Source organism: Mesorhizobium sp. AA23 (assembly GCF_001672435.1).
GTDB lineage: Bacteria > Pseudomonadota > Alphaproteobacteria > Rhizobiales > Rhizobiaceae > Mesorhizobium.
The window spans coordinates 516,248-570,901 of sequence record NZ_LYTP01000023.1; the positions used below are offsets into that span (position 1 = coordinate 516,248).

The 54,654-nt window shown below is 63.9% G+C and carries 59 protein-coding genes and 1 pseudogene (2 of these 60 only partly in view); 24 read left to right on the plus strand and 36 right to left on the minus strand.

Annotation, left to right across the window (positions count from 1 at the left end; all coding sequences use genetic code 11):
- Positions 1-349, plus strand: partial view of a CapA family protein gene (locus A9K66_RS19120; RefSeq protein WP_348626451.1) — the end only. Its footprint begins 716 nt before the window's first position; the window shows 349 of its 1,065 coding nt (coding positions 717-1,065); its start codon lies beyond the left edge, outside the window; the stop codon is at positions 347-349.
- Positions 350-422: 73 nt separating this feature from the next.
- Here A9K66_RS19120 and A9K66_RS19125 read toward each other — a convergent pair whose 3' ends face one another.
- Entirely contained in the window at positions 423-947 is a 525-nt protein-coding gene (locus A9K66_RS19125; protein ID WP_348626452.1) for a DUF2314 domain-containing protein, read from the minus strand.
- Positions 948-1,197: 250 nt separating this feature from the next.
- Between A9K66_RS19125 and A9K66_RS19130 the strand changes: the two genes are divergently transcribed.
- Positions 1,198-1,686 (plus strand): hypothetical protein, encoded by a 489-nt coding sequence (locus tag A9K66_RS19130; protein ID WP_245307584.1) that lies wholly within the window; start codon positions 1,198-1,200, stop codon positions 1,684-1,686.
- Positions 1,687-1,742: 56 nt separating this feature from the next.
- Here A9K66_RS19130 and A9K66_RS19135 read toward each other — a convergent pair whose 3' ends face one another.
- The gene (locus A9K66_RS19135) at positions 1,743-2,264 is read right to left on the minus strand and encodes a hypothetical protein (RefSeq protein WP_067326623.1); all 522 of its coding nucleotides are present in this window, start codon (positions 2,262-2,264) and stop codon (positions 1,743-1,745) included.
- A gap of 830 nt (positions 2,265-3,094) precedes the next feature.
- Here A9K66_RS19135 and A9K66_RS19140 point away from each other — a divergent pair.
- Positions 3,095-4,033 carry a diacylglycerol kinase family protein gene (locus A9K66_RS19140; RefSeq protein WP_066994447.1) on the plus strand — a complete coding sequence of 313 codons (939 nt, stop codon included), beginning with the start codon at positions 3,095-3,097 and terminating at the stop codon, positions 4,031-4,033.
- A 72-nt stretch (positions 4,034-4,105) separates the two neighbouring features.
- Here A9K66_RS19140 and A9K66_RS19145 read toward each other — a convergent pair whose 3' ends face one another.
- From A9K66_RS19145 to A9K66_RS19155, 3 genes are read right to left on the minus strand one after another with little or no spacing between them, the layout of a single operon-like run.
- Positions 4,106-5,029, minus strand: coding sequence for an NAD(P)-dependent oxidoreductase (locus tag A9K66_RS19145; protein ID WP_067326626.1), 924 nt, complete (start codon positions 5,027-5,029; stop codon positions 4,106-4,108).
- A complete protein-coding gene (locus tag A9K66_RS19150; RefSeq protein ID WP_067326629.1) occupies positions 5,026-6,237 on the minus strand; it encodes a mandelate racemase/muconate lactonizing enzyme family protein in 1,212 nt (403 codons plus the stop codon). Before A9K66_RS19150 ends, A9K66_RS19145 begins: the two co-directional genes overlap by 4 nt.
- Positions 6,234-7,850, minus strand: a complete 1,617-nt coding sequence (locus tag A9K66_RS19155) for a GMC family oxidoreductase N-terminal domain-containing protein (RefSeq protein ID WP_067326632.1) — start codon at positions 7,848-7,850, stop codon at positions 6,234-6,236. The genes A9K66_RS19150 and A9K66_RS19155 overlap by 4 nt, the downstream gene beginning before the upstream one ends.
- Before the next feature lie 187 nt (positions 7,851-8,037).
- Here A9K66_RS19155 and A9K66_RS19160 point away from each other — a divergent pair, with 187 nt between their 5' ends.
- Positions 8,038-8,433: an acyl-CoA thioesterase gene (locus tag A9K66_RS19160; protein WP_067326635.1), complete on the plus strand. Its 396-nt coding sequence runs from the start codon at positions 8,038-8,040 to the stop codon at positions 8,431-8,433.
- Positions 8,434-8,911: 478 nt separating this feature from the next.
- Here the strand turns inward: A9K66_RS19160 and A9K66_RS19170 are convergent, their stop codons facing one another.
- On the minus strand, positions 8,912-9,280 hold the full coding sequence (locus A9K66_RS19170) for a helix-turn-helix domain-containing protein (RefSeq protein WP_066994462.1): 369 nt from the start codon (positions 9,278-9,280) through the stop codon (positions 8,912-8,914).
- 92 nt (positions 9,281-9,372) lie between these two features.
- On the opposite strand from A9K66_RS19170, the gene A9K66_RS19175 reads away from it, so the two are divergent.
- A complete protein-coding gene (locus A9K66_RS19175) occupies positions 9,373-9,978 on the plus strand; it encodes an NADPH-dependent FMN reductase (protein ID WP_067326641.1) in 606 nt (201 codons plus the stop codon).
- 175 nt (positions 9,979-10,153) lie between these two features.
- Here A9K66_RS19175 and A9K66_RS19180 read toward each other — a convergent pair whose 3' ends face one another.
- Positions 10,154-10,597: a gamma-glutamylcyclotransferase family protein gene (locus A9K66_RS19180; protein WP_156751099.1), complete on the minus strand. Its 444-nt coding sequence runs from the start codon at positions 10,595-10,597 to the stop codon at positions 10,154-10,156.
- Between the two features lie 36 nt (positions 10,598-10,633).
- Between A9K66_RS19180 and A9K66_RS31515 the strand changes: the two genes are divergently transcribed.
- Entirely contained in the window at positions 10,634-11,056 is a 423-nt protein-coding gene (locus A9K66_RS31515; protein ID WP_067326644.1) for a GNAT family N-acetyltransferase, read from the plus strand.
- A 36-nt stretch (positions 11,057-11,092) separates the two neighbouring features.
- On the opposite strand, the gene A9K66_RS19190 is transcribed toward A9K66_RS31515, so the two are convergent.
- The 5 genes from A9K66_RS19190 to A9K66_RS19210 form a co-directional block, all read right to left on the minus strand.
- Positions 11,093-12,406 (minus strand): hemolysin family protein, encoded by a 1,314-nt coding sequence (locus tag A9K66_RS19190; protein WP_067326646.1) that lies wholly within the window; start codon positions 12,404-12,406, stop codon positions 11,093-11,095.
- Between the two features lie 94 nt (positions 12,407-12,500).
- Positions 12,501-13,208, minus strand: a complete 708-nt coding sequence (locus A9K66_RS19195; protein ID WP_067326649.1) for an LssY C-terminal domain-containing protein — start codon at positions 13,206-13,208, stop codon at positions 12,501-12,503.
- Between the two features lie 72 nt (positions 13,209-13,280).
- On the minus strand, positions 13,281-14,033 hold the full coding sequence (locus A9K66_RS19200; protein WP_245299594.1) for an extensin family protein: 753 nt from the start codon (positions 14,031-14,033) through the stop codon (positions 13,281-13,283).
- Positions 14,034-14,218: 185 nt separating this feature from the next.
- Positions 14,219-15,253 (minus strand): extensin family protein, encoded by a 1,035-nt coding sequence (locus A9K66_RS19205; protein ID WP_067327149.1) that lies wholly within the window; start codon positions 15,251-15,253, stop codon positions 14,219-14,221.
- Between the two features lie 279 nt (positions 15,254-15,532).
- On the minus strand, positions 15,533-16,507 hold the full coding sequence (locus A9K66_RS19210) for a lytic transglycosylase domain-containing protein (protein ID WP_067326652.1): 975 nt from the start codon (positions 16,505-16,507) through the stop codon (positions 15,533-15,535).
- Between the two features lie 176 nt (positions 16,508-16,683).
- Here A9K66_RS19210 and A9K66_RS19215 point away from each other — a divergent pair, with 176 nt between their 5' ends.
- Positions 16,684-17,253: a methylated-DNA--[protein]-cysteine S-methyltransferase gene (locus A9K66_RS19215; protein ID WP_066994936.1), complete on the plus strand. Its 570-nt coding sequence runs from the start codon at positions 16,684-16,686 to the stop codon at positions 17,251-17,253.
- 20 nt (positions 17,254-17,273) lie between these two features.
- On the opposite strand, the gene A9K66_RS19220 is transcribed toward A9K66_RS19215, so the two are convergent.
- On the minus strand, positions 17,274-17,603 hold the full coding sequence (locus tag A9K66_RS19220) for a hypothetical protein (RefSeq protein ID WP_067327152.1): 330 nt from the start codon (positions 17,601-17,603) through the stop codon (positions 17,274-17,276).
- A gap of 273 nt (positions 17,604-17,876) precedes the next feature.
- On the opposite strand from A9K66_RS19220, the gene A9K66_RS19225 reads away from it, so the two are divergent.
- Positions 17,877-18,089, plus strand: coding sequence for a cold-shock protein (locus A9K66_RS19225; protein WP_066994534.1), 213 nt, complete (start codon positions 17,877-17,879; stop codon positions 18,087-18,089).
- Between the two features lie 558 nt (positions 18,090-18,647).
- Here the strand turns inward: A9K66_RS19225 and A9K66_RS19230 are convergent.
- From A9K66_RS19230 to A9K66_RS19240, 3 genes and pseudogenes are all read right to left on the minus strand, one after another.
- Positions 18,648-19,256 (minus strand): annotated as a pseudogene (locus A9K66_RS19230) (glutathione S-transferase family protein).
- Between the two features lie 86 nt (positions 19,257-19,342).
- Positions 19,343-20,218: an EAL domain-containing protein gene (locus A9K66_RS19235; RefSeq protein ID WP_067326654.1), complete on the minus strand. Its 876-nt coding sequence runs from the start codon at positions 20,216-20,218 to the stop codon at positions 19,343-19,345.
- Positions 20,215-21,114: an EAL domain-containing protein gene (locus A9K66_RS19240; protein ID WP_067326657.1), complete on the minus strand. Its 900-nt coding sequence runs from the start codon at positions 21,112-21,114 to the stop codon at positions 20,215-20,217. The genes A9K66_RS19235 and A9K66_RS19240 overlap by 4 nt, the downstream gene beginning before the upstream one ends.
- Positions 21,115-21,319: 205 nt before the next feature.
- Here A9K66_RS19240 and A9K66_RS19245 point away from each other — a divergent pair, with 205 nt between their 5' ends.
- Positions 21,320-22,522 (plus strand): pyridoxal phosphate-dependent aminotransferase, encoded by a 1,203-nt coding sequence (locus tag A9K66_RS19245; RefSeq protein WP_067326660.1) that lies wholly within the window; start codon positions 21,320-21,322, stop codon positions 22,520-22,522.
- A 60-nt stretch (positions 22,523-22,582) separates the two neighbouring features.
- Here the strand turns inward: A9K66_RS19245 and A9K66_RS19250 are convergent, their stop codons facing one another.
- The gene (locus A9K66_RS19250) at positions 22,583-22,978 is read right to left on the minus strand and encodes a cupin domain-containing protein (RefSeq protein ID WP_066994518.1); all 396 of its coding nucleotides are present in this window, start codon (positions 22,976-22,978) and stop codon (positions 22,583-22,585) included.
- Positions 22,979-23,251: 273 nt separating this feature from the next.
- Between A9K66_RS19250 and A9K66_RS19255 the strand changes: the two genes are divergently transcribed.
- Complete coding sequence (locus A9K66_RS19255) at positions 23,252-25,303, plus strand: elongation factor G (protein ID WP_067326663.1); 2,052 nt, start codon at positions 23,252-23,254, stop codon at positions 25,301-25,303.
- A gap of 822 nt (positions 25,304-26,125) precedes the next feature.
- On the opposite strand, the gene A9K66_RS19260 is transcribed toward A9K66_RS19255, so the two are convergent.
- Together A9K66_RS19260 and trxB are read right to left on the minus strand one after the other, a co-directional pair.
- Positions 26,126-27,022 carry a LysR family transcriptional regulator gene (locus A9K66_RS19260; RefSeq protein WP_067326666.1) on the minus strand — a complete coding sequence of 299 codons (897 nt, stop codon included), beginning with the start codon at positions 27,020-27,022 and terminating at the stop codon, positions 26,126-26,128.
- A gap of 72 nt (positions 27,023-27,094) precedes the next feature.
- Positions 27,095-28,069: a thioredoxin-disulfide reductase gene (gene trxB, locus A9K66_RS19265; protein ID WP_067326669.1), complete on the minus strand. Its 975-nt coding sequence runs from the start codon at positions 28,067-28,069 to the stop codon at positions 27,095-27,097.
- 220 nt (positions 28,070-28,289) lie between these two features.
- Here trxB and A9K66_RS19270 point away from each other — a divergent pair, with 220 nt between their 5' ends.
- Positions 28,290-28,766: an Lrp/AsnC family transcriptional regulator gene (locus A9K66_RS19270; protein WP_066994506.1), complete on the plus strand. Its 477-nt coding sequence runs from the start codon at positions 28,290-28,292 to the stop codon at positions 28,764-28,766.
- A gap of 68 nt (positions 28,767-28,834) precedes the next feature.
- Here A9K66_RS19270 and A9K66_RS19275 read toward each other — a convergent pair whose 3' ends face one another.
- The 5 genes from A9K66_RS19275 to A9K66_RS19295 all read right to left on the minus strand — a co-directional run bounded on the left by A9K66_RS19275 (position 28,835) and on the right by A9K66_RS19295 (position 32,722).
- Positions 28,835-29,467: an HAD family hydrolase gene (locus A9K66_RS19275; protein ID WP_067326672.1), complete on the minus strand. Its 633-nt coding sequence runs from the start codon at positions 29,465-29,467 to the stop codon at positions 28,835-28,837.
- Entirely contained in the window at positions 29,460-30,032 is a 573-nt protein-coding gene (locus A9K66_RS19280) for an SIS domain-containing protein (protein ID WP_067326675.1), read from the minus strand. Before A9K66_RS19280 ends, A9K66_RS19275 begins: the two co-directional genes overlap by 8 nt.
- 7 nt (positions 30,033-30,039) lie before the next feature.
- The gene (rfaE1, locus tag A9K66_RS19285) at positions 30,040-31,530 is read right to left on the minus strand and encodes a D-glycero-beta-D-manno-heptose-7-phosphate kinase (RefSeq protein WP_082953958.1); all 1,491 of its coding nucleotides are present in this window, start codon (positions 31,528-31,530) and stop codon (positions 30,040-30,042) included.
- Between the two features lie 152 nt (positions 31,531-31,682).
- A complete protein-coding gene (locus tag A9K66_RS19290) occupies positions 31,683-32,315 on the minus strand; it encodes a LysE family translocator (RefSeq protein WP_067326679.1) in 633 nt (210 codons plus the stop codon).
- Positions 32,316-32,362: 47 nt separating this feature from the next.
- Entirely contained in the window at positions 32,363-32,722 is a 360-nt protein-coding gene (locus A9K66_RS19295; RefSeq protein ID WP_197507490.1) for a thioesterase family protein, read from the minus strand.
- A gap of 316 nt (positions 32,723-33,038) precedes the next feature.
- Between A9K66_RS19295 and rfaD the strand changes: the two genes are divergently transcribed.
- The 3 genes from rfaD to waaC are packed head-to-tail and all read left to right on the plus strand — an operon-like array spanning position 33,039 to position 35,934.
- The gene (rfaD, locus tag A9K66_RS19300; protein ID WP_067326684.1) at positions 33,039-33,989 is read left to right on the plus strand and encodes an ADP-glyceromanno-heptose 6-epimerase; all 951 of its coding nucleotides are present in this window, start codon (positions 33,039-33,041) and stop codon (positions 33,987-33,989) included.
- Positions 33,962-34,969, plus strand: coding sequence for a lipopolysaccharide heptosyltransferase II (waaF, locus tag A9K66_RS19305; RefSeq protein ID WP_067326687.1), 1,008 nt, complete (start codon positions 33,962-33,964; stop codon positions 34,967-34,969). The genes rfaD and waaF overlap by 28 nt, the downstream gene beginning before the upstream one ends.
- Positions 34,966-35,934, plus strand: coding sequence for a lipopolysaccharide heptosyltransferase I (gene waaC, locus A9K66_RS19310; RefSeq protein ID WP_067326690.1), 969 nt, complete (start codon positions 34,966-34,968; stop codon positions 35,932-35,934). Before waaF ends, waaC begins: the two co-directional genes overlap by 4 nt.
- A 3-nt stretch (positions 35,935-35,937) precedes the next feature.
- On the opposite strand, the gene greA is transcribed toward waaC, so the two are convergent.
- The 3 genes from greA to A9K66_RS19320 form a co-directional block, all read right to left on the minus strand.
- Positions 35,938-36,411: a transcription elongation factor GreA gene (gene greA, locus A9K66_RS19315; RefSeq protein ID WP_027168132.1), complete on the minus strand. Its 474-nt coding sequence runs from the start codon at positions 36,409-36,411 to the stop codon at positions 35,938-35,940.
- Positions 36,412-36,499: 88 nt separating this feature from the next.
- Positions 36,500-36,676, minus strand: a complete 177-nt coding sequence (locus A9K66_RS30410) for a hypothetical protein (protein WP_156751100.1) — start codon at positions 36,674-36,676, stop codon at positions 36,500-36,502.
- A 10-nt stretch (positions 36,677-36,686) separates the two neighbouring features.
- Positions 36,687-37,235, minus strand: coding sequence for a tetratricopeptide repeat protein (locus A9K66_RS19320; RefSeq protein ID WP_067326693.1), 549 nt, complete (start codon positions 37,233-37,235; stop codon positions 36,687-36,689).
- Positions 37,236-37,414: 179 nt separating this feature from the next.
- On the opposite strand from A9K66_RS19320, the gene A9K66_RS19325 reads away from it, so the two are divergent.
- The 6 genes from A9K66_RS19325 to A9K66_RS19350 all read left to right on the plus strand — a co-directional run bounded on the left by A9K66_RS19325 (position 37,415) and on the right by A9K66_RS19350 (position 42,501).
- The gene (locus A9K66_RS19325; protein ID WP_067326696.1) at positions 37,415-37,840 is read left to right on the plus strand and encodes a DUF3775 domain-containing protein; all 426 of its coding nucleotides are present in this window, start codon (positions 37,415-37,417) and stop codon (positions 37,838-37,840) included.
- A 64-nt stretch (positions 37,841-37,904) separates the two neighbouring features.
- Complete coding sequence (locus A9K66_RS19330; RefSeq protein ID WP_082953959.1) at positions 37,905-38,297, plus strand: GNAT family N-acetyltransferase; 393 nt, start codon at positions 37,905-37,907, stop codon at positions 38,295-38,297.
- A 399-nt stretch (positions 38,298-38,696) separates the two neighbouring features.
- Positions 38,697-39,965: an ABC transporter substrate-binding protein gene (locus tag A9K66_RS19335; protein ID WP_067326704.1), complete on the plus strand. Its 1,269-nt coding sequence runs from the start codon at positions 38,697-38,699 to the stop codon at positions 39,963-39,965.
- A gap of 5 nt (positions 39,966-39,970) precedes the next feature.
- The gene (locus A9K66_RS19340; protein WP_067326707.1) at positions 39,971-40,909 is read left to right on the plus strand and encodes a sugar ABC transporter permease; all 939 of its coding nucleotides are present in this window, start codon (positions 39,971-39,973) and stop codon (positions 40,907-40,909) included.
- 1 nt (position 40,910) lies between these two features.
- The gene (locus A9K66_RS19345) at positions 40,911-41,735 is read left to right on the plus strand and encodes a carbohydrate ABC transporter permease (RefSeq protein WP_067326710.1); all 825 of its coding nucleotides are present in this window, start codon (positions 40,911-40,913) and stop codon (positions 41,733-41,735) included.
- A 208-nt stretch (positions 41,736-41,943) separates the two neighbouring features.
- Positions 41,944-42,501 (plus strand): DUF4142 domain-containing protein, encoded by a 558-nt coding sequence (locus A9K66_RS19350; protein ID WP_067326713.1) that lies wholly within the window; start codon positions 41,944-41,946, stop codon positions 42,499-42,501.
- Positions 42,502-42,528: 27 nt separating this feature from the next.
- On the opposite strand, the gene A9K66_RS19355 is transcribed toward A9K66_RS19350, so the two are convergent.
- Entirely contained in the window at positions 42,529-42,849 is a 321-nt protein-coding gene (locus tag A9K66_RS19355) for a DUF1476 domain-containing protein (RefSeq protein WP_067326717.1), read from the minus strand.
- Between the two features lie 224 nt (positions 42,850-43,073).
- On the opposite strand from A9K66_RS19355, the gene A9K66_RS19360 reads away from it, so the two are divergent.
- Both A9K66_RS19360 and A9K66_RS19365 read left to right on the plus strand, forming a co-directional pair.
- Positions 43,074-43,463 (plus strand): DUF6152 family protein, encoded by a 390-nt coding sequence (locus A9K66_RS19360; protein WP_067326721.1) that lies wholly within the window; start codon positions 43,074-43,076, stop codon positions 43,461-43,463.
- Positions 43,464-43,931: a hypothetical protein gene (locus A9K66_RS19365; RefSeq protein WP_067326725.1), complete on the plus strand. Its 468-nt coding sequence runs from the start codon at positions 43,464-43,466 to the stop codon at positions 43,929-43,931.
- 28 nt (positions 43,932-43,959) lie between these two features.
- On the opposite strand, the gene A9K66_RS19370 is transcribed toward A9K66_RS19365, so the two are convergent.
- The 5 genes from A9K66_RS19370 to A9K66_RS19385 all read right to left on the minus strand — a co-directional run bounded on the left by A9K66_RS19370 (position 43,960) and on the right by A9K66_RS19385 (position 50,123).
- Positions 43,960-44,295, minus strand: a complete 336-nt coding sequence (locus A9K66_RS19370; RefSeq protein WP_082953985.1) for a hypothetical protein — start codon at positions 44,293-44,295, stop codon at positions 43,960-43,962.
- 415 nt (positions 44,296-44,710) lie between these two features.
- Positions 44,711-48,202, minus strand: a complete 3,492-nt coding sequence (carB, locus tag A9K66_RS19375) for a carbamoyl-phosphate synthase large subunit (RefSeq protein WP_067326731.1) — start codon at positions 48,200-48,202, stop codon at positions 44,711-44,713.
- A gap of 377 nt (positions 48,203-48,579) precedes the next feature.
- Entirely contained in the window at positions 48,580-49,371 is a 792-nt protein-coding gene (locus tag A9K66_RS19380; protein ID WP_348626453.1) for an SH3 domain-containing protein, read from the minus strand.
- A 183-nt stretch (positions 49,372-49,554) separates the two neighbouring features.
- Positions 49,555-49,767, minus strand: coding sequence for a hypothetical protein (locus A9K66_RS31270; protein WP_245307585.1), 213 nt, complete (start codon positions 49,765-49,767; stop codon positions 49,555-49,557).
- Positions 49,767-50,123, minus strand: a complete 357-nt coding sequence (locus A9K66_RS19385) for a helix-turn-helix transcriptional regulator (RefSeq protein WP_067326737.1) — start codon at positions 50,121-50,123, stop codon at positions 49,767-49,769. The genes A9K66_RS31270 and A9K66_RS19385 overlap by 1 nt, the downstream gene beginning before the upstream one ends.
- 193 nt (positions 50,124-50,316) lie before the next feature.
- Here A9K66_RS19385 and A9K66_RS19390 point away from each other — a divergent pair, with 193 nt between their 5' ends.
- Complete coding sequence (locus A9K66_RS19390) at positions 50,317-51,495, plus strand: MFS transporter (protein WP_067326740.1); 1,179 nt, start codon at positions 50,317-50,319, stop codon at positions 51,493-51,495.
- 29 nt (positions 51,496-51,524) lie between these two features.
- On the opposite strand, the gene A9K66_RS19395 is transcribed toward A9K66_RS19390, so the two are convergent.
- Positions 51,525-52,124, minus strand: a complete 600-nt coding sequence (locus tag A9K66_RS19395) for a LysE family translocator (protein WP_066994945.1) — start codon at positions 52,122-52,124, stop codon at positions 51,525-51,527.
- A 100-nt stretch (positions 52,125-52,224) separates the two neighbouring features.
- On the opposite strand from A9K66_RS19395, the gene A9K66_RS19400 reads away from it, so the two are divergent.
- Positions 52,225-53,091, plus strand: coding sequence for a LysR substrate-binding domain-containing protein (locus A9K66_RS19400; RefSeq protein ID WP_082953961.1), 867 nt, complete (start codon positions 52,225-52,227; stop codon positions 53,089-53,091).
- Between the two features lie 50 nt (positions 53,092-53,141).
- Here A9K66_RS19400 and A9K66_RS19405 read toward each other — a convergent pair whose 3' ends face one another.
- Together A9K66_RS19405 and A9K66_RS19410 are read right to left on the minus strand one after the other, a co-directional pair.
- Positions 53,142-53,792, minus strand: a complete 651-nt coding sequence (locus A9K66_RS19405; RefSeq protein WP_067326746.1) for a dihydrofolate reductase family protein — start codon at positions 53,790-53,792, stop codon at positions 53,142-53,144.
- A gap of 97 nt (positions 53,793-53,889) precedes the next feature.
- Positions 53,890-54,654, minus strand: the 3' portion of a protein-coding gene (locus tag A9K66_RS19410; RefSeq protein ID WP_067326752.1) for a protein-L-isoaspartate O-methyltransferase. The gene runs 78 nt beyond the window's last position; only the last 765 of its 843 coding nucleotides appear in the window; its start codon lies beyond the right edge, outside the window — the gene reads right to left on this strand; its stop codon occupies positions 53,890-53,892.

Sequence of the window (54,654 nt, forward strand, 5' to 3'; positions counted from 1 at the left end):
ACTGGCGCGACGGCTGGCGGGTCGCGGCGTCCGGCTGATTGCCGGCCACCACGCCCATGTCGTACAGCCGCTCGAGCGCATCGGCGATGCGCTCGTCGCCTACGGTCTTGGCGACTTCCTCGGCACGGCTTTTGCCAGGCAGCCATGGCCCGGCCGCATCGGTTCGATCCTGGTCGTCGACGTCCGCACGGACGCAGCCGCGCGAGGCAAGATTGCCGCTTACAAACTGCATTTCTTCATGCGCCTCGCCAAAGCCGGCCATGAGCAGCTGGTGCCGGTGGAGGCGCTGAAGGAGGAATTGTTGAAGCGGAAGGTTACCGAACGCCTGAGCGCGATCTTTTCCGGCTGACAGCCGACAGCTGACCGGGCCGACTGGCCGCGGCGAGCTTGCCGCAAAGGCAGCTGTATGCCTTGGATGCAGTTCAGCAGTCGAAGCCGTATTGGGTGCGCATGTAATCCGCTTCTTCCTTGGACATTTTCTTGAACATCACGCAGACGGTGAAGCTGCCGACCTGATGGCCGTCCCTGGTGTATCCCCAGTCGGAGATATCGTCCTTGGAGAATTCGATGTTCTGGCCGAATACCACGTTGCGGACGAGTTTAGGCTCGTTCGCCAATATGCCGACAAAGCCGGTGGCGGTCCGCTTGAAGGGGATGACCCAGAAATGCTCCGTCGCATGTCCGTCGACCACCATGACCTTCAGCTTGAACCTGCCGGTTCCCGGCGGCGGCGCGTCGGACAAAGCCAGGAAGTCGTCCAGGCTGGATCGTACCTTTGCAATCGCCGCCGCCATTTCGGCATCGTCCGGGGCTACCATCACCGTTTTGTCGTCACCCTGATCGGTGTCCTGCGCTCGAACAGGCAAGGGCGCGAGTGCGAGTAACAAGCTTAGTGTGGCGCGAACGGCAAAGGTCATGAAGCCCCCCAACTCCAGGTAGGCGCTCATCTTCCCGCATCGTGCCGGCATTATCAATCAGGCACTGCATTGTTCCGACGCGCCAGCGGCGGCCTTCGTCTGCAGCGTTCCGGTACCCCTATGGTTTTGCCGGGTGGTCAGTCTATCCGTCACGAGCGGATGGTAACGGGAACGGAAGCGCTCTCGGTCGTCAAAGAGTCGAAAGCGCCGAGCGCCGGAGAGGACAGGACATGCGAATGAAACTTGGTGCCACGGCGATGATCCCGGCGAGGATGCAGACGTGACCTTGCCCGGCGGCAAGACGGCCAGGGTGCGGCTCGACCGCAACGACTTCGCCACTTTCTCCGGCGGCAGGTTTTCCTTTGTTCATCCGAGCAGCATTTCCGTCACCAAGACGGATCTCGGCGAGAGCATCACCCAATACCTCGCTGCCTCGGCCCTCGGCACCGTCGTCGTGGTGCAGGAATACGGCAAGATGAATCCGGTGTCGCTCAATCAGCTGATGCTGCAGGAGATGACCAAGGAGTCGGTTCAGGCGGGCGGCACGCCGATACAGGAGCCGACGACCCGCAAGCTCGCCGACGGCAAGCAGTTGACCGGCATCAAAGCCACGGTGAAGACGCGTACCGACAAGGCCGATCTCGAGATCGTCGGCTTCGGTCTTGCCGATCAGGGGCTGCTGTTCATCACGCGCATCGGCGATCAGGACACCGCAACCGAGCAACCGATGATCGACAAATTCTGGCAGACGCTGAAGGTCAAACTGTAAGGCGCGCTGATATTCAAGTGCCTGGAATACCGGTTTCGTGCGCTTCCGGTGCTGGATTACAGCCCGCTCGGCACCAGTCCCGCCAGCCAGTTCGCCGATCGCTTTGCCATGTCCACCGTCGCGTTGGCCGCGCGGCCGAGATCGGTCTTGACCACGGCATAACCAGCCTTGGTGCGATAGAGCACGGCGCTGCCGCCGTCGACCGCGGCCTCGAAGGCAACAGGCCGCGCGGCTTCCGTCTCGCTGGCCGTCACCGTCGTGCCGACCGGGACGCTCGGCCGACGGCTGAGCTCGGGCGGCAATGGGGCAATGGGTTCGGCGACGCGGTTCGGCGGCCTCAGCTCCGGCCTTGACGCTTTGGCTGCGAGCTCCGAAGTCGATGCCGACCCTTTGGTGCGGCAGATGCCGGAAACCAGCGGATAATTGAAATTGCGCTGATGCAGCATCTGGCTCTTCATCGCCGCTTCGCAGTCGGCAATCGTCGCCCATTTGGCGGGAGTCTCGCCGATATACTCGCAGAGCTTGGCGTCGCAGTCGCAGCCGACAATGGTCATGGCGACAAGGGCGGTCTTGATCACGGTCTTGTCCCTTTGAACTTCGTTCCCAGGCGATCAATCGCCGGGGAACAAGGCGGGATTTGGCCGCGATTGTGAATTGAGAGTGTCGGCGCGTTGCTTGGCTTGCGACTGTGGCGGGGAAGCATCAGTGGCAGATGCTGGGGAGGTGCAGGACGCTGGGAAAAGGGCCGGTGAAAGGGGCAGCCCAAGAAACAGTCGGCGCTGGGATTGCTCCCAGCGCCTCCCTGTCAGATCAGGAACCGGTTACGGCAGCAACTTCCGTAAAGTCGTCGCGCCAGGCCGGCCTTGATTTTGACGGTCCTGCCAGTCGCCACCCGAAGGCAGCGTCCGTTCCAGACCACGCCGATCTCCGCCCTTGCGGGCTTTGCCGGCGCACCATCGAAGGTTTCACCCGCCTTCATGGCAGCATCGGTCCGCCGTCGGCGTTCGCACGCTTTCCGCGGCACCCGTAGGTCTCGGCATCCGTCCCTCCAGCAGGCGAACCTGCTCTCGTTCTGGGCCGTACGGGCCTCAGGAAATCCGCCTTGCGCTTCTGCCTTTCGGCCGGGGCGTTCGGTAGCCGCCTGAGATGGGTTCAATGTATGCCGGGTAAGGAATTTGCGGAATAGACGCGGACCTGTGGATAGCGGGATTATCGGGGACCGATGCGACAAGTCTCGGAATTTGCGGGCCGAACGCCTTAGACAGCCTGTCCCCATTTTCCGCGGTCCTTTCGACGATGAGCCTTGCCCCGCCAGTCGGCCCGCGTTTGAATGCCGGCAAAGTGCTGTGGCGCTGCATCAGCCGAGTCGCCTTGCGCTTCCACGCAATATGCCTCGGGGGAGATCAGGTTGAAGGTCGGGGTGGTTCTCAATCCGATAGCGGGAGGGGGCAAGCTCAAGCGGCATTGGTCCGAAGCCGCCGCATCGCTCAAGAGGCATTTCGGAGATTTCGAGCTGCGCGAGACGCAGACCAGCGGCGACGCCGAGCGATTGGCAATCGACCTCGCGGCCAGCGGGTGCGATCTGGTGATCGCGGCCGGCGGCGACGGCACCGCCAGCGAGGTGGCGGACGGGCTGCTGCAGGCAGAGCATGAGACCGGCCGGACCAGCGCGCTCGGCCTTTTGCCCTGCGGCACCGGTATCGATTTCGCCAGAGGGCTCGGCCTGCCCGACGAAATCGAGGAAGCACTGGCGCGTATCGCCGGCGCCGGCGCGCGCAAGGTCGATGCCGGCCGCGTCTGCTACATCGACGACCACGGCGCGCTCGCCAGCCGTCACTTCATCAACATCGCCAGCCTCGGCCTCTCCGGCGCCACCGATCGCGCGGTCAATGCGGACAAGCGCAAGGGCAGGGTCTCGGCCAAAGCGCTTTTCTTCTGGCGCACAGTGCTGGAATTCATCCGCTATCGCTTCCAGGAGGTCAGGATCACCATAGACGACGGCGAGCCGGTCGAGGCGCGCATGGCGCTGGTGGCGGTAGCCAACGGGAAATTCTTCGGTGGCGGCATGATGATTGCGCCGGACGCCGATCTGTCCGACGGCCAGTTCGATGTCGTCATCCTGCGCGCCGCCGGCAAGCTTGGGCTGATCCGCGACATCCGTCTCCTCTATGGCGGGCGCCACCGCAACCATCCGGCGATCACCATCCTGCGCGGTCGCAAGGTGCTGGTCGAACCGCTAGGCGACGTTGAGAAGAACGGAGCGCTAGTCGACATAGACGGCGAGTCGCCAGGTCGGATTCCGGCAACTTTCGAGATATTGCCCGGCGCATTGACGCTCAGGTGTTGAATCGCCTGCCTGAAGGTTTGATTCCGCCGGTGTGATTAGGCGATTGAAATAGCTGGCTAAAGTTTTGGCGGATTACAGTTCGAGCTTGGCCGGGAAGCCTGGCGCGCGAAGCTCCGTGCCGACCGCATCCTCCAGAAGCTTGACGATCTGGGTCGACCAGGCGCCACCGCCATACTTCTGCCTGCCGACCTCGAAAATCTGGTTGACGAGTGGTGCCAGTTGCAGCGGCACGCGAAAATCCCTGGCCATGCCCAACGCGAAACCGAGATCCTTCAAAGCCAGGTCCATGGTGAAGCCGATGTCGTAGGAGCCGTTCAGGATGAGCTGGCTTTCGGTCTCGTGGACGAAGCTGTTGCCGGAAGACGCGACGATGGCGTGATAGGCCTGGGCGAGGTCGAGCCCGCCCTGGTTGGCGAGCATCAATGCCTCGCCGGCGGCGACCAGATGGATGAAGGCCAGCATGTTGGTGATGACCTTGATCACCGCCCCCGAGCCGACCGGTCCCATCAGGAACGATTTGGCGCACATTGCCTGAATCGCCGGCCGGTGGCGCTCGTAGAGCGCGGCGTCCCCTCCTACCAGCGCGGTGATCTTTCCTGCCGCCGCCAAGTGCACGCCGCCGGTGACCGGACATTCCAGCGTCTCGACACCTTTCGCCGAAGCAAGTGCGGCCAGCCGCAGGATCTCGTCGCGGCCATTGGTCGACATTTCGATCCAGGTGCCGCCGGCGGCCAGGCCGTCCAGCAATCCGTCAGAACCGGCGAGCACAGCTTCGCTCACTTTCGGCGAGGGCAGGCAGGTGATCGCATTTCCGGCGCGGGTCGCGGCATCCGCCGGGCTCGCCGCCGCCGTAGCGCCGAGCGCGACCAAACGCGCAACCGCCGCTGGGTCACGATCGAAAACGGCAACAGCGAAGCCGTGGCGCAGCAGGCTGGCGGCAAGGTTGCCGCCGAGATGACCAAGGCCGATGAAGGCGTAGGCGAGGCGCGCGGTCACGGCATCAGCGGCGTCTGCATCATCTGCAGATGCAGGTCCTTGCCGCTATAGGGGTGCGCCTCGCAGATTTCCTCGTTGAGCTCGACACCGAGGCCTGGCTCCTTCGACGGGATGACGTGGCCATCCTGCCATTCGATCTTCTTCTTGAGCAGCGTGGCGTGAAAACCGTCCCACTGCTTCAACGATTCCAGGATGAGGAAGTTGGGCAGAGTCACCGCAAGCTGGATGTTGGCGGCGCCGACGATCGGCCCGCAATAGCAATGCGGCGCGACCTGGATGTGGTAGGCCTCGGCCATGGCGGCGATCTTCTTGGTTTCGAGAATGCCGCCGGAGCGGCCGAGATCCGGCTGCAGGATGGTCGCGGCGCGGTTCTCGATGACGCGCGCGAATTCGAATTTTGTCGTCAGCCGCTCGCCGGTGGCGATAGGAATCGAGGTGCCGCGAGCGACCTGCGCCATCACCTCGGGCATGTCCGGCGGCACCGGCTCCTCGAACCACAGCGGATCGTAGGGCTCGATTGCACGGGCCATACGAAGCGCACCGGAGGCGGTGAACTGGCCATGGGTGCCGAACAGGATGTCCGCCCTGGTGCCGACCGCCTCGCGGATCGCCTTGATCATGCGCGCCGAGAGGTCGACGTCGATCAGGCGCGGCTGATGGCCGTCATAGGCCGTGTAGGGCCCGCCCGGGTCGAGCTTGACGGCGTTAAATCCCTGCTCGACATATTCCAGAGCGCAGGCGGCGGCCATGTCGGGATCGTTGTAGACGTTCTGGCCGCGGGCGTCTTCCGAATGGACGCTGCCGGTGTGCGGATAGAGATAGGTGTAGGAGCGCAGCGTCTCGTGCACCTGGCCGCCGAGCAGCTTGTAGACCGGCTTGCCGGCCTCCTTGCCGATGATGTCCCAGCAGGCCATTTCGAGTGCCGAAAAGCAGCCCATCCCGGAAACGTCGGGACGCTGGGTGAAGCCGGAGGAATAGACGCGGCGGAAGAGGTTCTCGACATCGTGCGCATCGCGCCCGATGAGGTAGCGCTCGGCCATATCCTCGATCATCTTGGCAGTGACATGCGCCGAGAAGGTGGCGTTGTAGGCCTCGCCATAGCCGACCACGCCGCCATCGGTGGTGAGCTTGACGAAGATGAAATACTTGCCGCCGATGCCGGGCGGCGGGTTGCCGACAACCCAGGTCTTGACGTCGGTGACTTTCATTTCTGATCCTCCAGAACCCGCTCGGCGCCTTTCCATCCGGTGAGGATTGCGGCGGCGTTGGTGTTGCCCGTGATGTTGTCGGGAAAGATCGATGCGTCGATCACACGCAAGCCCTCGAGCCCATGCACCCGAAGCCGGGGATCGACGACGGCGCGCGAAGCGTCCGGACCCATGCGACAGGTCGAGACGGGATGGTAGACGGTGCCCGAGCGCTTCCTGAAATCCTGAATCAGATCGGCATCGGAAGTAATTGACGGACCAGGCAAAACTTCTTCCTCGATGATCTCGGCCATTGCCGGCATCGAGGCGATCTTGCGCACGAACTTCACCGCCGCCAGCATCTCGTCGACATCGGCGTTGGTCGAATAGGCGTTCGCCGTGATCTTCGGATAGTCGCGCGGATCCTTCGAGCGGATCATGATCTCGCCGCAACTCGACGGCCGGCAATTGGAAAGTCCGATGGAGAAGCCCGGCCACGGATCGGGCGTCAGGATCGGGCGCTCGCCGCTCTTGGGGATGACGGTGGAGAAGGCCTGGAAATAGAGCTGCATGTTCGGCCGCGCCATCGACGGGTCGGTGCGGAAGAAACCGCCGGCATTGTTCATCGACAACGACAGCGGACCGGAACGCAGCAGGATGTATTGCATGCCCACCAGCAGCTTGCCCCACCATGGCCGCAGGATCTGGTTCAGCGTCGGCAGCTTGCCCTTGAAGGTGTAGTTGATGCCGACATGGTCTTGCAGGTTGGCCCCGACATTGTCGTTGGCGTGGACGACCGGGATGCCGAGATCGCCGAGCAGCGCCGACGGGCCCACACCGGAGAGCTGCAGCAGTTGCGGCGAGTTGACCGAGCCGCCGGAGAGGATCACCTCGCGGCCCGCGCGGACCCTCTTGGTTTCGCCGTTTTGCTGGTACTCGACGCCGACGGCGCGCTTGCCCTCGAACAGGATTTTCGTCGCCAGCGCGTTGGTCTCGACGCGCACATTGTTGCGCTTCATCGCCGGGCGCAGGAACGCGCGGGCGGCGGACATGCGGCGGCCGTTCCTGGTGGTGATCTGGTAGACGCCGACGCCCTCCTGGGAGGCGCCGTTAAAATCCGGATTTAACGGCAGTCCGGCCTGCTGGGCGGCCGCCAGATAGCGCTTGGTCAGCGGATGCACCGCATTCGAGCAATCGGTGATGTGCAAGGGGCCGCCGACCCCGCGCCATTGGTCGGCGCCGGCCTCGTTGTCCTCCAACGCTTTGAAAGCGGGGAGCAGGTCGTCATAGCTCCAGCCCGCATTGCCGGCGGCGGCCCAGGCATCGAAGTCCTCGCGCGCGCCGCGAATGAAGACCATGGCGTTGATCGAGCTCGAGCCGCCGAGCAGCTTGCCGCGCGGCCAGTGGTCGGCATTGTTGCCGAGGCCGGGATCGGGATCGGCCTTGTAGTTCCAGTTGACGGCCGGATCGAAGAAGGTCTTCCCGTAGCCGAGCGGCATCTGGACATAGAAACGGCGGTCGGTTCCGCCTGCCTCCAGCACCAGTACCGAAAAGCGGCTGGAAGCCGAGAGCCTTTCCGCGACCACCGAACCGGCCGAGCCGGAGCCGACGATGATGAAATCATAAGTCTGCATGATGCGCGGGCGGGCTCCGAGATCCGGGCTTAGCCTAGACATTGCCGGCTCACGTCGTCGCCGGGGCTTCCGGCATGGCTTGTGAAAAAAGCGACCGAGCCGCGACGCGTCCTTCGCCTTCAGCAAAGCTTGCGACATCGTGATGGCGTTGGTACGGCTTCAGGAAGCAGCGGCTGGAGGACCCCTCATGGTGCACTACGCAGACGGAAAGCCGCTCGGCGACCTGACATTGAGGACGCTCGCCATGCCGTCGGATGCCAATGCGGCCGGCGACATTTTTGGCGGCTGGGTGATGGCGCAGATGGACCTAGCCTGCGGCATCCGCGCGGCCGAGCGCGCCAAGGGTCGCGTGGTGACGGCGGCAGTGAAGGAGATGTCCTTCGCCAAGCCGATGAAGATCGGCGACACGCTCTGCATCTACACCCATGTTGAACGCGTCGGCCGCACCTCGATGACGCTCAAGGTCGAGGCCTGGGCGCAGCGCTATCTCACCGACCTGATGGAGAAGGTCACCCATGCCGATTTCGTCATGGTGGCGCTCGACGGCGACGGCAAGCCGAAACCGATCCCAGCCGAAAGCTGACGGCGAACGCTTTTCCGGATAGGCAAATTTGTAACAACTCTTGCGCGGGACGTGCGTCCGGCGACATCCGATGGTTGCTTCCGCGCCCGACGGTGCGTGCCGCTGTAGGAAAGACAATGCGTCAACATATGCTGAACGGCTGGCTCGTGGCAGCCCTTCTCGCACTTACCTGCTTGCTCGGCATAACTGCCTATGCAGAAGTGAAAAAAGAGCTCCTGCGCACAGTGTGGATGCATGGCCTCGGGGCGGAGCAGAGTCAGGAAGCGATGTGCGCAGTCTGCTCCTTGGCGCCCCGTGGCAGTACCACTTCAAAAGCCTGAGTGCTCCTCTCAGGCGCGACCAAAGCCGTCAGGGTCGGGCGGGCATCAAGGTTGATGTGCCCTCGAATACGACAAGTCAAAAAGACACAACTGCAGACTCCTTGCGCAGTCAGCAACGCTGCGGAGCGATGCTCGCAACACGTTGCGCTTCAAGGCCTTCAGGGATGCTCGCCATCGAATTTCGCGCGCGCCGCGCGTACTCGATTGGTATTCTTTCGTGCCCATTCGCCGAGCGCGCCAACCGGCACCAGCAACTCGTGGCCGAGCTCGGTCAGCTCGTAATCGACGCGCGGCGGAATGGTCGGAAAAACCTTGCGCGTGACAAAGCCGTCCCGCTCCAGGCCGCGCAAGGTGATGGTCAGCATTTTCTGTGAGATGCCGCCGACGGCCGTGCGCAATTCATTGAAGCGCATCGGTCCGCCGCCCAGCTTGCCGACCACCAAAACGGTCCATTTGTCGCCGACCCGTTGCAGGATTTCCGATACGGCCCGGCAGTCCTCAGTGTTGTACGGGTGCCTCGGTAACAAAAATGTGCCTCCTTGTGCGCCACTTTGTCAGTATCACATATAGCGCCGGTATCCAAACGATACCGAAATTCCCCCGCAAGGAGAGCCCGCTTATGTCCAAACCCAAAATCGCCATTGTCGTCGGTTCGACGCGCGCCGCCCGCTTCGCCGACGTCCCGACGCAGTGGATCGCCAAGATTGCCAAGACGCATGCCGATATCGACGTCGAAGTCGTTGATTTGCGCGACTGGCCGCTGCCGTTCTTCGATGAGGTCGCATCCTCCGCCTGGGCGCCGTCGCAGAACGAGGTGGCGCAGCGCTGGCAGAAGAAGGTCGCCGAGTTCGACGGCTTCATCTTCACCGCGGCCGAATACAATCACGCGCCGACCGCCGTCTTGAAGAACGCCATCGATTACGCCGCCAATGAATGGAACAAGAAGCCGGCTGGTTTCGTCGGCTATGGCAGCGTCGGCGGCGCCCGCGCCGTCGAGCAGCTTCGCCTGATCGCCGTCGAGCTGCAAATGGCGCCGGTCAAGTCGGCAGTGCACATCGCCTGGGGCGATTTCCTTGCGGTCCGCCAGGGCGACAAGAAGCTGGAAGAGATCGAACATCTGAACCAGGCGGCGGCGGCGCTCATCAATGACGTTGCCTGGTGGGCGAAGGTGCTGAAGGCGGCGCGCGCCGCCGACGCGATCGCCAGTGAAGCCCAGGCGGCTTAAGCCGCTTCATCCTCCCAAAATATCATCTGCGGGCGGCGCTTGCGCCGCCCCTTTTATTTGCGGAAGCCTCGGTCGTTCGACAGACGATCGCTCAAGGATTTCGCTCTGCTGCCGCTTTTATGTCAGACATACTGGAGAAAGTCGGATTTCAATTGGGCATCCTTCGGGCGCAACCTTAGTCGTTCGCGTGAAGTTTGAAACGCCGATCGTCGTAGAAATCCAGATATCCCGAATGGACGGGATCCGCGAGACGGCGGGATTTCATGTAAGCCTGCGCCAGGACATGCGGACCGCCTTCAATGGGCTCAACCTCGATCGGGACGCGCAGGTTGCCGGGCTTGCCAACGGATTCGATCCGGTCAAGCCCGGCCAGGGCACGGTCGTCGACCGCGTAGAGCTCGCCCCTGACGTGGAAGCCGAGACCCGGTTCATTGAACATCATCGGAGCGAAGCGAGGTCCGGCAATCAGCATCGGGAAACGCTCACGGGTCCTGCAGGCACCGATGCACGCGGCCCCGGACAAACCCGCCTTGTGAAGAGGAAACCCTCTCTTCAAGGTTCCGAACACGAAGAGGTTGACGAGCATTCTCCGGAACGCCGGCCGAAGCTGGAAGTTCATCCGTTTTCGCCATGTTCAGGGCAGGCGCAAATCCGCATGACTCAAGAATTCCCAATCATCCTGTCGACGGACGAAGCCGCGAAAGCCGAGGCCGCCGCGGCGCTCTACCGCTATAACGTCGCCATCATAGGGACGGACGACCGCATTCCCATATGTGCCATATTGTGTGATGGCTCGGGCAAAGCTTTAGGCGGCCTATGGGGAAGGACCGAACTCGGTCTTCTGTTCTTGGACATGTTTTTCGTGCCCGCGCATTTACGCGGTCTGTCTTACGGCGCCCGGTTGCTTGCCGCCGTCGAAGAAGAGGCAAAGGCGCGGGGCTGCAGACGCGCCGTCGTGGAGACAAGCAGCTTTCAGGCGCCTGGATTCTACATCCGCCACGGTTATGTGGAATTCGGCCGCGTTCCGTTCGGGTTCGATGGGCAGGCCCGCGTCTTTCTTCGCAAGGAACTGGCCTGAATGGATGTTGGGAAAACCCGGCAGACCCCAGGCTCGCTATCGGCGCGCCATCGGACGGTGGCCGTCGGGCAGGCGGGTGGCGATCAGCTTGTCGATACGCCGGCCGTCGAGGTCGACCACCTCGAAGCGCCAGCCTTGCGCGTCCACGCATTCGCCGGTAGCGGGAAGGTGGTGCAGATGTGACAGCACATAGCCGGCCACCGTCTCGTAGTCGCGGTTCTCCGGCAAGTCGATGCCCAGCACCTCGGCCATCTCGTCGGCCTGCATGTAGCCGGCGAGCAGCCATGAGCCGTCCTCGCGTTTGACCGCGTTCTCTTCCTCGCCCGCATCGAGGTCCGAGCGGAAGACGCCGGTGATCGCTTCCAGGATGTCGGCCGGCGTGACGATGCCTTCGAAATGGCCGTATTCGTCATGGACGAGCGCCATGGGGACGTCCGATTCCCGCAGCCTTTGCAGCACGTCGAGCGCGTCGGCCTGATCATGGACGATTGGCGCGGTGCGCACATGCTGGCGCGGATCCAACACCCTGCCGGCAAGAAGGGCGGCCAGCACGTCGCGCGTCTGGATGACCCCTATCATGGCATCGACATTGCCGTCGCCCGCAGGCAGGCGCGAATGCTGGCTCTCCATCAGAAGCCGCTTGATGGCCGCCTCGTCGGATTGCAGGTTGATCCAGTCGACCTCGGTGCGCGGCGTCATCACGGCGCGCACGGCGCGGTCGCCAAGGCGCATGACGCCGGCGATCATGCGGCGCTCGTCGGATTCGATGGTGCCGTGATGCTCGGCCTCGGCGACCAGCATCTTGATCTCCTCGTCCGTGACCTTCTCTTCCGCCTCGCCGGCCTGGCCGAGCAACCACAAAACCGCGCGGCCGGAAATGTCGAGCAGAAAGACGAGCGGCGCCGATACCTTGGCGAGAATGGTCATCGCCGGCGCGGCGCGGACTGCGACGCGCTCAGGATCCCTGAGCGCGATCTGCTTCGGCACGAGCTCGCCGACGATCAGCGAGGCGTAGGTGATGACCGCGACGACAATGCCGACGCCGATGGGGTCGGCGATGTTCTCGCGGATGCCGGTCGAGGCCAAGTATTGAGCCAGTCGCTCGCCGAGCGTGGCACCGGAAAAGGCGCCGGAAAGGACGCCGACCAGGGTGATTCCGATCTGCACCGAGGACAGAAACTTGCCGGGGTTGGAGCCGAGGGCCAGCGCGCGGCCGGCACCCCTGACATTGCGGTCGATCATCGCCTTGAGGCGGGCCGGGCGCGACGAGACGATAGCCAGCTCCGACATGGCCAAAAGGCCGTTCACCAGGATGAGGGCGGCCACAACGGCGATTTCGAGGTATAGCATGCGGCGTCAATAGCATTGCTGCGGTGCATTCGAAAATAGCGGGTTGGGCGTTTTTCGAATTGCGCGGTTTGCCGCTTCGAGAATGCCGGATGCGCTAGGGCAATTGCTTCAACACGCCAACCACCGCCATACCGTCGGTGAAATAGGGATCGCCGCCGCCGTTCCTGCCGTTTTTCGTCGCGCCGATCCCCGGGATCTCGCTGGTCGATGTCAGCATGCCTGCGGTGCTGAGGTCGCCGATCAGCAAGTTGCGCTCGGCATCGATGTCCGCGCCGATATGGTGAGTGATGGCACCGGTGTCGTGGCTCAAGCCGACGCCGCGGTCGAAGCTGGCGGCACCCAGCCAGAGCGGGCGGCCGTCATCGCCGACGGTATTTGTCTGCCAGAAGCGGACGTGGTGGCGCCGGTCGGCGCTGTCGCCGACGGGCTTTTCGAAAGCGAGGTCCTGGGCGCGGCCTTCAAACAGCAGGCGGCTGATCGGCGCATCGGGATAGGGTCGGGAGAACAGGACGCTCTCGCCGATGTCGATCGCTGTCCTGAGCGTGACGGCGTCGGCCGTGTCCCAGCCGGCCACGGCAAAAGCGTGGACCACCTCCTTCTCGGTGCCGACAAGTCCAACATTGATAGGGTCGCCGGGAATGCCCTGCGGCGTATGCGTCACCATCTCGAAGCGCTGCGTGCGGAAGCCGTGCTCCCGCCAGGTCCAGAATTCCGGCGCGGCAAGGTAGGCAAAGCCAAGATAGAAAGCACAGAAAGCCGCCAGCCAGATCGCCGCGCGTCGCCTAAGGCTTCGCTCACCCACGAGAGACCACTCCCAAGCCTGTGCCCGGCCCACTCTATGCGGTGTTGGGCCGGTTGGGCAGTAGGCCGAAGGTCAGCGGCAGGCGCGGTAGCCGTTCCTGCGATTCTTGACGTCGAAGTGAAAGTGGTTGCGGTGGTCGTAATTGTAGCCCGGGCCGAGGACCGTGTTGAAATATTGGCAGCCGTCGGCGCGAACATTGTTGAGGAAGCCGCGGGTGCGGAACGCAAACAGGCCAGGCTTGCGAACGTCGATGTCGTTGCCATTGTTGAGCTCGATGCTCATGACGTCGAGCGCATTGCCCTTGCCGTGCTCCGACAAGACGCCCTCGCCGGCGATCTTGCGGCACGAATAGCTCGAGCCCTGGTGGATCGCCCTGACGCCGGAGAAATAGCGCCAGCGGGCTGCCGGCACGAGCTCGTTCCTGGTCCAGGCGGCGAAGGTCGCGGCCATGTTGCAGGTCAGTGTCGCTGCCGGTTTCATCTCGACGCTGCCGATGGCTGAAACTTTCACCGGGAAGTCGATGCCGCACTGGCCTTCGTGGATAGGCTGGATGTCCTGGTAAACGACGCCAAGCCGTTTCAGTTCATTGCGGCAGTCGATCTCGCCGGCCGGCATCTGCTCGGGCGAAGACAAGGGCTCATCCATGCGCGGATAGGCTGCCTGGGTCAGGTAGGGATCGGACGGAACAAGCCTCTGCATGCCGGAATATTGCGGAGCCTCGGGCATGGCGGAGGTCTGGCTGCCGACGTCGACGGCCGGCTGCAGCGAAAAGACATCGCCGGTGGTGCAGGCCGAGACCGCTGTGATTGCGAGCCCCGTTGTCATTCTGACGGCAACGGAGCGCGCACGAGTGCTTAGTCGCGCCAAGGCGAGGCTGGCGCCAAATATTGCGGCCATCGAAAGGCATCCTGTCCCCGGATGGCACAAGTCTAGTCGGCAAGAGTAAAGGAAAGATCAGCGCCGGCATTCACGCCTGGGGCCGAATTGCGGCATCTGTTCTTCGCACCCACTCATTGGCAGAACGTTCCGCCATTTCGTCTCGGCTCGAGGTCGAAGTGGAAGTGCAGCGCGTGGTCCGGATCGCTGCCTGGGCCGAGCACCGTCTTGAACGGCCCGCAGGCGGCCTTGCGGATCGTGTTCAGGAAGTTTGCATCTTTTTCGGGCGGCACCGGGCCGACCTCGATCGTCCTGCCGTCGGAGAGTGTGAAGGACGCGATGTCCAGCGCATTGCCGAAGGCGTGCTCCGAAAGCTTTCCACCACCGTTGCGCGGGCGGCAAACAAAGGCGGAGGCCTGGCCGATCGATTTGAGATCGGCGCCAAATTCGGCCTTCGCGGCGGGTTGGATGACTTCGACGGCAAATCGTGCCGCAGCCTCCGCCATTTGGCAGTTGAGTTCGGCTCCGGCGCCTATACTGATCGATTTTCCTAATGTTTTCATGACGATGGGATAGGGAATGGAGCAGCCGATCTCGGCGTCGTGCTCGGCCTTGTGCTCCTCGAATTCGACGCCGAGCGTCTTGAGGCGCTCACGGCAGGCAACCTCCTCCGCCGGCATCTTGTCGGCTGGCAGCTCAGCGGAGCGCGGATCGGGCAGTATTTTGTTGTCGTGGGTATCAGCCGGCTTTTCAGGTGGCTTCGGTGCGGCAGCGGGCGGCTTCGGTTCCGCGATGTCGGGTCGTTGCGTCGGAATCGGCACCGCAGACGGCGCCTCAGGTTCGCCTTCCGTGTCGGTTGACGGCTCGGTGGCCGAAGGCTCGGGATGCTGCCGCTTTCCCTCACGAGACTTTTCCTGATTGATCGGGTCAGATGCGTCAGCGTCCTTTGGACCGGCAGCCTTCTGCTCTTCCAGCGTTGCGGTGCCGGCCTTTTGCGCTTCCGCGGGCCGTGGTTCTGGCACCAGAGCATCGGCGGGCAAGATCGGCTGGTCCTGCGTTTGCTGTTGCGCCAGCTTTGGCGCGACTTGCTGCTTGCCGCGCGATCTCACGCGGTGCTTGCTCCTCGGCCGCAGTGGTTGATCCGCCCGCTGCGTCAACGGCTGCTCCATGCGCGGTGTCAGCGGCTGCCTGTGACGATGCTTGGCATCGGCCGACGTGGCCAGCAAAATCCCCGCCGCCAAAGGCAGCGCCAGTCTGCAAAATCCGCAAAAGCTCAGCCTCGCCATCGGCCGGAAACGGGCCCGGCATCGCAAGGTTGCCTTGGACGCTGCGGCGCTGCGATCAAAATCGGTTAAGGCGGACATCGTTTGGGGTCGGCGGCCGGCGGCTGTCAGTGTCACGCATGCAACTGCCCCAAAGACCGATGGGACGCGCCTCGTTGCCGGCGCTCAGGCGCCTGGCTGCAGGCGGCGGCGGTCGACGCCGAGACCCGTTTGATCGAGGAGGCCCTTGCGCTTGGCGTCGTAATAATAGCCCGTCTGATAGAGCTGGTCGGCCCGCTTGGCGTTGCCGCCCGAGACCAGCCAGGCGCCGCGCAGATATTTGACAGCGTATTTGAGATTGGTCTCGGCGTCGAACAGGCCGGCTGCCGGCCCGTCATAGCCCATGCCGCGTGCCGTCGCGTGCTTGATCTGCATCAGCCCCCAATGACCGTGATTATAGGCCTTCGGATTGAAGGTGCTCTCACGGTTGACGACATGGCGCACCAGATCGACCGGCACTTCGTAGATCGCCGAATATTTCTCGATCAGCCGCTCGATCTCGGCGCGCGGACCCGTGGCATCCTGTTGGGGGCCCGGTTGGGCAAGCAGCGCCGGGTTCTGCGGCATCACATAGGCGACCTGCTGCACGCCCGGCATGGGAACCACCTTCGCAGATTGGCCGGTGACCGGCATGGCAACAGCGGCAGTCCGGTAGACGGCGGCCTGCTTGAGCGCACCGGGGCCGGTCGGCGATGCGCCGGCCATCAGCACGGGCGGCGGCGGAAACTGCCCGGCCACGGGTGTCGAGCCGGCGAACGCGGCAGGTTGCGCCGGCGGCGGGAGGGCGGCGCCGGGCTGCGCGGGCGGCGGCAACGGCGCGCCAGCCGTCGTCGCGCCAGGCGCCGTCGCCCCAGGTGCCGTCGTCAGGGCCACGGCATCGCCGGTCAACGCCGCCGTTTGCACCTGAGCGAGGCCGGAAGGCTCCGGCAGCACAGCAACGGTTTCGGGCAGCGCGATGGTTGGTGTGTCGTCCTCGGCGGCCGGCGTCGATGCCGCCGCAAGCGCCGGCGAGGGTTTCATCTGTGAGGTCGAGGTACAGCCGCTGAGGCCGGCAGCGGCAACGAGCACGCCGATCGCGGTGAGGATGATTTTCGCTGCCAAGCCCTGCAGGTCCGATTGTCCGTTGTTGAAAAGTCCTTACACCAGCGATTCCAACCGGGCAATCAGGGCCAGTGTGCAGCTTTCGGGTGGCGAGACTCGAAGCAAACTGCGATATTGTTCCCCATCTGTACTGGAGATGTACCCGTTTGTCGCAGTTTGCGGAAAGGAGCGCACCCATGGAAAACGCATTGCCGATCACGGCCGGCCACGCAGTGTTAGAAACAGTGATCGGCTTCATGGGCATCGCCTGGAGCGAAAAGGGCCTGATCCGGCTCTGCCTGCCCGAGCGTAGCCGCGAAGCGGTCGAGCGCCGCCTGTTTCGCCATGCCGGCGTCTCTACCTCCACCGAACAGCCGCAATGGGTGGTCGAACTGATCGCCTCGATCAAGGCCTATGCGGCCGGGGAGGATGTCGATTTCTCCGGCGTGCCGGTCGATCTCGACGGCGTCGACGATTTCCGCCTCGCCATCTATGACGCTGCGCGCAAGCTCGGCTTCGGCGAGACCACCACCTATGGCGAACTGGCCAAGCGGGCCGGCCATGCCGGGCTTGCCCGCGAAACCGGTGCAGCCCTCGGCGCCAATCCGGTGCCGCTGGTCATTCCCTGCCACCGCATCCTTGCCGCGGGGGGCAAGATCGGCGGCTTCTCGGCTACTGGCGGCTCGGCCACCAAGGAGAAGATGCTGGCCATGGAAGGCGTGCGGGTCGGTCCGCCGCCGGCCGCTCAGGCATCATTCGCGTTCTGACACAGCTTGCCGAAAGGACTCTAATGGCGTGGGAAGATCCGCCGTCGGAAATGCCGGTCGAAGTCCGGCCGTTTGCAGATATAGACGGGGCAGGATTTAGTATCGGCGCTCGGCACATAGGCCCGCGCTCTCACCTCGCCCATGTTGCAGAAGCGCTCGTCCCGCACATAGCGGTCATAAAGCGGCAGTCCCGGCACGCGCGTCGACTGATAGCGCAGGATGACCGCGCCCTGCCTGGCGATCGTCGCCCGCACGCGGTCGCAGCTCATGCGCGTCGGGTCGTAGCGCGAGACGGCCTGCGCCTCGGCGGCCACCAACATCAGGCAGGCGGCAAGCAGAATTGTCCTCATGATCTTCTCCCTCAACAGCAAGCGCATCTTCCCTCCACAACGCATCCCCGGCTGCAAACCTTCCAAGCGCAGTGGGCTCCGTTGGACGCTATCGCGGCACATGCCGGTAACGCCATCTTGTTTTCGTTCGCGAACCATACTATATCCGGCGCATTGAATTTGGCCGATCGATCGGGCCGCGATCTTCGCGTTTGCTGACGTCTATCTCCAAAATTTCGATACCACCGGCCGGGCTTTGGTCCGGTCAAACGAAGCAAATGTGAAGGACTCTACATGGCAACTGGTACGGTTAAGTGGTTCAACGCCACCAAGGGCTACGGCTTCATCCAGCCCGACAATGGCGGCGCGGACGTTTTCGTCCACATCTCCGCCGTCGAGCGCGCTGGCATGACCACCCTCGTTGAAGGCCAGAAGATCAGCTTCGAGATCGAGCAGGACCGCCGCACCGGCAAGTCCGCTGCTGGGTCTCTGAGCAAGGCAGCCTGATTTGGCGCTGGCATTTTGCAGCCGGGCGTGATCGCCTGGCATTGCACAATGCGCCTAGTTAGCGACGCGCACCGGGCGAGAGCCTGGAGCGGGCGGCAAGTCACGGATGTACTGACGGTCGTGCGATAAGCGCGCCGGAGCGAAAGGACCCGACAAGCTGGAACAGCAGATAGCTGCCGGCCCGGCCCCAACGCTTCCGATCAGGCTACCGGCATAGGAAGGCGGGCATTGTCCCGCCTTTTTTGTTGCCTGAATTGGCAAGCCGCCGCCCGCGCTTGTGGTCCCACTTTGCTGCCGGCAAACTGCGTGACCAAAGGCAGTTCGCCGTACCGGCCGACAAGAACTTCACTTCGATGAGACCAATCCGCGACATCCATCCCTCCATTTCAAAAGGTGGGAGAGCTTTGGTCGGCGAGGATAGACGACACTTATCGGGCCTTGGCCCTCGAAAGCGCTGATGCTTCGACTGGATCTGGATCGGCACCCCATGCCGAATACGATCGTCTCATCAAATAGCCAGCATTCGGCGGCTGCAAAATGCTGCGGCATAGAAACAGACTACCCCACCCACTCGATCGGCACGTGCCCCTTGTCCGTCTCGACCCGCTTCAGCCACTCCACCACGGCCGGATAGGCGTCGAGCTGGAAACCGCCCATCTCGGCGGTGTGAGTGTAGGCATAGAGCGCAATGTCGGCGACGCTGTAGCTGGCGCCGGCAAAAAAGGCGTTCTGCTCCAGATGCTTGTTCATCACGCCGAGCGCCTTGTTGCCGCGCTCCAAGGTCAGCGCCAACCGTTCCGGCGTCGCATCCTTCGCCCTCTAGGGAAATGTGAGCAGCGCCTTGCGCACCGCGATATAGGGCTCGTGGCTGTACTGCTCGAAGAACAGCCACTGATACGCTAGCGCCCGCTCATATCTGTCGGCCGGCAGGAAGCGCGTGCCTTCGGCGAGATAGAGCAGAATGGCGTTGGATTCAGCGATGCGTCGGCCGTCGTCGAGCTCGATCAGCGGCACCATCGCGTTGGGGTTCTTGGCGACATAGTCGGCCTTGCGCGTCTCCCCGGTGTGCGAGCTCACTTCGATGCGGGTGAAGGGAATGCCGAGCTTTGCCATCAACAGACGCGGCTTGTAGCAATTGCCGCTGTCGATCATGTCATAAAGGATCATGGCCCTCTCCGCGCGCGACGAACGATCAGCTGCCTCTAACTCGCCTGTGCGGGGTTCATCCAGTGATTTGTTTTTGAGTGAAAGCATCAGCGGCGCTGATGCAGAGGCACTACCTTGTTGTCCATACCGAGCAGCGCATCGATCGCCAGCGGCTCTTCGTTGAAGATGGTGCCGGCGAGCGCCGGGCGGGCGAGGTGATATCCTTGTAGGAGGTCGACGCCGCCATCGAGCGCGACGCGCAGATGCGTGGCATGCTCGATGCCCTCGACCAGCACCTTGGCGCCGCGGTCGTGCAGCGTCGAAACCAGCGGCCGGAAGAACCGCTCGGCGGCTGCATGGCGGCAGAACTCGGCAAACCAGCCGCCGTCGATCTTGACGATGTCGGGCGACAGCAGGCTGATGCGCGCTTCGGTCGAATGTCCAGTGCCGAAGTCATCGATGGCGATGCGGACACCGTCACGCCTCATCTCGCGCACGAGACCGGCGAGCACATGCTCGTCGGCTGCCTGCTCGGTGATCTCGCAGACCAGCATGGCCGGTTCGAGGCCGAAATCGCCGAGATGCCTGGCCATCAGCCGGATCTCGGCGAGCGCCCGCCCGAAATGATCGTTGATCATCGGATTGTAGTTGAAGAACAGGGTAAGGCCATCGACGCCGATGTTGCGGTAGTTGCCGAGATGCAGCATTCGGCACATCGTCTCGACGAACAGCCGGTCCTTTGCCACAACGCTGTCGAAGAAAACTTGCGGCGCAACGGGCGTCGCGACGCGCCGCGGCTCGATCAGCGCCTCGACGGCGACGGGTTGCAGCGATCTGCCACGCGGCGCGAAGATCGGCTGGTAGGCGCTCCACAGCCGGAACCCGCCATAGACGCCGAATTGAAGGCCGATCTCGTCTTCGAAGATCGCTTCGGCGACACTTCGCCGCCTTTCGGGGCGCTGCCTGTCGGGCCGCCCGATCATGGCGTCACCTTGCGCCCAAACGCCTTGGTTGGGCGAGCTGACGCCACCGGAGCGGGACTGGCGGCCGCTGTCGTCTTGCCCTGCCCGGCCGCGGGCGCCTGCACACTCTTGCCGAAGACGCGAAGACTGGTCGAGGCCAGCTCCGGCCGGGCAAGCACATAGCCTTGCACCATTGACGCCCCGGATTTCTCGGCGAGCTCGAGCTGCCAGCCTTCCTCGATGCCTTCGAAAACCGTGCGGATGCCCTGATTTTCGAAGCTCGTCACCATCGTCGTCAGCAGCGCGAATCCGGCTCCGGACTCCATCAGCTGCGTGATCCAGTTGGCGTCGAATTTGACGATGTCCGGCCGCAATTCCTTTATGCGGTTGATGTCGGATTCGTCGGCGCCGTAATCGTCGACGGCGATGCGGAACCCGTTGGCGCGCAGCGCCTCGACGAAGCTGTAGAGCGTTTCCTGCGAAGCCGATTTCTGCTCGGTGACCTCGCACACGATACGGCGCGGGTCGATGCCGGCCTCGTGCAGCACCAGCCGCATGTCGCGCAGCGCCTTGTCGACGATGGCGCGGTCGGTGAACACCGACGGATCGAAATTGACGAAAATCGACGCCTCTTGCGGCAGACAGCCGCCGGCGTTGAGCAGATGCAGCGTCCTGGTCAGCGCCTCGATATGCAGCCGGTCGCCTGCGGGGCAAGTGCCGAAGAAGCTCATCGGCGATTGCGGCTCACCGTCGCGGAACGGGCGGATAAGCCCCTCGAAGGCGACGAGCGAAAGCTTGCCTCCATCGAAGGCGAAGATTGGCTGGAAGGCGCTCTGCAGCGTGTAGATTCCCCAGACACCGCTTGAGGTGCCGTCATCATGACGGATGATATGGGCAAGCCCGATGCTGCGCGACAAAGGTCCCTCGCTCCGCAGAATAAGCGGAATTCGATCTGCCATCCTGCCAGCCAAGGGTTTACCGCTCGTTGATGAATTTATAGTTGCCGCTCACGCCACCTTGACCTCTGGATCACCCGACAATGCTTGCGCTTGGCCCGATGATGCGACATGAGAGGCGCCGCGGCCGCTCCTGGCCGCGCCCTTCTCTTGGAGACGCTCTGTCATGGCCTTTCTTGCCGACGCCCTTTCCCGCGTGAAGCCTTCCGCGACCATCGCGGTGACGCAGAAAGCGCGTGAGCTGAAAAATGCCGGCCGTGACGTCATCGGCCTCGGCGCCGGCGAGCCGGACTTCGACACGCCCGATAACATCAAGAACGCGGCGATCGAGGCGATCCGGCGTGGCGAGACCAAGTACCCGCCGGTCTCCGGCATCGCGCCGCTGCGCGAGGCGATCGCCAAAAAATTCAAGCGCGAGAACAATCTCGACTACCGACCGGAGCAGACCATCGTCGGCACCGGCGGCAAGCAGATCCTGTTCAACGCCTTCATGGCGACGCTGAACCCCGGCGACGAGGTCATCATCCCGCGCCCCTATTGGGTGAGCTACCCGGAAATGGTGGCGATCTGTGGCGGCACGTCCGTCTTTGCCGACACCTCGATCGACAACGGCTTCAAGCTAACGGCTGAGGTGCTGGAAAGGGCGATCACGCCGAAGACGAAATGGCTGCTGATGAACTCGCCGTCCAACCCATCGGGCGCCGCTTACACCGAGCGTGAACTCAGGGCCCTGGCCGACGTGCTGCTCAAGCACCCGCATGTCTGGACGCTGACCGACGACATGTATGAGCACCTGACCTATGGCGACTTCTTCTTCAAGACCATCGCCGAGGTCGAACCGAGCCTCTACGAGCGCACGCTGACCATGAACGGCGTGTCGAAGGCCTATGCCATGACCGGCTGGCGTATCGGCTACGCCGCCGGCCCGGTGCCGCTGATCAAGGCAATGGACATGATCCAGGGCCAGCAGACTTCCGGCGCCTGCACCATCGCGCAATGGGCGTCCGTCGAGGCGCTCAACGGCCCGCAGGACTTCATCGCCAAGAACAAGGCGATCTTCCAGGGCCGGCGCGACCTCGTCGTGTCGATGCTCAACCAGGCGCGCGGCATCTCGTGCCCATCGCCGGAAGGCGCCTTCTACGTCTATCCGTCCTGCGCTGAGCTGATCGGCAAGAAGACGAAGGCCGGCAAGGTCATCGACAATGACGAAGCCTTCTGCTCGGAGCTGCTCGACGCCGAAGGCGTTGCCGTTGTGTTCGGATCGGCCTTCGGCCTCGGCCCGAACTTCCGCATCTCCTACGCAACATCGGAGGCGCTGCTGGAGGAAGCCTGCACCCGCATCCAGCGCTTCACTGCGTCGCTGACCTGATCGGCAACGCCGCCATCCACAAAAACCCGGCTTCGCGCCGGGTTTTTTGTTGGACGGCAATCAGCCGCCATACTGTTCGTCGGAGACCGCCTCGAGCCACTCGGCATGGACACCGTCCAGCGCTTCCTGCATGGCGACATGCGTCATCGTGGTCTTCGGCCCGGCGCCGTGCCAGTGCTTTTCGCCCGGCGCGAAGGAGATGACGTCGCCGGCCCTGATCACCTCGATCGGCCCGCCCCACGTTTGCGCAAGCCCGGCGCCGGCCGTGACGTAGAGCGTCTGGCCGAGCGGGTGCGTGTGCCAATGCGTGCGGGCGCCCGGTTCGAAACTGACCAGGGTTGCCCTCAGCCGCGCCGGCGCCTCCTTCTCGATGATCGGCGTCTGCAGCACCTTGCCGGTGAAATACTTTTCAGGCGCGATGATCGTCGGCACGCTGCCGCACGCAATGATCTTCATCGTAGAAACTCTCAAATCGTTAGGGACCGGTCCGCCGCAGCGGGAGGTCAGTTTCTTGCTATATGGCGACCGACGCAATCGCCTTTGAGCGCTTGAGCCACCGGGCTGTTCGAAACCGAGCACAAAACCAAAGCCGGCGCATTTCCTATTTTCCTTGCCCTCTCCGCGAACCCGTGTGACGATGGCCTTGGCAGGTGTGAGCAACAACCCCGCCCGCGACGGCTGAACAGGCCGGCCGCCGCTCCCAGGGAAACGCCTGAGTGGAGGTCAGCCATGGGTAATCGCGCCGGAGGACGACGCACGGGACCGAAATGCATCGCCATAGTCGGTCCCTTCGCAAGCGGTAAGACGACACTTCTCGAAGCTATCCTCGCCCGCACGGGCGCCATTCCCCGCCAGAATCCCGTCTCATCGGGCAACACGGTTTCCGATCATTCGCCAGAAGCCCGCGCCCACGCCATGAGCGTCGAGGCGACCTTTGCCACGACGGAATTCATGGGCGAGCAGTTCACCTTCGTCGATTGCCCCGGTTCCATCGAGTTCGCCTTCGAGGCGGAGCCGGTGCTTGCCGCCTGCGATGTCGCCGTGGTCGTGGCCGAAGCGGACGAAAAGAAGATACCCGCGCTTCAGCTCATCATGCGCAAGCTCGACGATCTCGGCGTGCCGCGCATCCTGTTCCTCAACAAGGTGGACAAGGCGGTCGCCGGCGTGCGCGAGACGCTAAAGATGCTGCAGCCGGCCAGTTCGGCGCCGCTGCTGCTGCGCCAGATTCCATTGCGCAAGGATGGTGTCGTCATCGGCTCGATCGATCTGGCCTTGGAGCGCGCCTATGTCTACCGCGAATATGCCGAAAGCCAGGTCGCCGAGATTCCGGACGACGACAAGGCGCGCGAGCTCGAGGCACGGTTCTCGATGCTGGAGACGCTGGCCGACCATGACGACCAGCTGATGGAGCAGTTGCTGGAGGAGATCGAGCCGCCGAAGGACGCGATCTTCGATGACCTTGCCGCTGACCTGCGCGCCGGCTCGGTGACGCCGGTGCTGATCGGTACCGCCGAGAAGGGCAACGGTGTGCTGCGCCTGTTGAAAGCTATCCGCCACGACGCGCCTGACGTCGAGGCGACGCGCAAGCGCCTTGGCGCGCCTGATGGCAGCCAGACGGTCGTGCAGGTGATGAAGACCATCCACACCGCGCATGGCGGCAAACTGTCTATTTCGCGTGTGCTTTCCGGCCAGGTGGCCGACGCGGCCGAACTCTTCCTCTCCAGCGGCGACACGACGAAGGTCTCCGGCATCTACAAGATGCTTGGCAAAGACCAGTTGAAGCTGCCGTCGGCCAAGGCTGGCGATACCGTCGCGCTCGGCAAGCTCGACAATGTCAGGACCGGCCAAACGCTGAGTTCGGCCAAGGGCGGCATCAAGCCGCTGATCGCCCTGGAGCCCCCGCAACCGGTGTTCGCATTCGCTCTGCGCCCCAAGGAGCGCAAGGACGAGGTCAAGATGTCGGCAGCGATCCAGAGGTTAGCCGAGGAAGACCCCTCGCTCAGCCTGCACCACAACCAGGATTCCGCGGAGACCGTATTGTCGGGCCATGGCGAAATGCACCTGCGCGTCGTGCGCGAGCGGCTGGAGGGCAAGAACCAGATCCCGATCGATGGCCATTCGCCGGCGGTGCCCTATCGCGAGACGATCCGCAAATCCGCGCAGCAGCGCGGCCGCCACAAGAAACAGTCGGGCGGCCACGGCCAGTTCGGCGACGTGGTGATCGAGATCAAGCCGCTGCCGCGCGGCACGGGTTTCCAGTTCACCGACACCATCACCGGCGGCGTCGTGCCAAAAACCTACATCCAGTCGGTGGAGACCGGCATCCGCGACTATCTGAAATCCGGTCCGCTCGGCTTCCCGGTGGTCGATGTCGCCGTCAACCTTTCGGACGGCTCCTATCATGCCGTCGACTCGTCCGACATGGCCTTCCAGATGGCGGCCAAGCTGGCGATGAAGGAAGGCATGGCGGCCTGTTCGCCGGTTCTGCTGGAACCGATCATGAAGGTCGAGATCGTCACGCCTTCAGATGCGACCTCGAGGATTATCGCTTTGATCCCGCAGCGGCGCGGCCAGATCCTTGGCTATGACGCGCGGCCCGGCTGGCCGGGCTGGGACGTGGTCGAAGCGACCATGCCCCAGGCCGAGATCGGCGACCTGATCATCGAGCTGCGCTCGGCGACGGCAGGCGTCGCCAGCTACAAGGCCGTCTTCGACCATATGGCCGAGCTGACCGGGCGCCTCGCCGACGAGGCGATGAACGCCAACGGCAAGGCCGCCTGATCGGATCTTGTTGAAGACGCGAAAACGGCGCCCGGATCGTCCGGGCGCCGTTCTTATTGCGGACTGTCTTCCTTGGGAGGCAACGGCAGGTCCGCCGCATCAGGAAATGGATCGGACGCGGTAGCTGCCTGAGCCCGGCCTGTCCGAGTGATGCCCCCATCTCCCGGACCGACCAACCGCGTCCTATGGATCTACCTAATCGATAGAGTGCGTCTGCGACATGTTACCCGATGTTACATGTCACTGTTACGCGGGCCGCGCGCACGCATTTCTGGTGTCGGCGTGACTTCGGCGCAACAAAAAAGCCGGATCAATAAAGATCCGGCTGAGTTTGATTGGAAGTGCCGATTAGGGCTAACCTCCAGAGGGGAACACTCGAGGGCGCTAATGGGAGGAGAACGCGCCCTGGAGATGAACTATATATGTGCTCATCATGCCCAAGAAACAAGCATCTATTTTGCAACACACGCATGCAAAAAGAGGTAGGCTGTGGTCTAATCCGTCGCGAGAACCGATAGGACCAGAAAAAATCGCCGAATCCAGAGCCGTTCCGGACTGAAAGCGATCGCTGATATGCAAACCGGGTCAGATTCCGGTGCCGAAATACGCTAAATTCACAATGATGCGAACTTGGGCTGGTCGCGTTTATTTCTGCGGCAGGAGAGCCCGATGCGAACTTTTTCGGCAATTGCCGGCAGCGCCTTGTTCTTTGTCTCCGCCCCGGGCGCGCTGTCTCCGGCTGGCTGCCCCACGCCATGGTGCGCTTAAGTCCCTGTCGTGGGCCAGGTCAGGCCGGCACCACCCGAATATCGGCAGGTCCTGCTAGTAGGACCAACTGCGCGCCTTGGCGATGATGAAATCGCGGAACACGTGCAGCTTCGCCTGGTTCTTCATCGCGTCGGGATAGGCGAAATAGGTGTCGAAGGACGGCACCTCGGTTTCGGGCAGCAACTGGACGAGGTTCGAGTCCTTGTTGATGACGTAGTCGGGCAGCATGGCGATGCCGGCGCCGCCCTGGACCGCGCGCTTGATAGACAGGATGTCGTTGATCTGCAGCGTCGGCACCCTTTGCCCGCCCTCGAAATCGCCGACCGTCTCCAGCCAGTTCAGCTCCGACAGATGCGAGGGCACCGGCACGCCGAAGGTGACGATCCGGTGGTTCCCGAGCTCGGCGATCGAGGCGGGCTTGCCGAACTTCGCCACATAGGAAGGCGACGCATAAAGGTGGAAATGCACCGTGAACAGCCGGCGCTGGATAAGATCCGGCTGCTGCGGCTGGCGTAGGCGGATGGCGCAATCGGCCTGACGCATGGTGAGGTCGAGTTCCTCGTTGGCGAGGATGAGCTGCAGGCTGATCTCGGGGTAGAGCTCGATGAATTCCTGCACGCGCTCGGTCAGCCAGCCGGCCCCGAGCCCCACCGTTGTTGTGACCCTCAGCACGCCGGACGGGCGATCCTTGGTCTCGGTCAGCCGCGACTTGATCGTCTCCAGCTTCATCAGCACGTCATGTGCCGTGCGGAACAGCATCTCGCCCTGCTCGGTCAACACGAGGCCACGCGCGTGGCGATGGAACAGCGCCACGCCGACGTCATGCTCCAGTGCGCTGACCTGCCGCGAGATCGCCGACTGCGACAGATGCAGCGTTTCGGCGGCATGGGTAAACGACCCAGCCTCCGCCGCAGCGTGAAACACGCGTAGCTTGTCCCAGTCCAGCGCCATGATTCCCCTCGTGTTGCCCTTGGCGTCTGAATGAAAAATCAGGCTTTTAAACGGCTTTTTTCAGCCGATCGATTATTCCGCCGCTTCGCGGTGAACCTCGATCCCCGCCAGATATTTCTCCGCCTCGAGCGCGGCCATGCAACCGAGCCCGGCAGCTGTAACCGCTTGCCGGTAGACATCGTCGGTGACGTCGCCGGCGGCGAAAACGCCGGGAACGTCGGTACGGGTCGAATCGGGCGCCGTCCACAGATAGCCGTTCGGCTTCTGCTTCAGCTTGCCGATGAAAAGCTCGACCGCCGGCGCATGGCCGATCGCGACAAAGACGCCATCGACCTGCAGCCGCGACACTTCGCCCGTCACCACATTGCGCAGCTTCAAGCCGTCGACCGAAGGCGGCAGCGGTGCCTTGCCCGGCTGCCCGGTGATCTCGTCGACGACGGTATCCCAGATGATGCGGACATTGTCCTTCTTGAACAGCCGCTCGCGCAGGATACGCTCGGCGCGGAAATCGTTGCGGCGGTGAATGACGGTGACGCTCCTGGCGAGGTTGGCGAGGTAGAGCGCCTCCTCCACCGCCGAATTGCCGCCGCCGACCACGGCGACATCCTTGCCGCGATAGAAGAAGCCGTCGCAGGTGGCGCAGGCCGAGACGCCGAAGCCCATGAACGTCTGCTCGGACGGGATACCCAGCCACTTGGCTTGCGCGCCGGTGGCGATGATCAAAGCGTCGGCGGTGTAGACGGTGCCGGAATCGCCGGTGGCGCGAAACGGCCGCACATTGAGGTCGACCTCGGTGATGATGTCGTTGACGATCTCGGTGCCGACATGCTCGGCCTGCTTGAGCATCTGCTCCATCAGCCAGGGGCCCTGGATCGGATCGGCGAAGCCCGGATAGTTTTCGACGTCGGTGGTGATCATCAACTGACCGCCCTGCTGCAGGCCGGCGACAAGCATCGGCTTCAGCATGGCGCGGGCGGCATAGATCGCCGCGGTGTAGCCGGCCGGCCCGGAGCCGATGATGAGAACGGGCGCGTGTTTGGTGTTCATGAAAAAGTCCCCTGCGGCGCGAGGGCCGTGGTTTTGTTGCCGGTAATGTAAGTGCTGCCCGCCAAGCCAGCAAGGCAGCTTGGCCTTCGTCCCCGGAAAGCTTCATAGCGGTATACAGGGCCATATCGCAGCCAGTTGCAGAAAAATCATCGCAAAGGGGTGGCCTCGTGCGCGAAACCAAATTACAAAATCGCGAAAGATTCTTGCGCGAAAGCCGATCATGCCGCTCAAAGCCGATCTCGACGCCATCGACTGGAAGATCCTGCGAGAGCTGCAGAGTGACGGTCGTATGACCAATGTCGAGTTGTCCGGCCGCGTCGGCATCTCGGCGCCGCCTTGCCTACGCCGCGTCAGGCGACTGGAAGAGGCCGGCATCATCCGCGGTTACCGTGCGCTCCTCAATGCGCCGGCGCTCGGCATGGATGTCGTCGCCTTCTGCCTGATCGGCCTGCACCATCAGGCCGACGCCGAGCTCAAGGCTTTTGCCGAGCGGACGAGGGGCTGGCCGATCGTTCGCGATGCCTGGATGGTGTCGGGCGAGTCCGATTTCCTGCTGCATTGCGTGGCAAGCGACCTTGGCACCTTCCAGACCTTCGTCATCGAGGAGCTCGCCTCGGCGCCCAATGTCGACACGGTGCGCACCGCGCTGACCATCCGCCGGGTCAAGGATGAGGGGCTGGTCGCCTTTCCGGCTTAATGCGCCGGCTTCCGATGAAGCCGCTGGAAAAACAGCGGCTTGGCGTTCAATTTTGAATCAATCCGCGATCAGCGCGATTGTATCGCGGTCAGCAGGCTCTCCAGGTCCTGCGCCCCGCGCAGGGGCAAAACCGAAAGCCCGCCCATCGCCATGGCTTCACCATCGACAAGCCAGCCGCGTGTGAGGCCGGCGCGCTGGCCTGCTTCCATGTCGGCCGGCTTGTCGCCGACGATCAGCGATCGCTTGAGATCGAGGCCGAGTTGACGCGCGGCCTCGACCAGCATGCCCGGATTGGGCTTGCGCATCGGATGATCGGCGATCGCCAGCGGCCCCGAACCGGCTTCGTGGTAGGCGCAGGCCAACACCATGTCGACGGCTGCGTTCTTCTCGGCAAGCAGGTCGAGAACCCGCTGATTGACCCGGGCGAAAGCATCCCAGCCAAAATAGCCGCGCGCGATACCGGACTGGTTGGTGATGACGACGACCGGGATGCCGCGCCGATTCGCGGCTTCTATGGCAGGCGCGATACCGTCGCGCAGCACCATGGCGTCCGGATCGTCAGGATAGCCGGTATCGATATTGATGGTGCCGTCACGGTCTAGAAACAGTGCCGGCAGGCCAGCCGGAAACGCCTTGGCGCCAATCCGCTCGATCCACAGGCCGGGCTCGACGAGCGGAAAATCCCCTTCGCGGTCAGCCATTGCTGAGACGCGCTTCGACCGCCTCGCACAGATGGTGATAGAGGCAGAGATGCCCCTGCTGGATGATCGGCGTCGAGGTCGACGGCACGCTGAGCAAGATGTCTGTGAGCGGCTTGAGCTTGCCGCCGGTGTCGCCGGTGAGGCTGATCACCGTCATGCCCATGGCCCGCGCCTGCTCGGCGGCGGCAAGGATGCTCGGCGAGTTGCCGCTGGTGGAGATGGCGAGCAATACCGCGCCTTCCGACCCATGCGCCTCGACCTGGCGTGAGAAGACGGTGTCGAAGCCGTAGTCGTTGCCCCAGGCGGTCAGCACCGCCGCATTGGCCGGCAGCGCGATGACATTGTAGGCCTTGCGCTCTTTAAGGAACCGGCCGACCAGTTCGCCGGCGATGTGGATGGCGTCGCTCGCCGAGCCGCCATTGCCGCAGATCAGCAGCGCCTTGCCGTGTGACAGCGCCTTCACGACCGCGCTCACCGCGCGCTCCATCTCGCCGGTGAGATCGCGCTCGACCATTGCCGAGATCGCCGCCGCGGAGCGGACCAGATAGTCGTTCAGCTCGGACATGAAACCCTCAATTCGCGCCGCCGGCGCGCAGCTTGCCGATGGTTTTGGTGGTGCTCTTGCCGGCGACGAGGTCGACCAGCACCACACGCCCGCCCGCGTTCTGCACCACGTCGGCGCCGACCACGGTCTCGATCGTGTAATCCGCGCCCTTGACCAGGATGTCGGGCAGAAGCGCCTCGATCAGCTTGAGCGGCGTGTCTTCCTCGAAGACGACAACGGCATCGACCGAGGCGAGCGCCGCGAGCACGCAGGCGCGGTCGTGCTGGTCGTTGACCGGACGTCCGGGCCCTTTCAGCCGGCGCACCGAGGCGTCGCTGTTCAAGCCGAGCACCAGCCGGTCGCATCGGCTGCGCGCGGCGTGCAGCAGGCTGACATGGCCGGCATGCAGAATGTCGAAGCAGCCATTGGTGAAGCCAACCGACAGCCCCTCCTCTTTCCAGGCCGCCACCATCCTGGCCGCCGCATTGGCGTCGAGAATGGCGTCCTTGTGGGCGACCGGTCCATGCGAGCGGAACAGCGCGCCGGAAAGCTCCTCCACTGTCAGCCGCGCCGTGCCGCGCTTGCCAACGACCACGCCGCCGGCGGCATTGGCGATTGTAGCAGCCTGCACCCGGTCGGCGCCCGCGGCGAGCGACAGCGCGAAGGTGGCGATGACCGTGTCGCCGGCGCCGGAGACGTCGAACACTTCGCGCGCCTGCGTGGAGATATGGCGGGCATCCTCCGCGGTGACCACGCTCATGCCCTTTTCGCTGCGCGTCGCGACGATGAACTCGAAGTCATGCGCGGCAATCAGGTCGCGTGCCGCAGCGACGATCTCGTCATCGCCGAAGACCGGGCGTCCGACCGCCTCGCCGAGTTCCTTGCGGTTGGGCGTGACCGCCGTCGCCCCGGCATAGCGCGCATAGTCGCGGCCCTTCGGGTCGATCAGCACCGGCTTTCCGGCATCGCGGCAGATCGCTATCAATTCGGCCGCCACGCCGTCGAGCAGGATGCCCTTGCCGTAGTCGGACAGGATGACGATATCGGCACGCGCAAGGGCAGCCTGGAAATGCTCGACAAGCGTCGTCCGCTCGCCACTGGACAACGGTTTGATTTCCTCCTCGTCGAAACGCAGCACCTGCTGGTTAAGCGCGCTGAAGCGGCTCTTCGACGAGGTCATGCGGTCCTGCCGCTGTGCAAGGCCGTCCGTATCGGCGCCAAGATCGCCGAGCATGCGCATGAGATTGTCGCCGGCCTGGTCGGCGCCGATGACGGACACCGGGATGGCGGCGCCGCCCAGTGAAACGATGTTGGAAACGACGTTGCCGGCGCCGCCCAGGGCCACCACCTCGCCCCGCCCATGCAGCACCGGGATCGGCGCTTCAGGCGAGATCCGCTCGATGACGCCGTTGACGAAACGGTCGAGGATGAAATCGCCGACCACCAGCACGGTGACCTCGCCGAAGTGGGCGATGGTGCGATGCAAGGGCTCCGGGGAAGGCAGATGGTGCTTGATCATCTCACTGGCGCGCGCCGAGAACGGCGGTTCTTGATCGGGGTTGCAGCGCCGGAAAACCGGCGCTCTTCATTCTTCGCGATGCCGATATACCGCAATCGGGGCCAGCGCAACGGCGGGCCGGTGCACGCGCGCCGGCCAAGGCACCGGACGGATCAGCTCTTCTGCAAGGCGACATGGACGCCGAGACCGACAAGCACGGCGCCACCTGCGCGCTGCATAAGGCGCTGCGCGCGACCGGAGCGCCGCAGCCGCGCAATCATCGCGCCGGCGAGAAAGACGCAAACGATGTCAGCCGACGAGAACATCAGGTTGACGACGGTTCCCAGCACCACGAACTGCAGCCAAACCGGAAAGGTCGCCGAGGCATCGATGAACTGCGGCAGGAACGCCATGAAGAAGATGGCTGTCTTGGGATTGAGCACCTCGACCGTGATGCTTTCGAAAAAGGCGCGACGCGCCGATTTTCGCTCTATGGCAGGAAGCGTTCCGTTTCCCTGGATCTTGGCGCGGAACAGCGAAACACCGAGCCAGATCAGGTACAGCGCGCCGACAAGTTTGACGGCCATGTAAAGCGGCGGCACGGCGTGGAACAACACCGACAGCCCGGTTGCGGCGGCAAGGACATGGACATAGCCGCCGAGATGGATGCCGAGCGCCGCCGTCAGCCCCGACCAACGCCCGCGGGCCATGGTCTGCGCGGCGGCATAGAGCATGGCCGGTCCGGGAATGTAGGCGAAGATAGCCGTGGTGACGAAAAAGGCGATAAGCAGTTCGGTCGACGGCATCTTGATCCCTCACGATAGGAGCCGACTGAAGCGGGAGCTTTGCGGCCTCACTGTGGCGACGAACCGGTCTGCCCTGATTTGGCAAGAACACGCGCCATGAACTTGTCATGGTCGATGACCGCGCGCTCGTGGAAACCTTCGCCGATCAATCCATTCTCGTCGCTGCACGATACTTTGAAGCGCAGCTTTCGCCCCTGCACCGCGACAAGCTCGACATCGGCGGTGACAGTCATGCCGACGGGCGTCGCGGCGACATGGCTGACGTCGACATGGGTGCCGACGGTTCTCTCATGGCTGCTCAGGAACGGACGCAATGCCTCGACGCACGCCCATTCGATGAAGCCGACCATGAAGGCGGTGGCGAAAACCAGCGGCATGTCGGCGAAACTCGCAAAGGCCGTTGCCATGGCCGGAACCGTCAGGGAGTCGTCGACCCGCAGGGTTTGAAGGTGGTGAAGGCCGGGCTTTAAATCGGATGTCATGGCTTATACCAACGGCAAGAACGCACACCGACGGCTCATGCCACGGCCCTCAAAGGCACCATAGCTTGCTTCGACTGAAGACATATCGTTCGGCGCGCCAGAGCTTATCTCGCGAGCCGTTCTGCCGATCCATCCCTACATTCGTCGTAGCCGACGCTCCACAACCGGCGACCTTTTATCGACACTCTCTCGCGCCTCCCCTATAAGGGCCGGAATCGGCAACGAAACAAGGCTCACAAGGATGATCATCGTCACGGGCGGCGCCGGCATGATCGGCTCCAACATCGTCGCCGCGCTGAATGCCGAGGGCCATGACGATATCTTGGTCGTCGACGATCTGACCGACGGCCACAAGATTGCCAATCTGGCCGATCTCCGCATTGCCGACTATCTCGACAAGGACGAGCTTCCGGCCCGGCTCGAGGATGGCGGGCTGGGCCGCATCGACGCCGTCTTCCATCAGGGCGCCTGCTCGACCACCACCGAATGGAACGGCAAGTTCATGATGGACGTGAACTACGGTTATTCGAAGCGCCTGCTGCACGCCTGCCTGGCACTGCGCGTGCCCTTCCTCTATGCCTCCTCGGCTTCGGTCTATGGCGGCGGCAGCGAGTTTCGCGAAGAGCCCGAATTCGAACGGCCACTCAACGTCTACGCCTATTCGAAGAAGCTGTTCGACGACTATGTCCGCCGCAATGTCTTCGACACCGATCACTCGCAGGTGGCCGGCCTGCGCTATTTCAACGTCTACGGGCCGCGCGAGGCGCATAAGGGCGCCATGGCCTCGGTCGCCTTCCATTTGTTCAACCAGGTCGAGCAGGGCCAGAACCCGAAGCTGTTCGGCGCCTATGGCGGCTTCGGCCCCGGCGAGCAGAGCCGCGACTTCATCCATGTCGGCGACGTCGCCGATGTCAATCTGTGGCTATGGAAGCGGGGCTCAAGCGGCATCTTCAACTGCGGCACCGGCCGCGCCCAGCCGTTCCGCGCCATCGCCGAGACGGTAATCGACACGCTCGGCAAGGGTGAGATCGAGTTCGTTCCCTTCCCCGAACACCTGAAGGGCAGCTATCAGAGTTTTACCGAGGCGGATATGTCCCGCTTACGCGCGGCCGGCTACAATGGCCAATTCCGCACCGTCGAAACCGGCGTCAGAGACTATGTCCAATGGCTGAAAGCCCAACGATCCTCGTGATCGGCCCACGCTGGGTGGGCGACATGGTGATGGCCCAGTGCCTGTTTACGGCGCTGAAGGAAAAGCATCCGAATGCCGCGATCGACGTGCTCGCGCCGTCTTGGGCAGCGCCCCTGGTCAAACGCATGCCCGAAATACGCTCCCAGATCGACTTTCCACTGATGCCCGGCACGCTCGAATTCCGCAGCCGCAGGCGCTTCGGTCGCCTGCTGCGCGGCCGCTACGACATGGCCTATGTGCTGCCGGGGAGTTGGAAATCGGCGCTGATCCCGTTCTTCGCCCGGATTCCGCGCCGCGTCGGCCATCTGAGGGAAATGCGCTACGGCCTGCTGACCGACATCGTCCCGCTGCCCGATGCGGTGAAGCGGCGCACGGCACGGGCCTATTTCGGCCTGGCGCGCGGCGGCACTTTTCGCCCGCCGAAGCTCACCGTCGATCTCACCAATCAGGCCGATCTGCTGGCGCGGTTCGGGCTCAGCGCAAAAGAATTCGTCGCCCTGTTGCCGGGCGCCGAGTTCGGCCCGGCAAAGCGCTGGCCGAGCGAATACTATGCCGAGCTAGCCCGCGGGATGATGGCAAAAGGCATGGGCGTCGCCTTGCTCGGCTCGAAGAACGACGCTGAGGTCACCGGCGAGATCGCGAGGCTTGCGCCGGGCGCCGTCGACCTTGCCGGCCGGACGAAGCTGGAGGATGCCATCGACCTGGTCGCCGCGGCGAAGCTAGCCGTCTCGAACGACAGCGGACTGATGCATGTGGCCGCCGCCGTCGACACGCCAATCGTCGCCGTCTATGGCTCGACCTCGCCCGAAAACACGCCGCCGCTGACCGACCGTTCGGAACTGATCTGGCTGCACCTCTCCTGCTCGCCCTGCCACAGCAAGCTCTGCCCGCTCGGCCATCTCAACTGCCTTAAGACGCTCGATGTCGCGCGGGTCGCCGCCGCCGCCGACCGATTGCTTGATATTCCTGCGGCCGCATGAGGGTTCTGATCGTCAAGACATCATCGATGGGCGATGTCATCCACACCTTCCCGGCCGTCGAGGACGCGCTCCGCAATCGCCCGGACATAAGCTTCGACTGGTGCGTGGAAGAGGCCTTTGCCGCCGTTGTCGCCTTGCATCCGGCGATCGGAACCATCCACAAGGTGGCGATCCGGCGCTGGCGCAAGAAGCCGTTCGACGGCGGCACATGGCGCGAGATGGCCGGCCTGCGACGTGCGCTTCGCTCGCGTCGCTATGACCTGGTTATCGATGCACAGGGGCTGTTGAAATCGGCCGCGGTCGCCAGGCAATCCGGCGCGCCGATCGCCGGCTTCGACCGCTCCAGCGCCCGCGAGCCCTCGGCGACGCTGCTTTACGAGCGCAAATACGCCGTGCCGCGCGAGTTGCACGCCATCGAGCGCACCAGACGCCTGTTCGGCCTGGCGCTGGGGTATCAGGCGGACCTCTCGACGCTCAGCTCCGGCATAGTGCCGCCGGCAGGCGGACTTTCCGGCGTCGAAGGTAAAACGGCTTTCCTGCTGCACGGCACCAGCCGCGAAGACAAGAAATGGCCGGTCGAAGACTGGGTCGAGACTGCGCGCCGACTGGTGTCGCAGCAATTTACACCGATCGTCACCTGGTCGAACGAAGCGGAGAAGCGTGTTGCCGAGGCGATCGCCGGCGCCGTGCCGGAAACGGTGCTGGTTCCGAAATCGCCGCTAGCGGATGTCGCTGCGATCCTCGGCCGGTCGACGCTCGTCATCGGCGCCGACACCGGCCTCACCCATCTCGCCAGCGCTTTCGGCCTGCCGACCGTCGCCATATTCCTGGCGACGGAGCCCGGCCTGACCGGCCCGCGCGGGCCCTATTCATCGACACTGCTGGCGCCCGCCGGCGGCAAAGTCACGCCGGCCGAAGTTATGGCTGAAGCAGAGCGGCTGCTTAGATCGGAAACGCCAGTCTAGCCCTCAAATAAATTGCACCTGGACGATCTCGTAACCCCGTGCGCCGCCCGGGGCGTTGACCTCGATGGCATCGCCGACTTCTTTGCCGATCAACGCGCGCGCGATCGGCGAGGAGATCGAGATACGGCCGGACTTCACGTCCGCTTCCTGGTCGCCGACGATTTGATAGGTCTTCTTTTCCTCGGTGTCCTCGTCGACCAGCACGACCGTGGCGCCGAACTTCACCTTGTCGCCGCTGAGCTTCGAGACATCGATCACCTCGGCGCGCGCGATCAGGTCCTCGAGCTCGTTGATACGGCCCTCATTGTGGCTCTGCGACTCTTTAGCCGCGTGGTACTCGGCATTTTCGGACAGGTCGCCATGCGAGCGCGCTTCGGAGATCGCCTCGATGATGCGTGGACGCTCTTCCTGCTGGCGCCAGCGCAGTTCTTCCTTCAATGACGCGAACCCCTCGCCTGTCATCGGGACCTTGATCATGATGCCTGACCTTTCCTGCCACCACCCCCGCTTTTCGGGAATAGCCTTGTCGTTGGGTACAAAAAGAAAACGGTCCGGCAGCCTCGGGCTAACGGAACCGTTTCACCACAATTTCCCTGAATATAGCGATCTCCGCGCGATTTTCACGCTCAAAAATGAAGTTCAGTAAAATCACCACCGCTTTCGCAAGGCCATCCGGCGCTAAATCCGCAATGCCGCCAGCAAAAACCGGCTGCGATTGCTCGCAGCCGGCTTCGAAAAGCATCTGAGAAGAATCAGCTCCTCAGGAAACGTTCGATCTGCTCTGACAACATGCCGTATTCGCGCGAGCCTTTGCCGGTCCGCTTCTCGATTTCCTTGAGCTGCTCCTGCGCGCCGGCAAGATCGCCGATTTGCAGATGGGCCTCGCCGAGATATTCGCGCACCAGCGTGTAGTCGGGGTCGATGCGCAGCGCTTCCTCGTAATAGCCGAGGCCGACCGTGACACGGCCGGAATGGCGATGCGAATAGCCGAGATAGTTGAGAATGCGCGGATCCTGCTTGTTGGCGGCGAGCGTCAGCACCGAGATCGCCTCGTCGTAGCGCCCGGCCATCGCCAGATCGTGGCCTGCCTCGTAGATGCTGTCGTCATCCAGCATGCCGTACTGCGGCACAACGCATTTCTTCTTCTTCTTGTCCCAGACCTGACCCTTCTTGCATTGGGTGGTGGTCTGGCCGCCGCTGCCACCGCCACCGCCGCCCTCGCCGGCGGTGAATGCAGGCGCCGCGAACAGCGGCAGGCTAACGGCAGCAGCCAAGACCTGAACAAGCAAACGTCTGCGCATCGGAGCCTCCTTGAGCGTGACAACGGCAGATTAACGCCGCTTCGATGCGGTTTCATCCCGAAAACCTGTCAAAAGCCAAACTATTTGGAGGTCAGGCAGCGCATCGCCTCTGCGAACGGATGTGACGCGGGCCGCAAATCCGCTATCATCAGTCGAGCGCACGACGAGGAGAAAGGCCAGTGCAGCAGCGCCTCGAGAAGGAATGGGAGCTTTCCATCGACCCGGATACCGTGCGCCTGTTCATCCTGAAGGCCAAGGCGCTGAGCGCAGCCGTCAACGAGGACTACGACGACGGCGCCGAACACGAGGTCGAGTTCGATGGCGACAGGCACGACAATCATCATCACGACGGCCTTGTCGAGGAGGCATCGGAAGACCTCACCGAGGAGGAATTCCGCGAGCTGATCAACGACCTCAACGTCGATGAAGCGGCCGAGCTGGTAGCGTTGGCCTGGGTGGGCCGCGGCGACTACGAAGCTTCCGAATGGGTCGACGCGGTGGCAGCCGCGCGCGAGCGCGCCAACAAGCGCACCGCAAAGTACCTGCTCGGACTGCCGCAGCTCGCCGATTGGCTGGAGGAAGGCCTGGAGGCGATCGGCGCGTAACGAACCGCTTCGCAAGCTTCTCGACGATGCGCTGACCGCGCCGCATTGGCCGGAAGGCTTCGTTATGCGCCCGTTCGAGCACAGGGATGCGCAGGCCCTGCACGCACTGCTGGAAGAGGCATTCGACGACGGCGCCGAAGGTCCGTTCGACGAATGGTGGCCGCGCATCTCTGGCGATGCCGAGTTCGATCCGGACCTCTGTTTCCTCGTCATCGACGGCAAGGGGCTGCTGGCGGGCGCCGCGCTTTGCTGGGCGTCGGGCTTCGTCAAGGATCTGGCGGTTCATCCGGACTCGCGAAGGCACGGCATCGGCGAGGCGCTGATGCGGCACGTGTTCCTGACTTTCCGCGACAGGGGTGCAGCCCATGTCGACCTCAAGACCAACACGGTGAAGAACCCCGCCGCCTTCAGGCTTTACGAGCGGCTCGACATGCTCCCAGTGGCGTGGGAAGGGTAACGCTTCGCGGCATTTGCCTGCGGCGGCACAACCGAATGCGGGGCGCATTGTGAACCGCTTCACACAAGCTGACGTTAGGGCATGCTAATGCGTCGTGGTGCAGGGCGGCCGATCGGCGGATCGACGCTGGCAAGGCGTCGGAGAGGCTGTGCCGGCATGCGTCAGCCACTCCAAGGCGGGCTCCGGGGCGGCGGGTTTCGGAGCCCGCCCGCTTTGGGCGTGCGGCCAATCGCGAGATCTCCCTTAACCGAGTGACTCGGGTCAGTCCCCTCGCGGCCCGTCCCCGATGGCCATGTCTGGAACCCCGAAGCGTCGCTCCGCATTCAATGCGGGCGGAGGGTCATCATCAGCCGACGCGGCAAGGTCCGCGTGGACGGTTCCGAGGCGAGGCCCACCAGCATGAAATTTTACCGCGCATTCCTCGCACTTGCCGTCGGCGCGATGCTCGCGGTGGCGCCGGCTCGCGCGGTCGAGCTGTCGATCGTGTCGGGCGACACGGGCAACGGCATCAAGGTCTTGCGCGAGATACTCGACCGCTACCAGAAGCAGAGCGGCAACAAGGTCGACATCGTGGTGATACCGCCGTCGGGCACCGACCAGTTCGGTCAGTTCAGATTGTGGCTCGCGGCGGGAAACAGCGACATCGACGTCTACCAGACCGACGTGATCTGGGCGCCGCAGCTTGCCAGCCAACTCGTCGATCTCACCGCGGCGACCAGGGATATCGTGGCCGAGCACTTCCCGTCGATCATCCAGTCGCAGACCGTGAACGGAAAGCTGGTGGCGCTGCCGATCTTCACCGACGCGCCGGCACTCTATTACCGCAAGGATCTGCTCGACAAATACGGCGCCAAGGTGCCGACCACCTGGCAGGAACTGGCCGACACCGCCAAGCTCGTCATGGACAAGGAGCGCACCGCCGGCAACAAGGACCTGTGGGGTTTCGTCTTCCAGGGCAACGCCTATGAGGGGCTGACCTGCGATGCGCTCGAATGGGTGATGTCGAATGGCGGCGGCCAGATCATCGAGCCCAACGGCACGGTCTCCATCAACAACCGACAAGCCGCGGCCGCGCTCGACATGGTCAAGGGCTGGATCGGCACCATTGCGCCGCCGGGCGTGCTCGCCTACCAGGAAGAGGAATCGCGCGGCGTCTGGCAGACCGGCAATGCCGTCTTCATGCGCAACTGGCCCTATGCCTATGCGCTCGGCAACAGCGAGACCTCACCGATCAAGGGCAAGTTCGATGTGGCGCCGCTGCCGGCAGGAACCGGCGAAGACGCCCGGCCGACGGCAACGCTCGGCGGCTGGAATCTCGCGGTTTCCAAATATTCCAAGCACCAGGACGCGGCGATCGATCTGGTGAAGTTCATCGCCTCGCCCGAGATGCAGAAGTATCGGACGCTGAGGACGTCCAACCTGCCCACCATCAAAGCGCTCTATGACGATCCCGATATCGCCAGGGAACAGCCGATCGTCCCGCGCTGGAAGCAGATATTCCTCAACGCGGCGCCGCGCCCTTCGGCGGTCGCCAAAATCAAGTACAACGAAGCCTCGAGCCAGTTCTGGACGGCCGTCCACAACACCATGTCGGGCGACGGCAGCGCCGTCGATAATCTGGCCGATCTCGAAGCCAGGCTGACCAAGCTGAAGGGCAAGGGCTGGTGAGGGCGATGCCTGTGAGCCGCTCGCGCCTGATGCGGCAATGCGTGCGCTCGGCCTGGCTGTTTCTGGCGCCGATGCTTCTGGTCCTTGTCGCCGTCGCCGGCTGGCCGCTCCTGCGCACTTTCTACTACAGCTTCACCGACGCCTCATTGGCCGATCTCGACGCCCGTCAATGGGTCGGCTTCGACAATTATTTCTCGATGCTCAGCATGCCGAGCGGCCGCGTGCTCTATGACGGGCTGCTCGCCGATCCGGTCTGGTGGCGCGCCGTGTGGAACACGCTGCTCTTCGCCGTGGTGTCGGTGAGCTGCGAAACGGTCCTCGGCATGATCGTGGCGCTCGTTCTCAACGCCGACTTCAGAGGCCGCGGCTTCGTCAGGGCGGCGATCCTCATTCCCTGGGCGATCCCGACCATCGTCTCGGCCAAGATGTGGCAGTGGATGCTCAACGACCAGTTCGGCATCATCAATGCGGTGCTGCTCAACCTTGGCCTGATCGACGCCAAAATCGCCTGGACCGCGAGCACCGACACGGCGATGATCGCGGTGCTGATCGTCGACATTTGGAAGACGACGCCGTTCATGGCGCTGCTTTTCCTCGCCGCGCTGCAGATGCTGCCGCGCGATGTTATCGAGGTCGCCAGGCTCGACGGCGCCAATCCGTGGCAGATCTTCTGGAAGGTGACCTTGCCGCTCATCCGCCCGGCGGTCATGGTTGCGGTGATCTTCCGCGCACTCGACGCGCTGCGCATCTTCGACCTGATCTACGTGCTGACGCCCAACAATGTGCACACCAAATCGATGTCGGTGTTCGTGCGCGAGAACCTGTTCGAGTTCGACAAGTTCGCCTATGGCTCGGCCGCCTCGACGCTGCTTTTCCTCATCGTCGCGCTGCTCACCATTTCCTACATCCGCATCGGCCGGATAGAGCTGGAAGGAGGCCGCTGAGATGGCGATGTTGAAGCGTTTAGGCTTCTTCCTGCTGGTGGGGGCAATCGTCTTCGTCGCGGTGTTTCCGCTCTATTACGCCGTCGTCACCAGCCTGAAATCCGGCACCGAGTTGTTCGAGGCGAGCCTTTGGCCGCAGGCGTTAAGCCTCGCCAACTACAGGAACGTGCTGGTCGAAGGTCCTTTCCTGCGCAATCTCTTGAATTCCTTGGTCGTCTCGGGCGCCGTCGTGCTCATCTCGCTGCTGCTCGGCGTGACATCCGCCTACGCGCTGGCACGCGTCCGGTTCCGCGGCCGTTCGGCGCTGATGCTTGCCATATTGTCGGTGTCGATGTTTCCGCAGGTCGCGGTGCTGGCCGGCCTGTTCGAGATCATCCGGGCCTTCGGCCTCTACAATTCGCTCATCGGACTGATCTTCTCCTACATGATCTTCACGCTGCCGTTCACCGTCTGGGTGCTCACCGCCTTCGTGCGCGACCTGCCGGTCGAAATCGAGGAAGCGGCGATCCTCGACGGCGCGACGCCATGGATCATCGTCACTCGCGTCTTTCTGCCGCTGATGTGGCCCGCATTGGCGACGACAGGGCTGCTCGCCTTCATCGGCGCATGGAACGAGTTCCTGTTTGCGCTGACCTTCACCTCCAACAACGCGCAGCGCACGGTGCCGGTGGCGATCGCGCTGCTTTCCGGCAACTCGCAGTTCGAGATCCCCTGGGGCAACATCATGGCCGCTTCGGTGATCGTCACGGTGCCGCTGGTGGTGCTGGTGCTGATCTTCCAACGCAAGATCGTTTCCGGCCTAACCGCCGGCGGCGTGAAGGGATAGGCCGTGCTGATGTTCAGGTGATGCCGGGCTGCGAATGGCGGTGTCCTGCGCTTCGGTGTTCACGTACTTCAAGCACGCTCCGGTATTCTCGGTACGACCATCCTCGGCTCGGCCTGACCCTGACTCAACACGGCCTCCTTCACGCCCTCAACGCAACCGGCAGCGCCATTTCGCGTTGGAAGTGCAAGGGGCTGATCGGAGATTCCAGATGAAAACGCTTCTGACCGCGGCCGCCATGGCGCTCCTTGCCGGCGCGCCGGCCACCCTTGCTCAGTCGAGCGACAGCAACGATGTCGCGCCAATGGCGACAGACAACAAGGTCGACACGCAGACTTTCGTCACCACCGTACCCAATGCCAACGAGTTCGAAATCCAGGCGAGCAGGCTGGCCGAGGAGAAGTCGCAGTCGGACGAAGTCAAGGCTTTTGCCGACGAGATGGTCAGGGACCACATCAAGGCCGGGGAGGATTTCAAGGCGGCGATGAGCCAGGGCCAGACGACGGCTTCTATCAAGCCTGCCGGCCCCGCTCTGGGGCCTAAGGAACAGCAGATGCTAGGCGAGCTGAAGCAGGCGAGCGGCACAGAGTTCGACCGGAAGTATATCAAGATGCAGATGGATGCGCATAGGGACGCGGTCGCGCTGTTCAGCACCTATGCCAACTCCGGCGACGACCCGGCGCTGAAGGAGTTCGCCAAGAAGACTCTGCCGGTGCTGAAAATGCACGAGAAGCATGTGAAGGAACTGGCGGTGGCGTATCACGGGTGAGGGTGGTTTCTGCCCCCGAGCGGATCCTCAGCTCGCCTTGATCTGCTCGACCGCCGTTGCCAGCAACTCGTCCATGGCCTGGCGAATCTGGGCATCCGACTGGGCGACGCCCGCCGCGTCGAAGTCGGCACGGACCTTGCGGAACACGTCGTTGTCGCCCGCTTCCTCGAAATCCGCGCGCACCACCTCTTTCGCATAGGCGTCGGCATCCACGCCGGATTTGCCGAGCTTTTCGGCGGCCCACAGGCCGAGCAGCTTGTTCCGGCGCGCCACGGCCTTGAACTTCGTCTCCTCGTCCATTGCGAATTTCTTTTCGAAGCCTTCCTGACGGTCCCTCATGCTGCTCATGGTTTGCCTCGCTCGGACGTGAGTTCGACCGCCTCCGATGCATGCGAAGAGCGGCCTGGAGAAGCGAAAATGGGGAGCATGAAGGCCTGTAGCAAGGCCTGATCGTGGTGTGGACGCCGCGGACCCGAAATTCGTGCCATGCCGGGCCGAAGCTCCGATGTGATTTGACCTGGCCGGGCCGTAGCCTACTTTCGACCTGGCAGGAGGAGTGGAGGAGACGGGCGATGAAGTCACCGTTGAACCATATGCAGGGCGTCGTGCTGACGGCGGCGTTGATGTTTGCTGCCGGCACTGCCGCCTATGCCCATCACGGCTGGTCGTGGACGCAGGACGACTTCTTCGAGCTCAAGGGCAAGATCGCGGCGATCTATATCGGCAATCCGCATGCGACGCTGGACGTCGATGCGAAGGGGGAGGTGTGGCGGGTGGAGATGGCGCCGCCGGCCCGCACCATCGCCGCCGGCTTCACCGAGGAGGTCGCCAAGGTCGGCGACGCGGTGACCGCGATTGGCCATCGCTCGCGCGAGGAGGCGGAAAAGCGCATGAAGGCGGTGCGCATCATCGTCGGCGGCAAGCGCTACGACGTCTATCCCGACCGACTGCCGCCGGCCTAGATGGCGGAGTTTCTGGCCGGCATCGAGCAGCTTGCCTTGGTGCGCGGGCTGAAAGCCTCCTTCGTCGCCTATCCGATCGTCAATGCGCTGCACATCATGGCGGTCGGCGCGCTGCTCACCAGCGTCGGCCTCATGGATTTCAGCGTCCTTGGCGCCTTCCGCTCGCTGCCCCACGCGCCGTTCGTCGCGCTGCTGCGCCGCGTAGCCCTTGGGGCGTTTGGCGGCGCGATCATCACCGGGGCGCTGCTGTTTTCGGTAAAGGCGGGCACCTATGCGGCGATGCCGATCTTCGTTGCCAAGATAACACTGATCCTGCTGGCGGGGGCCAATTTCCTCGCCTTCACGCGCTTGACCCGCACGAGCGGGGTGGCCGAGTCGGCCGGGGGCATCGCGGCCGTCCTGGCCGTGATTTCGCTCGGCCTGTGGACCTGCGTGCTTTTCGCCGGGCGGTTCATAGGGTTTTTGTGAAGCAGTTCCACGAAGAGCCGGCTGCTGCTCAGATGTCCGGCGCGTTGCCGACTTTCTTCTTCATCTCCAGCGCCCAGGCGCGGCCTTCGTCGCCGCCCCACAGCAGCCAGGCGATGTAGCCGGCAGAGGGATTTTCCTCGTTGCCGTAGTTCTTGCCGCGCTTGTCGACCTCATGGCGGGCGAAATAGCTGACAATGCGGCGGATGGTCGAGGGTGAAAGGTTCTTACGGTTCTTCAGCTCCGTCGCCCTCGCGATGCCGATCTCGGTGCCGCCGCGGCCGAACTGCTTGCGCAGGCGCAGCCCCTTGGCGGCGTTTTCGGCGACTGTCTGCGGGCAGCGCAGGTCGATTTCGTCTGCGGACATCTCATCCATCGCAGATTTTTAGCCTACGGGCAGAATGCGGGGAAGCGGAGTTCCGGAGTTGCTATTCGGTGCCGGTATCAAATGCGCTGAGATGAACGGGCACGAAGTCGCGCTCTACGGCGCCCCCCTCTGTCCTGCCGGACATCTCCCCCCCAAGTGGGGAGATCAGCCGTCGTCGCGGCTTTCGCCAATCGCCAACGGTGCAGGATCGGCGAGGCGGCGAAGCTGCCAATCCCCCCTCTGTCCTGCCGGACATCGGGGGGATTGGCAGCATCGCTCCAATATCTTGGCGAATTCCCGCAAGCTGGCTCTGTGGATGCGGCAGCCGCGAACTAAACTGCGCCTCTGTGAAAGCAAATTACCTAAACATTATGCCTTTAAATTGGTGATGTTCCTTACCCTGCCAAAGTTGCCCTTACCCAAAATACTCCTGCAACGGCCGAACCTCGAGGTTTCCCGCCCGCAGCGCCGCGATTGCTTCGGCCACGGCCGCAGCACCCGACAGCGTGGTGTAATACGGCACCTTCTGCATCAGCGTCGCGCGGCGGAGCGACTTCGAGTCCGACACGGCTTTCTGGCCGTCGGTGGTGTTGAAGACGATCTGGACCTGGCGATTGCGGATGGCGTCCTCGATGTGGGGGCGGCCTTCGAGTACCTTGTTGATCTTTTCCGCCGTCACGCCGTTCTCGGCGAGGAAGCGGGCGGTGCCGGAAGTGGCAAGCACCTTGAAGCCCTGCTCGGCGAGGCGTTTTACGGCGGGCAGAATCCCCTTCTTGTCTTCGTCGCGCACCGAGACGAACAGCGTGCCCGCGCGGGGGAGATCAACACCCGCCCCTAGCTGGCTCTTGGCGAAGGCCAGCGCAAAGTCGCGGTCGAGGCCCATCACCTCGCCGGTCGAGCGCATTTCCGGCCCGAGCAATATGTCGACGCCGGGGAAGCGGGCGAAGGGGAAGACGGCTTCCTTGACCGCGATATGGCCGGGATTGCGCGCGTCAGGCATGGCGCCGTAATGCGCGAAGGCGTTTTCCAGCGTCTCGCCGGCCATGATGCGGGCGGCGATTTTCGCAATGGGACGGCCGATGGTCTTGGCGACGAAGGGCACGGTGCGCGAGGCGCGGGGATTCACCTCAAGCACATAGACCGTGCCGTCCTTGATGGCGTATTGCACGTTCATCAGGCCGCCGACATTGAGCGCCCGGGCAAGTGCGGCGGTCTGGCGTTCCAGCTCGTCGACGAGCTCCGGCTGCAGCGAATATACCGGCAGCGAGCAGGCGCTGTCGCCCGAATGGATGCCGGCCTCCTCGATGTGCTCCAGGATGCCGGAGACGAAGGTTTCCTTGCCGTCGCAGAGGCAGTCGACATCGACCTCGGTGGCGCCGGTCAGATAAGTGTCGAACAAAAGCGGGTTCTTGCCGAGCAGCGTGTTGATCTGGCCGGTCTTGTCGGCCGGGTATTTCTGCTTAATGTCCTCCGGCACCAGGCCGGGCACGGTGTCGAGCAGATAGGTCTGCAGCATGCCTTCGTTGTAGATGATCTGCATGGCGCGGCCGCCGAGCACATAGGACGGGCGCACCACCAGCGGAAAGCGGAGCTCGGCAGCGACGAGGCGCGCCTGCTCGACCGAATAGGCGATGCCGTTCTTCGGCTGGGTGAGCCCGAGCTTGTGCAACAGCTTCTGGAAACGGTCGCGGTCTTCCGCAAGGTCGATCATGTCGGGTGAAGTGCCGAGGATCGGGATGCCGGCCTTCTCCAGCGCGTCGGCCAATTTCAGCGGCGTCTGGCCGCCGAACTGGACGATGACGCCGACCAGCTCGCCGGAGGCCTGCTCGGCGCGCAGGATCTCCAGCACGTCCTCCGGCGTCAGCGGATCGAAATAGAGCCGGTCGGATGTGTCGTAGTCGGTCGACACGGTCTCCGGGTTGCAGTTGACCATGATCGCCTCGAAGCCGGCGTCGCGCAGCGCAAAGGCGGCATGGCAGCAGCAATAGTCGAACTCGATGCCCTGGCCGATGCGGTTCGGGCCGCCGCCGAGGATGACGACCTTCCTGCGCGACGAGACGCGCGCCTCGTTGGCGAGCTCGCCGGCGAAGGGCGTCTCATAGGTCGAGTACATATAGGCGGTCGGCGAGGCGAACTCGGCGGCGCAGGTGTCGATGCGCTTATAGACCGGATGAACGCCGAGCTTTTGCCTGGTCTTCTGAATGACTTCCGCGTCGGTTCTGGTCAGCGACGCCAGGCGTGCGTCGGAGAAGCCCATCGCCTTCAGCATGCGCAGGTTCGGCGCATCCTGCGGCAGGCCGTGCTCGCGGATGCGCTCTTCCATGGCGATGATGCCGGCGATCTGCTCGAGGAACCACGGGTCGATCTTGCACATGGCGTGCACGTCTTCGAGCGAGGTACCCATGCGGATCGCCTGCGCCACCATGCGCAGCCGATCGGGGGTCGGCGTGCCGAGCGCGGCGCGGATGGCGTTGCGGTCGTCGACGTGGTCTGCCGAGCCAAGGCCGGGGATCTCGATCTCGTCGAGGCCGGTGAGGCCGGTTTCCAGTCCGCGCAGCGCCTTTTGCAGCGATTCCTGGAAGCTGCGGCCGATGGCCATCACCTCGCCCACCGACTTCATGGCGGTGGTCAGCACCGGCTCGGCGCCCGGGAATTTCTCGAAGGCGAAGCGCGGGATCTTGGTCACCACATAGTCGATCGACGGCTCGAACGAGGCCGGCGTCGCGCCGCCGGTGATGTCGTTCTCCAGCTCGTCCAGCGTGTAGCCGACGGCAAGCTTTGCCGCGACCTTGGCAATCGGGAAGCCGGTCGCCTTCGAGGCGAGCGCGGACGAGCGCGAGACGCGCGGGTTCATCTCGATGACCACGAGGCGGCCGTCGGCCGGGTTGACGGCGAACTGGACGTTGGAGCCGCCCGTCTCGACGCCGATCTCGCGCAGCACCGCGATCGAGGCGTTGCGCATCATCTGATACTCTTTGTCGGTCAAGGTCAGGGCCGGCGCGACGGTGATGCTGTCGCCGGTGTGCACGCCCATCGGGTCGAGGTTCTCGATCGAGCAGATGATGATGCAGTTGTCCGCCTTGTCGCGGACCACTTCCATCTCATACTCCTTCCAGCCGAGCACGCTCTCCTCGATCAGCACCTCCGTGGTGGGCGAGGCGTCGAGGCCGGACTGAACGATGTCGTAGAATTCGGCGCGGTTGTAGGCGATGCCGCCGCCGGTGCCGCCCATGGTGAAGGAGGGGCGGATAATCGCCGGCAGGCCGACATGGTCGAGCGCTTGCGCCGCGATCGCCATGGCGTGGCTGATATAGCGCTGCTTGCGGTCGCCTTCGCCGAGATTCCAGCGCGTCTCCAAAGCATCGAGCGCGGCATCGAGGTTTTCGGGGTTCTCGGCTTTGAGCGCGGCGCGCTCGGCCTCGTGGATCTTGCGGTCGGCGTCCTTGACTTCTGTGGCGTTGGCCAGCATCGAGCGCGGCGTCTCCAGCCCGATCTTGCTCATCGCCTGGCGGAACAGCGCGCGGTCCTCGGCCTTGTCGATGGCCGCCGCGTCGGCGCCGATCATCTCTACTTGATAGCGGTCGAGCACGCCCATGCGGCGCAGCGAGAGCGCCGTGTTGAGAGCCGTCTGGCCGCCCATGGTCGGCAGCAGCGCGTCCGGCCGCTCCTTGGCGATGATCTTGGCCACCACCTCGGGCGTGATCGGCTCGATATAGGTAGCGTCGGCCAGCTCCGGATCGGTCATGATGGTGGCCGGGTTGGAGTTGACCAGGATGACGCGGAAACCCTCTTCCTTCAGCGCCTTGCAGGCCTGGGTGCCGGAATAGTCGAACTCGCATGCCTGGCCGATGACGATGGGGCCGGCCCCGATGATCAGGATCGACTTGATGTCGGTGCGTCTTGGCATGGTCTATGGATTCCGTTCGGCGAGCGGCTTGCACGAAAAACCGGGCGGGGAGGACCCGGCCGGTTGTGCTTGCGATTCTGGTATCAGGCTAGGAGGGCCTTATAGGGAAGAGTTTTGGCGGATGTAACCCCGAAAATGAGGGTTTGCGGGTTGGCGTGACGGAACAAACCAGGCGTCTCATTCCTTCGCGCCCCCCTCTGCCCTGCCGGGCATCTCCCCCACGAGGGGGGAGATTGGACGTCACGACTGCTTTCGCCAATTTTCGACGGTGAAGAAAAAGCGAGGCGCCAAAACAGCCGATCTCCCCCCCAAGTGGGCCCAAGTGGGGAGATGTCCGGCAGGACAGAGGGGGGCGCTGTCCCGCCGGCGTCTTCAGCCTATCGCTTCCCCAGGGCCAGCTGATCCGTGATCTCAAAGCGCTCCGAAACGCCGATGCGGATCATGTTCAGGCTGCCTTCGCGGGTGAAGCGGAATTCGTCGGAGGAGTCCGAGCCGGCCGGCTTGCCGTCATGGAAGTGGATGATGCGCGTGCCGCCGTCCGGCCAGGTCACGGTCACGACGCTGTCGCCGGCCTCATGTGCGACGCTGATCAGGCAGCGGGTCATCGGCTGGCCGATCCGGCGCGCGCAGGGGATGCCGTCGGCGGCGTCTGGGGCAGGGGTGTCGGACTCCGTGATCGCCGAGGCGGCGAAGGCGAGGGCGTAGGCATCCTGCATGGCGACGGCGCTGATATCGGCCGCGGATGGCGGATCGGCCGGCTCGCTGCGACCCAGGCGCGCGGCGATGTCCGGCTGCGGTTCTTCAGAGGGCTCGGGCGCGTTCGCTTCCTGTGGCGGGCCGGCGTCAGTTGCCGGCACGGCTGCATCCTCGGGCGCCGGGGCCGGGTTGTTGGGGCTGAGATAGCGGGCCGGCGCCCATCCGACGATATGCGCGTCCTGCGTGTCCTCGACCTTGCACCAGGGATAGTTATTGACGGTCTTGCAGCCGTAATTCTTCACGGCTGCGCCGTTGGGCAGGCGCGCCGCGACCTTTCCATCTGGTGAAGCGGTGGCGCGGATGTTGAGGAGATCGTCCGGCGCAAGGCCGCCGATGATTGAAATGATCGTGGCTGGCGCGTCCTGGGCCAAAGCCGGCACGGCGGCCAGCAGCAAAGGAGCGGCGATCAGCAATGTCGATCGGAGCGTGACTTTACGCTTCATCCTTAATGCACTGCAATCCTGGCGTTTCCGCTCAATCAGATTATGAGCTTCGCTCAATCATGGATATGAGCTTCGCTCAATCTTTATAAATCCGGTCCGCGGCGCGTGCGCCCATTCCAGTCGTCCGCTTGTTCGGCCTGCTTTGCGGCAGCTTCATGGTCGTAGGCGATGGCGATCGCCTCGGAGCGGCCGGGAGGCATCCATCTCGACGATGCCGTAGCGCGCATGCCGGCTGTCCTGCTCAGAGACATGCGCCGGCGGGAATGCGGATGAGCTCGCTGCGATGGCTATTGCCGCACAACGCGATCCGGCAGGCTGGAGGGCCAGCACGTTGCCATGGATATCGGCCAGAACGGCAATGCGCATCAGGCGTCGATCTCCGCATCGGCGGTGCCGACCGCTGGAAGCGCCTTGTCCTCGCCGGCGGCCGCGATCACGCTGTCGAGCAGGCCGGGGAAGCGCCTGTCGAGGTCGTCGCGGCGCAGGGTGATCAGCCGGCTGGTGCCGACCGCTTCGGTGCGCGTCACGCCAGCCTCGCGCAGCTTGGCGAGGTGGTAGCTGAGATTGGTCTTGGAGGCGAGGTCGAGGAACTTGCCGCAGTTCATCGGCACGCCTTCCTTGCTGGCGAGAAAGCGCACGATTGCCAGCCGGGTCGGGTCGCCGAGCACGGCAAGCACGATCGGCAGGCTGATCTGATCGGCGGTCGGATGAGGCAAGGTCATGGTTGAGAATTAAGCGCAAACGGCACCAACTTCAACGCGTCTCCGCTTCTTGCTTGGTTGCGCAGCTTCCCGGTTTCTACGCCGTCCTGACACAGAGCTGTCAGCAGGGTTCCGCTAATTTGCCCAAGTTCCGTTGACATCATGCCCCTTCATGTCCAATTGTTCAATAACTTTTGAACAAAGGACATATCCCATGGACAAGCGGATCTTCTGGCTTGCGCTCGGATCGTTTGCGATCTCGACCGAAGGCTTCGTCATCTCCAGCCTTCTTCCCGATATCGCCGCGGATGCCGGCATCTCCGTTCCGCTCGCCGGCTCGCTGATCACCGCCTTCGCGCTCGCCTATGCGATCGGCGCGCCGATCCTGGCGACGCTGACCGGCGAGTGGGACCGGCGGCGCGTCATCCTGTGGACGCTGGTGTTCTTCGTCATCGGCAATATCGTCGCGGCGCTAAGCTCGTCCTTCGAATTGCTGCTCATCGCACGCATCGTCATGGCGCTGTCGTCCGGCCTGTTCGCGGCAACTGCGCAAGGCACCGCCGTGGCGCTGGTCGACGACCATCACAGGGCCCGCGCCATCGCGGTCGTGGTCGGCGGCACCACGGTGGCGGTCGCGGTCGGCGCACCGCTCGGCGCGCTGGTGGCGGCGATTGCCGGCTGGCGCGGCACCTTCTTTGCCATTGCCGGCCTCGGCGCGCTTGCCGGCGCGATCCTGTGGTGGCGGCTGCCGCGCGGCATTGTCGGCACCAGGTTGCCGCTCAAGGCGCGGCTGGCGGCGGCGGTCCGTCCCGGCGTGTTGCCGATCCTGGTCACGACCACGCTGGCGCTGGTCGGCGCCTTCACCGTCTTTGCCTTCATCGCGCCTCTGGCGATCGAGGGCGGCGGCCTCAGCCCGCTGGCGCTTCCCGGCATGCTGCTTGCCTTCGGCGTTGGCGCCGTCATCGGCAACATCGCCGGCGGCCAGGCGGCGGACCGTTTCGGCGCGGCGCGCACGGTTTGCTGGTCGCTGGGGCTGAGCGCGGCGATGCTCGTCACCTTGTCGCTGATCCCGACCTTCCTGCCGCATTCGATCGCCGGGCCGGCGCTGATGGGCATGATGGTGCCGTGGGGCATCGTCGGCTGGGCCTTCCCGCCGGCGCAGGCGAGCCGGATCATCAAAATAGCGCCCGATGCCGCCCCGATCGTGCTCTCGCTCAACGCCTCGGCGCTCTATTTCGGGGTCGCCCTTGGCGCGGTGGTCGGCGGTGCGGTGCTGCGCTTCGGCGCGCCGGCCGATCTCGGTCTGGTCGCGGCTGTATTCCCGATCGTCGGGTTGGGTGTGGTGCTCGCGGGTCGCGCACTCGCCCGCCCGGTCGCCATGCCGGCGGAATAGACTTCGCAAACCTGAAGGACTTGCCGGTCTCAGGCTGGCCGCCACATCTGCAGGATGGAGGCGGCCAGCAGCAGGCCAAGCACGATGTTGAGCGCGCGCCATTGCCGCTCGGTTCGGAGCAAACGTGCCAGCAGCGTGCCGGCTACGCACCAGAGCGACAGCGAGACGGCCGCGGCAAGGCCGAACACGGCGCCGAGCAGCAATGCCAACTGCAAGGGGCCGTCGGCAAGCGCCGCGAAGGAAGCGGCCGCACCCAGGCCCATTGCCCAACCCTTGGGATTCATCCACTGAATCCCGGCGCCGCCGAAGAAGCTGTTCGGCCTAGCCATGCTCACGTCGAGCTTGGGCGGGCCGCTGCGGCCGATCCTGATCGCCAGCCAGATCAGATAGAGCGAGCCGGCGATCTTCATCGCAAGCTGGAGCGAGGGGACGGCGGCGATCAGCCCGGCCAGGCCGGCAGCACCCGCCGCCGCTACTGACGCCAGTCCCGCGGCGCTGCCGGCCATCAGCGGCACCGATCGGCGAAAGCCGAACTGCGCCCCGGATGCCGTCGACAGCGTCGTGGCGATGCCGGGCGTCGAGGTCGAGATCAACGCGAACAGGACAAGGGGGATGATGGTTTCGGACATCCAAAGCCTCCACGGTGGAAGGAGCCTGCATGTTAGGCGCTGGGCGCTATCAGTAAATGCAATGTTGGATATGGTCTGCATTAGTGATTATAATGCAGCGATGTTCCGCGATCTCGACACCACACTTGTCCGCACCTTCGTGACGACGGCCGACAAAGCCAGCATGACGGCCGCGGCCAACGCCCTCAATCTGACCCAGGGCGCCGTCAGCCAGCAGATCAAGCGGCTGGAGGAGATCCTTGGCCAGATGTTGTTCGAGCGCGACCGCCGCGGCTTGAGACTGACGCGTTCGGGCGAACGGCTGCTCGACAAGGGCCGGCGTCTCTTGCGGCTCAATGACGAGATCCTGGCGGAGATAAGCGGCAAGGCGGTCGCCGGCGGGGTGCGGATCGGCGTGCCCTACGATCTTGTCGGCACATTGCTGCAACCTGTTTTGAAAACCTACGCTGAAGCCTATCCGCAGGTGGAGATTTCGCTGGTCTGCGCCTCTTCGCCGGAACTCGCGGCGGCGCTGGCGGCAGGGACGATCGACCTTGCCGTCATCGAGGAGCGGGCCGGTCCGACGGCCGGCGAGTGCCTACTGGTCGACCGGCTGGTCTGGGTCGGTGCCAGAGGCGGCTCGGCGCGCTTGAAGCTGCCTTTGCCGGTCTCCATGGTCGCGGATAGCTGCGCCTTCCGTCCCGCGGTGCTGGCGGCGCTCGGCACGCACGGGCTCGATTGGCGCACCGTGTTCGAGAACGGCAACATCGACGCAACGACCGCAACGGTACGGTCGGACCTTGCGGTGACCACCTGGCTCGCCTCGACGGTTCCGGCCGACCTCGACATCCTGTCCGACGCCGACTTACCGGCGCTGCCGAATTTTTCCGTCAACCTGCACCTGCCGAAGCATGCAGTGACGCGGACGGCAGAGGCATTCGCCACTCATATCCGCGAGGGTCTGGCGCGGCATCGCCGGGCAGCGTGAGCGACACTTTTCGTTCCTCGCCCCCGCTTTGGGGGCGAGGAACCTTGGCGCTACTTCCAATTCTTGCGCCGTTCGAGCTCGGCTTCGGAAGGCTGCTCTGTCGCAAAAGATCCGGTCTTGACGCCGCCGCCACGTTCATAGGTCGCCATGATGACACCCGTGCTGGTGGTTTGCGACTTGATGAGCTTGAAGGCGGCGGGCATCGCGTCATCGCCGAACAGGCGCTTTCCCTTGCCCAGCAACAGCGGGAAGATCATCAACCGGATCTCGTCGATCAGCCCATTGGCGAGCAGGGTCTGGATCAGATTGCCCGAACCCTGGATGAGCAGATCGGGTCCGTCTTCCTGCTTGAGCTGCCTGAGCCTGGCAACGACGTCTGGTCCAAGCGGCTGCGTGCTCTGCCAGGTCAGGCTATCCGGCCGATGCGTCGCGACATATTTGGTCGCCGGGTTGAAGGCATCTGCGATCGGATCTTTCTGATACGGCCAGTACGCGGCGAAGATGTCATAGGTTCTGCGACCGAGCAGCAGGGCGAAGGGCTTGGAGAACAATTCGTCCATTGCCTCGCCCGCCACCTCGTCAAAGTAATGGAAGGTCCAGCCGCCGAATTGAAAGCCGCCGACCGGGTCTTCTTCCGGGCCGCCCGGCGCCTGCATGACCCCGTCGAGGCTGACGAATGTGGCGGCGATGATCTTGCGCATCTGTCTTCTCCCTTTTCGTGATCCGTGCCGTCGCGGCCGGATTTCGGCCTAAGGACGGGCGACGAGCCTGCGTTCCGACACAGACTCCCGCAGATTTCTATCGTTCGCTGTCGGCGCGCATGGCGCGGGACGAAAACCAGACATCGCCGAACACGGCGGTGGCGGTTCGATCGGGCGCCTTGTCTTCGGTCAGCCAGATCGAGCGCGTGCGGCTGGCGCGTTCGCGGGTTGGCACTTTTGCGTCCGGGCCGGCGAGGGAGGCGCCGACGCAAGGGATGAACCAGGAACCCATGAAGGGCCGGCAGGCGAACCCCGCCTGCATGCGGGTGACCAGCACGGCGAGGCCGATACGCTGCGCCGGCCGCCAGGGGAAGATCAGCCGGCCGCCGGGCCTGAGCGCCCTCAGCCACGCAGGGGGCGGGGCAATGACGGCAGCATTGACATAGATGATGTCGGAGGGCGGCAGCGGGCCGGCGACAGCGTCGCCGGCAACGACCTCGACATTGCCATAGGCCGCGAGGTTCACCTTGGCTTGCGCGGCGAGATCCGCTTCGATCTCGAAGGCGGTGACGCTGCCGCCGGGCTCGACCAGCCTTGCCAGCAGCGCGGTATAGTAGCCGGTGCCGGCGCCGATATGGGTGACGGCTTCGCCGGGTTTCGGTTCGACCTTGCCGATCCACATGGCGTGCAGAACCGGTTCGCCGTTGTTGATGCCCTTGTCGGCATCGAGCACCACCAGCACGTTCTGGTAGATGTAGCTTGGATCGGCAGTCGGGGTTTTGAACGCTCCGTCGCCGGCAAAGACTGTCCAAGGTCCAGGGCCGAGAAAGGCCTCGCGCGGCACGGAGGCGAACGCCTCCTC

Coding starts and splice junctions, on each gene's coding strand:
- A9K66_RS19125 (WP_348626452.1), bottom strand. CDS start 947: ATGAGCGCCTACCTGGAGTTGGGGGGCTTCATGACCTTTGCCGTTCGC.
- A9K66_RS19150 (WP_067326629.1), bottom strand. CDS start 6,237: ATGAAAGTCACCGACGTCAAGACCTGGGTTGTCGGCAACCCGCCGCCC.
- A9K66_RS19155 (WP_067326632.1), bottom strand. CDS start 7,850: ATGCAGACTTATGATTTCATCATCGTCGGCTCCGGCTCGGCCGGTTCG.
- A9K66_RS19160 (WP_067326635.1), top strand. CDS start 8,038: ATGGTGCACTACGCAGACGGAAAGCCGCTCGGCGACCTGACATTGAGG.
- A9K66_RS19175 (WP_067326641.1), top strand. CDS start 9,373: ATGTCCAAACCCAAAATCGCCATTGTCGTCGGTTCGACGCGCGCCGCC.
- A9K66_RS19180 (WP_156751099.1), bottom strand. CDS start 10,597: ATGAACTTCCAGCTTCGGCCGGCGTTCCGGAGAATGCTCGTCAACCTC.
- A9K66_RS31515 (WP_067326644.1), top strand. CDS start 10,634: ATGACTCAAGAATTCCCAATCATCCTGTCGACGGACGAAGCCGCGAAA.
- A9K66_RS19190 (WP_067326646.1), bottom strand. CDS start 12,406: ATGCTATACCTCGAAATCGCCGTTGTGGCCGCCCTCATCCTGGTGAAC.
- A9K66_RS19200 (WP_245299594.1), bottom strand. CDS start 14,033: ATGACAACGGGGCTCGCAATCACAGCGGTCTCGGCCTGCACCACCGGC.
- A9K66_RS19205 (WP_067327149.1), bottom strand. CDS start 15,253: ATGGAGCAGCCGTTGACGCAGCGGGCGGATCAACCACTGCGGCCGAGG.
- A9K66_RS19215 (WP_066994936.1), top strand. CDS start 16,684: ATGGAAAACGCATTGCCGATCACGGCCGGCCACGCAGTGTTAGAAACA.
- A9K66_RS19220 (WP_067327152.1), bottom strand. CDS start 17,603: ATGAGGACAATTCTGCTTGCCGCCTGCCTGATGTTGGTGGCCGCCGAG.
- A9K66_RS19225 (WP_066994534.1), top strand. CDS start 17,877: ATGGCAACTGGTACGGTTAAGTGGTTCAACGCCACCAAGGGCTACGGC.
- A9K66_RS19235 (WP_067326654.1), bottom strand. CDS start 20,218: ATGATCGGGCGGCCCGACAGGCAGCGCCCCGAAAGGCGGCGAAGTGTC.
- A9K66_RS19245 (WP_067326660.1), top strand. CDS start 21,320: ATGGCCTTTCTTGCCGACGCCCTTTCCCGCGTGAAGCCTTCCGCGACC.
- A9K66_RS19250 (WP_066994518.1), bottom strand. CDS start 22,978: ATGAAGATCATTGCGTGCGGCAGCGTGCCGACGATCATCGCGCCTGAA.
- A9K66_RS19255 (WP_067326663.1), top strand. CDS start 23,252: ATGGGTAATCGCGCCGGAGGACGACGCACGGGACCGAAATGCATCGCC.
- A9K66_RS19260 (WP_067326666.1), bottom strand. CDS start 27,022: ATGGCGCTGGACTGGGACAAGCTACGCGTGTTTCACGCTGCGGCGGAG.
- trxB (WP_067326669.1), bottom strand. CDS start 28,069: ATGAACACCAAACACGCGCCCGTTCTCATCATCGGCTCCGGGCCGGCC.
- A9K66_RS19270 (WP_066994506.1), top strand. CDS start 28,290: ATGCCGCTCAAAGCCGATCTCGACGCCATCGACTGGAAGATCCTGCGA.
- A9K66_RS19275 (WP_067326672.1), bottom strand. CDS start 29,467: ATGGCTGACCGCGAAGGGGATTTTCCGCTCGTCGAGCCCGGCCTGTGG.
- A9K66_RS19280 (WP_067326675.1), bottom strand. CDS start 30,032: ATGTCCGAGCTGAACGACTATCTGGTCCGCTCCGCGGCGGCGATCTCG.
- rfaE1 (WP_082953958.1), bottom strand. CDS start 31,530: ATGATCAAGCACCATCTGCCTTCCCCGGAGCCCTTGCATCGCACCATC.
- A9K66_RS19290 (WP_067326679.1), bottom strand. CDS start 32,315: ATGCCGTCGACCGAACTGCTTATCGCCTTTTTCGTCACCACGGCTATC.
- A9K66_RS19295 (WP_197507490.1), bottom strand. CDS start 32,722: ATGGCAACGGCCTTTGCGAGTTTCGCCGACATGCCGCTGGTTTTCGCC.
- rfaD (WP_067326684.1), top strand. CDS start 33,039: ATGATCATCGTCACGGGCGGCGCCGGCATGATCGGCTCCAACATCGTC.
- waaF (WP_067326687.1), top strand. CDS start 33,962: ATGGCTGAAAGCCCAACGATCCTCGTGATCGGCCCACGCTGGGTGGGC.
- waaC (WP_067326690.1), top strand. CDS start 34,966: ATGAGGGTTCTGATCGTCAAGACATCATCGATGGGCGATGTCATCCAC.
- greA (WP_027168132.1), bottom strand. CDS start 36,411: ATGATCAAGGTCCCGATGACAGGCGAGGGGTTCGCGTCATTGAAGGAA.
- A9K66_RS30410 (WP_156751100.1), bottom strand. CDS start 36,676: ATGCTTTTCGAAGCCGGCTGCGAGCAATCGCAGCCGGTTTTTGCTGGC.
- A9K66_RS19320 (WP_067326693.1), bottom strand. CDS start 37,235: ATGCGCAGACGTTTGCTTGTTCAGGTCTTGGCTGCTGCCGTTAGCCTG.
- A9K66_RS19330 (WP_082953959.1), top strand. CDS start 37,905: ATGCGCCCGTTCGAGCACAGGGATGCGCAGGCCCTGCACGCACTGCTG.
- A9K66_RS19335 (WP_067326704.1), top strand. CDS start 38,697: ATGAAATTTTACCGCGCATTCCTCGCACTTGCCGTCGGCGCGATGCTC.
- A9K66_RS19340 (WP_067326707.1), top strand. CDS start 39,971: ATGCCTGTGAGCCGCTCGCGCCTGATGCGGCAATGCGTGCGCTCGGCC.
- A9K66_RS19345 (WP_067326710.1), top strand. CDS start 40,911: ATGGCGATGTTGAAGCGTTTAGGCTTCTTCCTGCTGGTGGGGGCAATC.
- A9K66_RS19350 (WP_067326713.1), top strand. CDS start 41,944: ATGAAAACGCTTCTGACCGCGGCCGCCATGGCGCTCCTTGCCGGCGCG.
- A9K66_RS19355 (WP_067326717.1), bottom strand. CDS start 42,849: ATGAGCAGCATGAGGGACCGTCAGGAAGGCTTCGAAAAGAAATTCGCA.
- A9K66_RS19360 (WP_067326721.1), top strand. CDS start 43,074: ATGAAGTCACCGTTGAACCATATGCAGGGCGTCGTGCTGACGGCGGCG.
- A9K66_RS19365 (WP_067326725.1), top strand. CDS start 43,464: ATGGCGGAGTTTCTGGCCGGCATCGAGCAGCTTGCCTTGGTGCGCGGG.
- A9K66_RS19370 (WP_082953985.1), bottom strand. CDS start 44,295: ATGTCCGCAGACGAAATCGACCTGCGCTGCCCGCAGACAGTCGCCGAA.
- carB (WP_067326731.1), bottom strand. CDS start 48,202: ATGCCAAGACGCACCGACATCAAGTCGATCCTGATCATCGGGGCCGGC.
- A9K66_RS31270 (WP_245307585.1), bottom strand. CDS start 49,767: ATGCGCATTGCCGTTCTGGCCGATATCCATGGCAACGTGCTGGCCCTC.
- A9K66_RS19385 (WP_067326737.1), bottom strand. CDS start 50,123: ATGACCTTGCCTCATCCGACCGCCGATCAGATCAGCCTGCCGATCGTG.
- A9K66_RS19390 (WP_067326740.1), top strand. CDS start 50,317: ATGGACAAGCGGATCTTCTGGCTTGCGCTCGGATCGTTTGCGATCTCG.
- A9K66_RS19395 (WP_066994945.1), bottom strand. CDS start 52,124: ATGTCCGAAACCATCATCCCCCTTGTCCTGTTCGCGTTGATCTCGACC.
- A9K66_RS19400 (WP_082953961.1), top strand. CDS start 52,225: ATGTTCCGCGATCTCGACACCACACTTGTCCGCACCTTCGTGACGACG.
- A9K66_RS19405 (WP_067326746.1), bottom strand. CDS start 53,792: ATGCGCAAGATCATCGCCGCCACATTCGTCAGCCTCGACGGGGTCATG.